This window comes from Nocardioides sp. P4_G4, from assembly GCF_056401085.1.
The window spans coordinates 1-55,920 of the sequence record NZ_JBFUKA010000050.1; the positions used below are offsets into that span (position 1 = coordinate 1).

General features: G+C 72.1%; 55 protein-coding genes and 1 tRNA gene (1 of these 56 only partly in view). 28 read left to right on the top strand and 28 right to left on the bottom strand.

Annotated elements, in window-relative coordinates; all coding sequences use genetic code 11:
* The 3 genes from treY to AC1DQF_RS12830 all read right to left on the bottom strand — a co-directional run.
* A partial coding sequence (treY, locus tag AC1DQF_RS12820) for a malto-oligosyltrehalose synthase (protein WP_477525605.1) occupies positions 1 to 1,485 on the bottom strand: 1,485 nt, incomplete at its 3' end.
* Positions 1,486 to 1,586: 101 nt separating this feature from the next.
* The gene (gene glgX, locus AC1DQF_RS12825; protein WP_477525606.1) at positions 1,587 to 3,803 is read right to left on the bottom strand and encodes a glycogen debranching protein GlgX; all 2,217 of its coding nucleotides are present in this window, start codon (positions 3,801 to 3,803) and stop codon (positions 1,587 to 1,589) included.
* Between the two features lie 130 nt (positions 3,804 to 3,933).
* Complete coding sequence (locus AC1DQF_RS12830; RefSeq protein WP_477525607.1) at positions 3,934 to 4,749, bottom strand: M15 family metallopeptidase; 816 nt, start codon at positions 4,747 to 4,749, stop codon at positions 3,934 to 3,936.
* Positions 4,750 to 4,823: 74 nt separating this feature from the next.
* On the opposite strand from AC1DQF_RS12830, the gene AC1DQF_RS12835 reads away from it, so the two are divergent.
* Genes AC1DQF_RS12835 through AC1DQF_RS12845 form a run of 3 tightly spaced genes read left to right on the top strand, consistent with a single transcriptional unit; the run spans position 4,824 to position 7,328 of the window.
* Complete coding sequence (locus AC1DQF_RS12835) at positions 4,824 to 5,969, top strand: acyl-CoA dehydrogenase family protein (RefSeq protein WP_477525608.1); 1,146 nt, start codon at positions 4,824 to 4,826, stop codon at positions 5,967 to 5,969.
* Positions 5,970 to 5,980: 11 nt separating this feature from the next.
* Positions 5,981 to 6,544, top strand: a complete 564-nt coding sequence (gene thpR / locus AC1DQF_RS12840; RefSeq protein WP_477525609.1) for an RNA 2',3'-cyclic phosphodiesterase — start codon at positions 5,981 to 5,983, stop codon at positions 6,542 to 6,544.
* Between the two features lie 55 nt (positions 6,545 to 6,599).
* Complete coding sequence (locus tag AC1DQF_RS12845) at positions 6,600 to 7,328, top strand: VIT1/CCC1 transporter family protein (protein ID WP_477525610.1); 729 nt, start codon at positions 6,600 to 6,602, stop codon at positions 7,326 to 7,328.
* A gap of 244 nt (positions 7,329 to 7,572) precedes the next feature.
* Here AC1DQF_RS12845 and pntB read toward each other — a convergent pair whose 3' ends face one another.
* From pntB to AC1DQF_RS12860, 3 genes are all read right to left on the bottom strand, one after another.
* Positions 7,573 to 9,012, bottom strand: coding sequence for a Re/Si-specific NAD(P)(+) transhydrogenase subunit beta (gene pntB, locus AC1DQF_RS12850; RefSeq protein ID WP_477525611.1), 1,440 nt, complete (start codon positions 9,010 to 9,012; stop codon positions 7,573 to 7,575).
* A gap of 1 nt (position 9,013) precedes the next feature.
* Positions 9,014 to 10,546, bottom strand: a complete 1,533-nt coding sequence (locus AC1DQF_RS12855; RefSeq protein WP_477525612.1) for a Re/Si-specific NAD(P)(+) transhydrogenase subunit alpha — start codon at positions 10,544 to 10,546, stop codon at positions 9,014 to 9,016.
* Between the two features lie 80 nt (positions 10,547 to 10,626).
* A complete protein-coding gene (locus tag AC1DQF_RS12860; protein WP_477525613.1) occupies positions 10,627 to 11,640 on the bottom strand; it encodes a LacI family DNA-binding transcriptional regulator in 1,014 nt (337 codons plus the stop codon).
* A gap of 161 nt (positions 11,641 to 11,801) precedes the next feature.
* On the opposite strand from AC1DQF_RS12860, the gene AC1DQF_RS12865 reads away from it, so the two are divergent.
* The 5 genes from AC1DQF_RS12865 to AC1DQF_RS12885 all read left to right on the top strand — a co-directional run bounded on the left by AC1DQF_RS12865 (position 11,802) and on the right by AC1DQF_RS12885 (position 17,883).
* Positions 11,802 to 13,082 (top strand): sugar ABC transporter substrate-binding protein, encoded by a 1,281-nt coding sequence (locus AC1DQF_RS12865; protein ID WP_477525614.1) that lies wholly within the window; start codon positions 11,802 to 11,804, stop codon positions 13,080 to 13,082.
* Positions 13,083 to 13,160: 78 nt separating this feature from the next.
* Positions 13,161 to 14,768 carry an ABC transporter permease subunit gene (locus AC1DQF_RS12870; RefSeq protein WP_477525615.1) on the top strand — a complete coding sequence of 536 codons (1,608 nt, stop codon included), beginning with the start codon at positions 13,161 to 13,163 and terminating at the stop codon, positions 14,766 to 14,768.
* The gene (locus AC1DQF_RS12875; RefSeq protein ID WP_477525616.1) at positions 14,768 to 15,697 is read left to right on the top strand and encodes a sugar ABC transporter permease; all 930 of its coding nucleotides are present in this window, start codon (positions 14,768 to 14,770) and stop codon (positions 15,695 to 15,697) included. Before AC1DQF_RS12870 ends, AC1DQF_RS12875 begins: the two co-directional genes overlap by 1 nt.
* A gap of 7 nt (positions 15,698 to 15,704) precedes the next feature.
* The gene (locus AC1DQF_RS12880; RefSeq protein ID WP_477525617.1) at positions 15,705 to 16,895 is read left to right on the top strand and encodes an ABC transporter ATP-binding protein; all 1,191 of its coding nucleotides are present in this window, start codon (positions 15,705 to 15,707) and stop codon (positions 16,893 to 16,895) included.
* A 34-nt stretch (positions 16,896 to 16,929) separates the two neighbouring features.
* Positions 16,930 to 17,883 (top strand): hypothetical protein, encoded by a 954-nt coding sequence (locus AC1DQF_RS12885; RefSeq protein WP_477525618.1) that lies wholly within the window; start codon positions 16,930 to 16,932, stop codon positions 17,881 to 17,883.
* 27 nt (positions 17,884 to 17,910) lie between these two features.
* Here AC1DQF_RS12885 and AC1DQF_RS12890 read toward each other — a convergent pair whose 3' ends face one another.
* Both AC1DQF_RS12890 and upp read right to left on the bottom strand, forming a co-directional pair.
* Positions 17,911 to 18,927: an alpha/beta hydrolase gene (locus tag AC1DQF_RS12890; protein WP_477525619.1), complete on the bottom strand. Its 1,017-nt coding sequence runs from the start codon at positions 18,925 to 18,927 to the stop codon at positions 17,911 to 17,913.
* 47 nt (positions 18,928 to 18,974) lie between these two features.
* A complete protein-coding gene (gene upp, locus AC1DQF_RS12895; RefSeq protein ID WP_477525620.1) occupies positions 18,975 to 19,616 on the bottom strand; it encodes a uracil phosphoribosyltransferase in 642 nt (213 codons plus the stop codon).
* A gap of 103 nt (positions 19,617 to 19,719) precedes the next feature.
* Between upp and AC1DQF_RS12900 the strand changes: the two genes are divergently transcribed.
* The 3 genes from AC1DQF_RS12900 (at position 19,720) to AC1DQF_RS12910 (ending at position 20,793) form a co-directional block, all read left to right on the top strand.
* On the top strand, positions 19,720 to 20,205 hold the full coding sequence (locus AC1DQF_RS12900) for a tRNA adenosine deaminase-associated protein (RefSeq protein ID WP_477525621.1): 486 nt from the start codon (positions 19,720 to 19,722) through the stop codon (positions 20,203 to 20,205).
* Between the two features lie 31 nt (positions 20,206 to 20,236).
* Positions 20,237 to 20,674 (top strand): nucleoside deaminase, encoded by a 438-nt coding sequence (locus AC1DQF_RS12905; RefSeq protein WP_477525622.1) that lies wholly within the window; start codon positions 20,237 to 20,239, stop codon positions 20,672 to 20,674.
* A gap of 32 nt (positions 20,675 to 20,706) precedes the next feature.
* A tRNA-Ser gene (locus AC1DQF_RS12910) sits at positions 20,707 to 20,793 on the top strand.
* Positions 20,794 to 20,861: 68 nt separating this feature from the next.
* Here AC1DQF_RS12910 and AC1DQF_RS12915 read toward each other — a convergent pair.
* Together AC1DQF_RS12915 and AC1DQF_RS12920 are read right to left on the bottom strand one after the other, a co-directional pair.
* The gene (locus AC1DQF_RS12915; RefSeq protein ID WP_477525623.1) at positions 20,862 to 22,376 is read right to left on the bottom strand and encodes an MFS transporter; all 1,515 of its coding nucleotides are present in this window, start codon (positions 22,374 to 22,376) and stop codon (positions 20,862 to 20,864) included.
* Between the two features lie 173 nt (positions 22,377 to 22,549).
* Positions 22,550 to 23,248 carry a class I SAM-dependent methyltransferase gene (locus tag AC1DQF_RS12920; RefSeq protein ID WP_477525624.1) on the bottom strand — a complete coding sequence of 233 codons (699 nt, stop codon included), beginning with the start codon at positions 23,246 to 23,248 and terminating at the stop codon, positions 22,550 to 22,552.
* Positions 23,249 to 23,373: 125 nt separating this feature from the next.
* Here AC1DQF_RS12920 and gndA point away from each other — a divergent pair, with 125 nt between their 5' ends.
* The gene (gene gndA, locus AC1DQF_RS12925; protein ID WP_477525625.1) at positions 23,374 to 24,828 is read left to right on the top strand and encodes an NADP-dependent phosphogluconate dehydrogenase; all 1,455 of its coding nucleotides are present in this window, start codon (positions 23,374 to 23,376) and stop codon (positions 24,826 to 24,828) included.
* A 15-nt stretch (positions 24,829 to 24,843) separates the two neighbouring features.
* On the opposite strand, the gene AC1DQF_RS12930 is transcribed toward gndA, so the two are convergent.
* From AC1DQF_RS12930 to AC1DQF_RS12940, 3 genes are read right to left on the bottom strand one after another with little or no spacing between them, the layout of a single operon-like run.
* Entirely contained in the window at positions 24,844 to 25,947 is a 1,104-nt protein-coding gene (locus tag AC1DQF_RS12930) for a zinc-binding dehydrogenase (RefSeq protein ID WP_477525626.1), read from the bottom strand.
* Positions 25,948 to 25,986: 39 nt separating this feature from the next.
* A complete protein-coding gene (locus AC1DQF_RS12935; protein ID WP_477525627.1) occupies positions 25,987 to 26,214 on the bottom strand; it encodes a biotin/lipoyl-binding carrier protein in 228 nt (75 codons plus the stop codon).
* Positions 26,215 to 26,245: 31 nt separating this feature from the next.
* Positions 26,246 to 27,280 carry a hypothetical protein gene (locus tag AC1DQF_RS12940; RefSeq protein WP_477525628.1) on the bottom strand — a complete coding sequence of 345 codons (1,035 nt, stop codon included), beginning with the start codon at positions 27,278 to 27,280 and terminating at the stop codon, positions 26,246 to 26,248.
* 295 nt (positions 27,281 to 27,575) lie between these two features.
* Here AC1DQF_RS12940 and mobA point away from each other — a divergent pair, with 295 nt between their 5' ends.
* From mobA to AC1DQF_RS12960, 4 genes are all read left to right on the top strand, one after another.
* Positions 27,576 to 28,154: a molybdenum cofactor guanylyltransferase gene (gene mobA / locus AC1DQF_RS12945; RefSeq protein WP_477525629.1), complete on the top strand. Its 579-nt coding sequence runs from the start codon at positions 27,576 to 27,578 to the stop codon at positions 28,152 to 28,154.
* A 61-nt stretch (positions 28,155 to 28,215) separates the two neighbouring features.
* Complete coding sequence (locus AC1DQF_RS12950; protein WP_477525630.1) at positions 28,216 to 28,542, top strand: DUF6457 domain-containing protein; 327 nt, start codon at positions 28,216 to 28,218, stop codon at positions 28,540 to 28,542.
* Positions 28,543 to 28,592: 50 nt separating this feature from the next.
* A complete protein-coding gene (locus AC1DQF_RS12955) occupies positions 28,593 to 29,561 on the top strand; it encodes an NAD(P)H-quinone oxidoreductase (RefSeq protein WP_477525631.1) in 969 nt (322 codons plus the stop codon).
* Positions 29,562 to 29,634: 73 nt separating this feature from the next.
* Positions 29,635 to 30,276, top strand: a complete 642-nt coding sequence (locus AC1DQF_RS12960; RefSeq protein WP_477525632.1) for a bacterial proteasome activator family protein — start codon at positions 29,635 to 29,637, stop codon at positions 30,274 to 30,276.
* An 18-nt stretch (positions 30,277 to 30,294) separates the two neighbouring features.
* On the opposite strand, the gene AC1DQF_RS12965 is transcribed toward AC1DQF_RS12960, so the two are convergent.
* From AC1DQF_RS12965 to serS, 4 genes are read right to left on the bottom strand one after another with little or no spacing between them, the layout of a single operon-like run.
* Entirely contained in the window at positions 30,295 to 30,891 is a 597-nt protein-coding gene (locus tag AC1DQF_RS12965; RefSeq protein ID WP_477525633.1) for a hypothetical protein, read from the bottom strand.
* A gap of 5 nt (positions 30,892 to 30,896) precedes the next feature.
* Entirely contained in the window at positions 30,897 to 31,706 is an 810-nt protein-coding gene (locus AC1DQF_RS12970) for an HAD family hydrolase (protein WP_477525634.1), read from the bottom strand.
* On the bottom strand, positions 31,703 to 32,569 hold the full coding sequence (locus AC1DQF_RS12975; RefSeq protein WP_477525635.1) for an HAD family hydrolase: 867 nt from the start codon (positions 32,567 to 32,569) through the stop codon (positions 31,703 to 31,705). Before AC1DQF_RS12975 ends, AC1DQF_RS12970 begins: the two co-directional genes overlap by 4 nt.
* The gene (gene serS, locus AC1DQF_RS12980) at positions 32,566 to 33,849 is read right to left on the bottom strand and encodes a serine--tRNA ligase (protein WP_477525636.1); all 1,284 of its coding nucleotides are present in this window, start codon (positions 33,847 to 33,849) and stop codon (positions 32,566 to 32,568) included. Before serS ends, AC1DQF_RS12975 begins: the two co-directional genes overlap by 4 nt.
* Positions 33,850 to 33,889: 40 nt before the next feature.
* Here serS and AC1DQF_RS12985 point away from each other — a divergent pair, with 40 nt between their 5' ends.
* Positions 33,890 to 35,467, top strand: a complete 1,578-nt coding sequence (locus AC1DQF_RS12985; protein ID WP_477525637.1) for a bifunctional phosphatase PAP2/diacylglycerol kinase family protein — start codon at positions 33,890 to 33,892, stop codon at positions 35,465 to 35,467.
* Between the two features lie 145 nt (positions 35,468 to 35,612).
* On the opposite strand, the gene AC1DQF_RS12990 is transcribed toward AC1DQF_RS12985, so the two are convergent.
* Positions 35,613 to 36,011 carry a DUF4446 family protein gene (locus AC1DQF_RS12990; protein ID WP_235537185.1) on the bottom strand — a complete coding sequence of 133 codons (399 nt, stop codon included), beginning with the start codon at positions 36,009 to 36,011 and terminating at the stop codon, positions 35,613 to 35,615.
* A gap of 70 nt (positions 36,012 to 36,081) precedes the next feature.
* Between AC1DQF_RS12990 and AC1DQF_RS12995 the strand changes: the two genes are divergently transcribed.
* The 8 genes from AC1DQF_RS12995 to AC1DQF_RS13030 all read left to right on the top strand — a co-directional run bounded on the left by AC1DQF_RS12995 (position 36,082) and on the right by AC1DQF_RS13030 (position 43,740).
* On the top strand, positions 36,082 to 36,954 hold the full coding sequence (locus AC1DQF_RS12995) for a prephenate dehydratase (RefSeq protein WP_477525638.1): 873 nt from the start codon (positions 36,082 to 36,084) through the stop codon (positions 36,952 to 36,954).
* A gap of 309 nt (positions 36,955 to 37,263) precedes the next feature.
* Complete coding sequence (gene larB / locus AC1DQF_RS13000; protein ID WP_477525639.1) at positions 37,264 to 37,980, top strand: nickel pincer cofactor biosynthesis protein LarB; 717 nt, start codon at positions 37,264 to 37,266, stop codon at positions 37,978 to 37,980.
* Positions 37,977 to 39,161 (top strand): nickel pincer cofactor biosynthesis protein LarC, encoded by a 1,185-nt coding sequence (gene larC, locus AC1DQF_RS13005; protein WP_477525640.1) that lies wholly within the window; start codon positions 37,977 to 37,979, stop codon positions 39,159 to 39,161. Before larB ends, larC begins: the two co-directional genes overlap by 4 nt.
* Positions 39,162 to 39,170: 9 nt before the next feature.
* The gene (locus AC1DQF_RS13010) at positions 39,171 to 39,773 is read left to right on the top strand and encodes a TMEM165/GDT1 family protein (RefSeq protein WP_477525641.1); all 603 of its coding nucleotides are present in this window, start codon (positions 39,171 to 39,173) and stop codon (positions 39,771 to 39,773) included.
* Entirely contained in the window at positions 39,740 to 40,897 is a 1,158-nt protein-coding gene (locus AC1DQF_RS13015) for a GNAT family N-acetyltransferase (RefSeq protein ID WP_477525642.1), read from the top strand. Before AC1DQF_RS13010 ends, AC1DQF_RS13015 begins: the two co-directional genes overlap by 34 nt.
* A gap of 59 nt (positions 40,898 to 40,956) precedes the next feature.
* Positions 40,957 to 42,183, top strand: a complete 1,227-nt coding sequence (locus AC1DQF_RS13020; RefSeq protein ID WP_477525643.1) for an arginine deiminase — start codon at positions 40,957 to 40,959, stop codon at positions 42,181 to 42,183.
* Between the two features lie 91 nt (positions 42,184 to 42,274).
* The gene (locus tag AC1DQF_RS13025) at positions 42,275 to 42,649 is read left to right on the top strand and encodes a cyclic nucleotide-binding domain-containing protein (protein ID WP_477525644.1); all 375 of its coding nucleotides are present in this window, start codon (positions 42,275 to 42,277) and stop codon (positions 42,647 to 42,649) included.
* 143 nt (positions 42,650 to 42,792) lie between these two features.
* The gene (locus AC1DQF_RS13030) at positions 42,793 to 43,740 is read left to right on the top strand and encodes an adenylate/guanylate cyclase domain-containing protein (protein ID WP_477525645.1); all 948 of its coding nucleotides are present in this window, start codon (positions 42,793 to 42,795) and stop codon (positions 43,738 to 43,740) included.
* Between the two features lie 121 nt (positions 43,741 to 43,861).
* Here AC1DQF_RS13030 and AC1DQF_RS13035 read toward each other — a convergent pair whose 3' ends face one another.
* The 7 genes from AC1DQF_RS13035 to AC1DQF_RS13065 form a co-directional block, all read right to left on the bottom strand.
* Positions 43,862 to 45,310, bottom strand: a complete 1,449-nt coding sequence (locus AC1DQF_RS13035; RefSeq protein WP_477525646.1) for a CBM96 family carbohydrate-binding protein — start codon at positions 45,308 to 45,310, stop codon at positions 43,862 to 43,864.
* 690 nt (positions 45,311 to 46,000) lie between these two features.
* Entirely contained in the window at positions 46,001 to 46,939 is a 939-nt protein-coding gene (locus AC1DQF_RS13040; protein WP_477525647.1) for a DUF5926 family protein, read from the bottom strand.
* 10 nt (positions 46,940 to 46,949) lie between these two features.
* Positions 46,950 to 47,750: a glycerophosphodiester phosphodiesterase gene (locus AC1DQF_RS13045; RefSeq protein ID WP_477525648.1), complete on the bottom strand. Its 801-nt coding sequence runs from the start codon at positions 47,748 to 47,750 to the stop codon at positions 46,950 to 46,952.
* Entirely contained in the window at positions 47,747 to 49,105 is a 1,359-nt protein-coding gene (locus tag AC1DQF_RS13050; protein WP_477525649.1) for an MFS transporter, read from the bottom strand. Before AC1DQF_RS13050 ends, AC1DQF_RS13045 begins: the two co-directional genes overlap by 4 nt.
* A gap of 97 nt (positions 49,106 to 49,202) precedes the next feature.
* Entirely contained in the window at positions 49,203 to 49,796 is a 594-nt protein-coding gene (locus AC1DQF_RS13055) for a mycothiol transferase (protein ID WP_477525650.1), read from the bottom strand.
* Positions 49,797 to 49,939: 143 nt separating this feature from the next.
* Positions 49,940 to 51,136, bottom strand: a complete 1,197-nt coding sequence (locus AC1DQF_RS13060; RefSeq protein ID WP_477525651.1) for an ATP-binding protein — start codon at positions 51,134 to 51,136, stop codon at positions 49,940 to 49,942.
* Positions 51,137 to 51,208: 72 nt separating this feature from the next.
* Entirely contained in the window at positions 51,209 to 51,487 is a 279-nt protein-coding gene (locus AC1DQF_RS13065; protein WP_477525652.1) for a hypothetical protein, read from the bottom strand.
* 52 nt (positions 51,488 to 51,539) lie between these two features.
* On the opposite strand from AC1DQF_RS13065, the gene AC1DQF_RS13070 reads away from it, so the two are divergent.
* The gene (locus AC1DQF_RS13070; protein WP_477525653.1) at positions 51,540 to 52,421 is read left to right on the top strand and encodes an Fpg/Nei family DNA glycosylase; all 882 of its coding nucleotides are present in this window, start codon (positions 51,540 to 51,542) and stop codon (positions 52,419 to 52,421) included.
* Positions 52,422 to 52,431: 10 nt separating this feature from the next.
* Here AC1DQF_RS13070 and AC1DQF_RS13075 read toward each other — a convergent pair whose 3' ends face one another.
* The 3 genes from AC1DQF_RS13075 to aat form a co-directional block, all read right to left on the bottom strand.
* Positions 52,432 to 52,773 carry a YciI family protein gene (locus AC1DQF_RS13075; protein WP_477525654.1) on the bottom strand — a complete coding sequence of 114 codons (342 nt, stop codon included), beginning with the start codon at positions 52,771 to 52,773 and terminating at the stop codon, positions 52,432 to 52,434.
* A gap of 148 nt (positions 52,774 to 52,921) precedes the next feature.
* Positions 52,922 to 53,380, bottom strand: a complete 459-nt coding sequence (locus AC1DQF_RS13080; RefSeq protein WP_477525655.1) for a hypothetical protein — start codon at positions 53,378 to 53,380, stop codon at positions 52,922 to 52,924.
* A gap of 55 nt (positions 53,381 to 53,435) precedes the next feature.
* Positions 53,436 to 54,143 (bottom strand): leucyl/phenylalanyl-tRNA--protein transferase, encoded by a 708-nt coding sequence (gene aat, locus AC1DQF_RS13085; RefSeq protein WP_477525656.1) that lies wholly within the window; start codon positions 54,141 to 54,143, stop codon positions 53,436 to 53,438.
* A gap of 92 nt (positions 54,144 to 54,235) precedes the next feature.
* Here aat and AC1DQF_RS13090 point away from each other — a divergent pair, with 92 nt between their 5' ends.
* Together AC1DQF_RS13090 and AC1DQF_RS13095 are read left to right on the top strand one after the other, a co-directional pair.
* Positions 54,236 to 55,558: a calcium-binding protein gene (locus AC1DQF_RS13090; RefSeq protein ID WP_477525657.1), complete on the top strand. Its 1,323-nt coding sequence runs from the start codon at positions 54,236 to 54,238 to the stop codon at positions 55,556 to 55,558.
* A 61-nt stretch (positions 55,559 to 55,619) separates the two neighbouring features.
* Positions 55,620 to 55,920 carry the 5' portion of an EcsC family protein gene (locus tag AC1DQF_RS13095; RefSeq protein WP_477525658.1) on the top strand. 383 nt of this gene lie beyond the right edge of the window, so only the first 301 of its 684 coding nucleotides appear in the window; the start codon lies at positions 55,620 to 55,622; its stop codon lies off the right edge, out of view.

A 55,920-nucleotide genomic window follows, 5' to 3' on the forward strand; every position in this document is an offset into this window, starting at 1 on the left:
GTCGTGGGTCGAGAGCGCGGTCATGGCGTGGGGCCACTCGCGCTGGCGGGTGGCCATCGCGTCGTGCCAGTCCTGGGCGGTGATCGAGAAGACGGACGGGTCGGCGCCGACCTCGTTGAGGGACGTGAGCCGCGACCAGCGGTAGAAGGAGCAGTCCTCGACACCCTTGGCCATCACCATGCCGGAGGTCTGCTGGAAGCGCAGTGCCGCGGGCTGGGCCGGGTCGGAGAGCACCGGCAGCAGCACGTCGAGGGTCGCGGCCAGGTCGGGACGCAGCTCGCGGGCGAGCGCGAAGGCCTCGTCCAGGTGCTCCCGGCCGCCGGGCAGGTAGGAGCGGTAGACCGGGAAGCAGGCGACGAGCTCGCCGACGGCGTCGTCGGTGTCGGTGGGTGCGTCGGCCCCCGAGCGGCTCAGCGCCACGCGCAGCTCGCGGCCGATGCGCAGCACCTCCGAGCGCAGGATGCCGTCGGCGACGGCGCGCTTGTTGTCGTGGACCACCGCGGCCCAGTCGACCGGCCCGCCACGCAGCCGCTCGTCCAGCGCGCCGAGGGCCTGCGCCGCGGTCGGGTCGGTGAGGACCCGGTCGACCAGCGCCATCGCGTCGTACCCCGTGGTGCCGGCGGTCGCCCACTCGCGGGGCAGCTCCTCGCCCGGCTCCAGGATCTTCTCGACCAGGACGTAGGCGTCGCCGGTCAGCTCGGCGAGGTCGCGCAGGTAGCCCTCGGGGTCGCGCAGGCCGTCCGGGTGGTCGACCCGCAGGCCGTCGACGAGGCCCTCGGAGAACCAGCGGCCGATCTCGTCGTGGGAGCGGTCGAACCACTCGCGGTCCTCGACCCGGATCGCGGCCAGGGTGTTGACCGCGAAGAAGCGGCGGTAGTTGAGACCGGCGTCGGCCGTGCGCCACGAGACCAGCTCGTAGTGCTGGCGGGCGTGCACGTCCTGGGCGGTGAGCCCGAGCTCGTCCATGTCGTCCGCCGTGCCGGGCGCCAGCGGGAAGGCGTGGTCGTGATAGCTCAGCTGACCTGCCTCGACCACCAGGTTGTCGATGGTGCCGTCGTCACCGAGGTCGTCGTCGCCCACCACCGGGATGCGCAGCCGGCCACCACCGGCGGCCCAGTCGATGTCGAACGCCTCGGCGTAGTCCGAGGCCTGGCCGTGGGTCAGCACCGACCACCACCAGGCGTTGTCACTGGCCGCCGCGACGCCCACGTGGTTGGGCACGATGTCGACCAGCACGCCCATCCCGAGACGGTGGGCCTCCGCCGACACCGCAGACAGGCCGGACACCCCGCCGCGGGCGGCGTCGATGCGGCCGTGGTCGGACACGTCGTACCCGTGGTTGCTGTGCGACTCCGCCGCGAGCAGCGGCGAGAGGTAGACCCAGTCCACGCCGAGGTCGTGCAGGTACGGGAGCACCCGCGCCGCCTCGTGCAGGTCGAAGTCCTCGGTGATCTGGATCCGGTACGTGCTGACGGGCGTGCGCATGGTCCCTCTCGGTGGGGTCTGCCCGGGCGCGGGCGGCGGATTCGGTCGAGCTGGTCTCGGGAGGGGCGTACCCGGCTCCTCCCGGGACCAGTCGTGCGATCTCAGTCCTGGTCGTGCCGGTGCCGGTTGTCGGCGGCCGGGGTCGAGTCGACCTGGCCCGCGTCGGCGAGCGAGGCCAGCGACGCGGCGACCGAGTGGTCGGGCTGCGACTCGGGCTCGGCGTGCTCGCGCAGCACCACGAGGGAGTGGGTCCCGAGGGCGAGCGTCGCGCCCGCCTCGAGGGTCCGCTCCTCGTCGGCCGAGCCGCCGGTGTCGATGACGACGTCCCACGCGGCGGCGTACTCGTCGCTCGGCAGCGTCACGTCGGCCGGGCCGTCGGCGTTGAAGTAGAGCAGGAAGTGGTCGTCGGTGATGGTGCCGCCGCGGGCGTCCTTGCCGGCGATGCCGTCACCGTTGAGATACATCCCGATCGCCTTCTGGCCCTCCCACTTGTCGTCCTCCATGGGGGTGCCGTCGAGCGCCAGCCACACGATGTCGTTGAGCCGCTGGCCGTCGCCGGTGCGCACGGTGTTGCCGGTGAAGAAGCGCTTGCGGTGGAACGTCGGGTGGCTCGCGCGCAGCTTGGCGACCGCGGCGGTGAACTCGATGAGCGGCTTGTCGGCCCGGTCCCAGTGGACCCACGAGATCTCGCTGTCCTGGGCGTAGGTGTTGTTGTTGCCGTTCTGGGTGCGGCTCATCTCGTCGCCGTGCAGCAGCATCGGCACGCCCTGGCTCAGGAGCAGGGTGGCGATGTAGTTGCGCTGCTCGCGGGCGCGGGCCTCGAGGACCTCCGGGTCGTCGGTCGGGCCCTCGACACCGTGGTTCCACGAGCGGTTGTGGYTCTCGCCGTCGTTGTTGTCCTCGCCGTTGGCCTCGTTGTGCTTCTCGTTGTAGGACACGAGGTCGCGCAGGGTGAAGCCGTCGTGGGCGGTGACGAAGTTGATGCTCGCGAACGGCCGGCGACCCGAGTGCTCGTAGAGGTCGGAGGAGCCGGAGAGGCGGGAGGCGAACTCGCCCAGCGACGGCTCACCGCGCCAGAAGTCGCGCACGGTGTCGCGGTAGGCGCCGTTCCACTCGGTCCACTGGGGCGGGAAGCCGCCGACCTGGTAGCCGCCGGGGCCGATGTCCCAGGGCTCGGCGATCAGCTTGACCTGGCTAACGACCGGGTCCTGCTGCACCATCTCGAAGAAGGTCGAGAGCTTGTCCACCTCGTAGAACTCGCGCGCCAGCGTGGCGGCGAGGTCGAAGCGGAAGCCGTCGACGTGCATCTCGGTGACCCAGTAGCGCAGCGAGTCCATGAGCAGCTGCACCGAGTGCGGGTGGCGCACGTTGAGGCTGTTGCCGGTGCCGGTGTAGTCCATGTAGTAGCGCTGGTCGTCCTCGACCAGGCGGTAGTACGCCGGGTTGTCGATGCCCTTGAAGCTCAACGTCGGGCCGAGGTGGTTGCCCTCGGCGGTGTGGTTGTAGACCACGTCGAGGATGACCTCGATGCCGGCGGCGTGCATCGCCTTGACCATCGACTTGAACTCCTGCACCTGCTGGCCCTCCACGCTCGAGGCGTAGTCGGCGTGCGGGGCGAAGAAGCCCAGGGTGTTGTAGCCCCAGTAGTTGCGCAGGCCCTGGTCGAGCAGGGTGGAGTCCTGGACGAACTGGTGGACCGGCATCAGCTCGATGGCCGTGACGCCGAGCTTGGTGAGGTGGTCGGTGATCGCCGGGTGCGCGAGGCCGGCGTACGTGCCGCGCTCGTCCTCGGGCACGTCCGGGTGCAGCTGGGTGAGCCCCTTGACGTGCGCCTCGTAGATGAAGGACTCGTTGTAGGGGATGTTGAGACGGCGGTCGCCTTCCCAGTCGAAGAAGGGGTTGATCACCACGCCGTGGGTCATGTGGGCCGCGGAGTCGTCGTCGTTGCGCGAGTCCGGGTCGCCGAAGTCGTAGCCGAACAGCGACTGGTCCCAGTCGATCTCGCCGCTCGTCGCCTTGGCGTAGGGGTCCAGCAGGAGCTTGTTGGGGTTGCAGCGCAGCCCCTTGGCCGGGTCCCAGGGGCCGTGGACGCGGTAGCCGTAGCGCTGTCCGGGCTGCACCGTGGGGATGTAGCAGTGCCACACGTAGGCGTCGACCTCGGTGACCTCGAGGCGGGTCTCGGTCACCTTGCCGCGGGGACCGACCTCGAAGAGGCACAGCTCGACGCGCTCGGCGACCTCGCTGAAGAGGGCGAAGTTCGTGCCGCTGCCGTCGAAGGTGGCACCGAGCGGGTAGGGCGTTCCTGGCCAGATCTGCACGGCACTCCTAGGTAGTTGGATCGTTCAAAGCCTAGCCGTTCGCGAAGGCCGACCCGCCATCCTCACCATGGGTACGACGCCGCGCGAGCGCGCGCGCACCCCTGCGGGTGGGACCGGGTGCGGCCGGCCGTCAGCGCCCGTTCTCGCTGAAGTGCTGGTAGTCCTTCGCGCTGCTCCAGCTGCCGCCCCACTCCCAGCCGACCCGCGCGAACGCGTCGATCACCGGACCGGCCGGCACCACCATGCCCGGGCGCACCCGGTCCCGCCGGAGGTAGGCGCTGGCGAGCTCCGGCAGCACCACGTCGCCCTTGACGTAGGGGTTCTGGAAGGTGTTGACGTCGATCGCCAGGCCGTAGGCGTGCTGGGAGAAGTACGTCGCCCCGGTCGTCGGGCGGCACACGAAGGCCCCGGTCGCGTTGCCGTCGCCGGTCGGCGGCGCGTCCGGGTCGTAGGAGCGCACGACGACGACCTGCTCCTGGGGGAAGTGGCGGCGGAACAGCGTGCCGAACACGGCCGCCACGTCCTCGGCGGCGCGGGCGTTGACCAGCAGCTCGCCGGTGTGCGCCCGGTCGTCGAAGCCCCAGAACTTCAGTCGCACCCAGGCCAGCTCGTCCGCCGCGACCGGGCAGCCCTGCTTCCAGGTCGACCGTGCGATCACCCGGGCGGGTGCCGGGGACACGACCACGGCGCGGTAGCCACGGCCGCGGAGCATCGGCACCGTGTCGGGCAGCGTCCAGCGGCGGTGGCGCAGGGCCGGCGGGGTGGGCAGGACCTCGCCGAACCCCGAGTCGGTGCGCGGCAGGTCCCGCGTGCCCAGCCAGGCCGGCGGACGGGAGCCGAACCCGGTGGCCGGGGCGTCGATCGTGCCGTCGGCGGGCGGGGCGGACGCGGCGGGAGCAAGCGTCGTACAGGTGAGGACCAGAGCGGCGACGGCGACCTTCAGCACGCCTCCCACGCTAGTCGTGCGTCCCTCGTCACGACGGCGAGCACCCCAGGTGACTCGCGGGTAACATGTGGGTCATGACACGCGAGATCTACGACGAGGACCACGAGGCGTTCCGCGCCTCGGTCAAGGAGTTCCTGGACCGCGAGGTGGTCCCCCACCTCGACGAGTACGCCGAGGGCCACGGCCTGAGCCGCGAGTTCTGGCTCTCCGCCGGCAAGCAGGGCTTCCTGGGCCTCGAGATCCCCGAGCAGTACGGCGGGTCCGAGGCGGGCGACTACCGCTTCAACGCCGTCCTCACCGAGGAGCTGGCCAAGGTCAACATGACGCTCCCCTCGTGCCTGGGCATCCACGCCGACATCGTCGCGCCCTACCTCGTGCACCTGACCAACGACGAGCAGAAGGAGCGCTGGCTGCCCCGGTTCTGCTCCGGCGAGCTGCTCACCGCGATCGGCATGACCGAGCCCGGCGGCGGCTCCGACCTGGCCAACCTCCGGACCACCGCGGTCCAGGACGGCGACGACTGGATCATCAACGGCTCCAAGACCTTCATCACCAACGGCGGCAGCGCCGACATGGTGGTCGTCGCGGCCCGCACCAGCCCGGAGAAGAAGGCCAAGGGCATCAGCCTCTTCGGCGTCGACACCTCGCTGGACGGGTTCTCGGTGGGCCGGGTGCTCGACAAGGTCGGCCAGGACGAGTCCGACACCGCCGAGCTGGCCTTCGAGAACGTCCGGGTCAGCAACGCCGACCTGATCGGCCCCCTCGACACCGGCTTCATCTCGATGATGCAGTTCCTCCCGCAGGAGCGCCTCGGGTCGGCGGTCACCAACCTCGCGCACGCCGCCCAGATCCTCGAGGAGACGATCCAGTACGCCAAGGACCGCAAGGCCTTCGGCCAGCCGATCGGCAGCTTCCAGCACAACTCGTTCCTGCTGGCCGAGCTGGTCACCCAGGTCGAGGTCACCCAGGCGTACGTCGACCAGTGCGTGCTCAAGCACACCCGCGGCGAGCTGACCGCGGTCGACGCCGCCAAGGCCAAGTGGTGGACCTCGCAGGTGCAGAACGAGGTGCTCGACCACTGCGTCCAGCTGCACGGCGGCTACGGCTACATGAACGAGTACCGCGTCGCCCGCGCCTGGCGCGACGCCCGGGTGAGCAAGATCTGGGCCGGCTCGAACGAGATCATGAAGATGCTGATCGGGCGCGACCTGGGCCTGTGACGGGGACTGCGATGACCCGGATGTTCGTGGCGGTCGTCCCGCCCGCCGCCGCCTCCGCGGACCTCGACGACTTCCTGTCCGTACGCCGCGACGCGGGCGCCCGGGCCGGCGAGCACTGGCGCTGGACGCCGGCCGAGAACTGGCACCTGACCCTGGCCTTCATGGCGGACGTGGCTGACCGGTCGCTCGACGACCTCGTCGACCGGCTCGCCGCCACGGCGGGTCGTCGGGAGCCGTTCGCCACCCGGGTCGCGGGTGGCGGGGCCTTCCCGCACCCTGACCGCGCCCGGGTGCTCTGGGCCGGGCTCGAGGGCGACTTCGACGCCCTCTCGCGGGGTGCCCGGTCGGCCGCCAGCACGTCCGGGGTGGTGGTCGACGGTCAGCGCTTCCGTCCGCACCTGACCCTCGCCCGGCTGGGCACACCGGCCAACGTGAGCCGGTGGGTGCGGCTCCTCGACGGCTACGCCGGCCCGTCCTGGACCGTCGACGAGGTGTCCCTCGTGGCGTCGTACCTCGGCGAGGGGCCGCGGCGTCGGCCGCGGTACGAGGTCGTCGCGCAGGTGCCGCTCGGCTAGGTAGCGCAGGCTCCCCTTCGTTGCGCGCCGCGCCGACGCTGCGGACGATGGGGGCATGAGCACCGAAGCGGCCGACCTCGAGATCGGCCCCCACGACGACGAGCCCCACGGCCAGGGCCTGGCCTCCCGCCTCAACTGGTTGCGGGCCGCCGTGCTCGGCGCCAACGACGGCATCGTGTCGACCGCCGGCCTGGTGGTCGGTGTGGCCGGCGCGACGACCGACCACCGGGCGATCCTGGTGGCCGGGGTCGCGGGCCTGGTCGCCGGAGCGATCAGCATGGCGGCCGGCGAGTACGTCTCGGTGAGCACCCAGCGCGACTCCGAGCAGGCGCTGCTCGCCAAGGAGCGCCGCGAGCTGGTCGAGGAGCCCGAGGAGGAGCTGGCCGAGCTGGCCGGCATCTACGTCGGCAAGGGCCTCAGCGAGGACCTCGCCCACCAGGTGGCCGTGCAGCTCACCGCGCACGACGCGCTGGGGGCGCACGCCGAGGCGGAGCTGGGCATCGACCCCGACGAGCTCACCAACCCGTGGCACGCCGCGTGGGCCTCGATGCTCGCCTTCACGGTGGGGGCCCTGCTGCCGCTGCTCACCATCGCCCTGAGCCCCCCGGACGCGCGCGTGTGGGTGACGGGCATCTCGGTGGTGATCGCGCTGGCCCTGACCGGCTGGGCCAGCGCCCGGCTCGGCCAGAGCCCCGCGGGCCGGGCCGTGGTCCGCAACGTCGGCGGTGGCGTCGTCGCCATGGTGGTGACCTACGCCATCGGCGCCCTGGTGGGCGGGATCTGACGCTGCACGCCCTCCGGCGGCGTCATCGGGCGAGTGCCGCTCCCCGGGTGCGAGGGGAACGAGATCGGCGCCCTCGCGACGTCGTACGCCGACCTGGTTCGCCGAGCGCGGCCGGCGCTCGGGGATACTGCTCCGGCACCAGCTCGCGCCCCCGGAACTGGCGGTAAACCGCAGCACCGAGCCCCCCTCCGACGTCGTCCGCCGCCAGTTGTGAGACACCCGGGCGGCGTGCGGCCCCCGGGCCTCAGCCCAGCGCGCGCACGATGTCGTCGACCCGTTCCTTGGCGTCGCCGAAGAGCATCCGCGAGTTGTCCTTGAAGAACAGCGGGTTCTGCACGCCGGCGTACCCGGTGGCCATCGACCGCTTGAAGACCACCACGTCCTTGGCGTGCCAGACCTCGAGGACCGGCATGCCGGCGATGGGTGAGCCCGGCTCCTCCAGCGCGGCAGGGTTGACCGTGTCGTTGGCGCCGATCACCAGCACGACGTCGGTCTCGTGGAAGTCGCCGTTGACCTCGTCCATCTCGAGCACGATGTCGTAGGGCACCCGGGCCTCGGCGAGCAGCACGTTCATGTGGCCGGGCAGCCGACCCGCGACGGGGTGGATGCCGAAGCGGACCTCGATGCCCTTGTCCCGCAGCTTCTTGGTCATCTCGGCCACGGGGTACTGCGCCTGGGCGACCGCCATCCCGTAGCCGGGGGTGATGATCACGGACTTCGCATCGGCCAGCAGCTCGGCCGTCTCCTGCGCGGTGATCTCGCGGTGCTCGCCGTAGTCGCGCGCCTCGCCGCTGATCGCGCCGGTCGAGCCGAAGCCCCCGGCGATGACGCTCACGAACGAGCGGTTCATCGCCGTGCACATGATGTAGCTGAGGATCGCACCGGAGGAGCCGACCAGGGACCCCGTGATGATGAGCAGATCGTTGCTGAGCATGAAGCCCGCGGCCGCGGCGGCCCAGCCGGAGTAGGAGTTGAGCATCGAGACGACGACCGGCATGTCCCCACCGCCGATGGCGGCGACGAGGTGGAAGCCGAGCACCAGGGCCAGCACCGTCATGATGAGCAGCGGCACCAGGGCGGTGTCGCCGTCGTCGACCACGAACCACACGGCCAGGGCCGCGGAGGCGACGAGGATGCCCAGGTTGAGCAGGTGACGTCCCGGCAGCATCAGCGGGCTGGACGTCATCCGGCCGCTGAGCTTGGCCCACGCCACGATCGAGCCGGTGAAGGTCACCGCACCGATGAACACGCCGACGAAGACCTCGACGTCGTGCACCGTGTCGGCCCCGCCGAGGTCCTGGAGCTCGATCCAGGAGTTGTAGCCCACCAGCACCGCGGCCAGGCCCACGAAGCTGTGCAGCATCGCCACCAGCTCGGGCATCCCGGTCATCTCGACCGTGCGGGCCCGCCACGCGCCGATCGACCCGCCGATGGCCATGGCCACCAGGATCAGGGCCAGCGTCACGCCGAGCGGGCGCTGGTCGCCGTACTGACTGTTGCGGGCGGCCAGGACCAGCGTCGCGACCAGGGCCAGGCCCATGCCCGCCATGCCGAAGAGGTTGCCGCGCTTCGCGGTCTCGTGCTTCGACAACCCGGCGAGCGCGCCGATGAAGAGGATGCCGGCGATGATGTAGGCCGCCTGGATCAGCCCCGGGAGCTGGTCCGAGGTCAGGAAGTCGCTCACGTCAGTCCTTCCTGAACATCTCGAGCATGCGCAGCGTGACCAGGAAGCCACCGAAGATGTTGATACTGGCGACCAGCACGGCCACCAGGGCCAGCACGGTGACGGCGAGGTTGTCGCTGCCGACCTGCAGGATGCCGCCGACCAGGATGATCCCGGAGATGGCGTTGGTCTCGCTCATGAGCGGGGTGTGCAGCGCGTGCGCCACGTTGGAGATGACGTAGTAGCCGACGAACACCGCCAGCGCGAAGACCGTGAAGTGCCCGAGGAAGTCCGGGGGCGAGTACGCCGCGACCAGCGCGAAGAGCACGGCCGCCAGGCCCGCTCCGAAGATCTTGCGGCGGGGGTCGGGTGGCTTCGGCGGCTCGGTCACCACCGGGGCGGTCGGGGGCGCGGCGGCGACCGGGGCGGCACTCACCTGGACCGGGGGCGGCGGCCACATCGACTCGCCGTCGCGGGCCACGGTGATGCCGCGCACCACGACGTCGTCGAGGTCGAGGACCAGCGTGCCGTCCTTGCCGGGGGTCATCAGCTTGAGGAGGTTGACCACGTTGGTGCCGTAGAGCTGGCTGGTCTGCGCGGCGAGCCGGCCGGCGAGGTCGGTCCAGCCCAGGATCGTGACGAGGTTGTCGGTGAGGACCTCCTCGTCGGCCCGGGTCAGCTCGACGTTGCCGCCGTTGGCCGCGGCCATGTCGACGATGACGGATCCGGTACGCATCCCGGCGACGGTCTCGGCGGTGATGAGCCGCGGCGCGGGACGCCCCGGGATCAGCGCGGTGGTGATGACGATGTCGGCGTTGCGCGCCTCCTCGTCGTACATCGCGGCGGTGGCGGCCTCCTGGTCGGCGGTCATCTCCTTGGCGTAGCCGTCGGAGGAGACCTCCTGCTCCATGTCGACGGTGACGAACTCGGCGCCCATCGACTCGACCTGCTCGGCGACCTCGGGGCGGACGTCGAAGGCGCGCACGATGGCGCCCATCGAGCCGGCGGCGCCGATGGCGGCCAGGCCCGCGACCCCGGCACCGACGACGAACACCCGGGCCGGCGGGACCTTGCCGGCAGCGGTCACCTGGCCGGTGAACTGGCGGCCGAACGCGTGCGCGGCCTCGACCACGGCGCGGTAGCCCGCGACGTTGGCCATCGAGGACAGCACGTCCATGGCCTGCGCCCGGGAGATGCGGGGGACGGCGTCCATGGCGAGCCCGGTGACCCGCTGCGCCTGGAGCTGCTCGATGAGCTTGGGGCTGCGCGCCGGAGCCATCAGGGAGATGACGGTGGTGCCCGCCCGCAGGCGCCAGATCTCGTCCGGGGTGGGGGCGTTGACCTTGACGACGACGTCGCTCGACCACACCTCCTCGGCGTCGGTGACCCGGATGCCGGCCGTCTCGAACGCGACGTCGGGCTGCGCGGCCGCGGTGCCCGCGCCGCGCTCGACGACCACCTCGTAGCCGAGGGCCTGCAGCTGTCCGGCGGTCGTGGGCGTGGCGGCGACCAGCGTCTCGCCCTGCCGGGACTCACGGGGGATTCCGATGCGCACGAGGGCCTCCTGTCGGGGTCGGACCGCGCTCAAGGTACACGCGGAGCACCCCCCGCCACACGAGTCTCACGTGGTCTGGGTCACATCGCGGGAGGGGCGATCGAGTCGCGCACCCGCACCGGCATCGGCACCAGTCGCTGGCCGGGTGGCGCCTCCCCACCCAGCAACGACTCCACCGCGAGCCTGCCCATCTCGAACTCGGGCAGGCCGATGCTCGACAGTGAGGGCCGCAGCCAGCTCGCCAGCTCGGAGTCGTCGAAGGACACGACCGAGACGTCGCGAGGTATCACCAGGCCCACCTCGGTGAGCGCCTGGAAGACGCCGAAGGCGACGCGGTCGTTGAGGCACACGACGGCCCGGGGCCGATCGCCCTGGGCGAGCGCCCGCATCACCGCCTCGTACGCCGCCTCGGGCCACCAGGGGCAGGGGAGCTCCCGGTCGACGCCCGCGCCCGCGCCGGCGAGCTCGGCGACGATCCCGGCCAGCCGCGCCGTGCCGGGCAGGGACGTCGTCGGCGTCTCCCCCACCAGCCAGATCCCCGTGCGGTGCCCCGCCTCCACCAGGAGCCCGGCGGCGGCGCGGCCCCCGGCCGTCTCGTCCGGAAGGATCGAGGGGTACGACGCGTCGCTGACGCAGTTGAGGAGCACCACCGGCTGACCGATCGCGCCCCGCGGCGGGGACACCCGGTCGTGGGAGGTGGTGGCCACGATGAGTCCGGCCACCTGTCGCCCGATCAGGTCCTCCACCAGCGCAGCCTGGAGCGCCGGGTCGCCCCCGGACTCGCAGACCAGCAGGCGGTGCCCGTGCTTGAGCGCGGCCGTCATGGCGCCCCGGATCAGCTCACCGCCGTAGTGGCCGGTGGCGATCGTGTCGGCGACGAGGCCGATGGTGCTGCTCTGTTGCGTGCGCAGGCTGCGGGCCGTCAGGTTGGGTCGGTAGTCGAGCTCGCGGGCGGTGCGCAGGACGCGCTGCCGCGTCTCCTCGGCGATCCGCATGTCACGTCCTCCGAGGACGAACGAGGCCGTCGTGAGTGAGACTCCGGCGCGCTCCGCGACGTCGCGCAGCCGCACCCTCGCCCTACCCGCTGCGCGCATCGACCGGGCCCTTCCGTCGTGTCCCAACTGTCACCTCGGCACGCTTGACGTGGTGCAGGTCACGCTGTTTACCTGTGCCAAATCGTTTTAGCAAGACGATCTGCCCGATCGGGCCCTATTCAACACCCCACCACCCGCGATTCCGCGAAGGAGCTCCACCCATGCACACACGAGTTCGCACGATGAGGGCCGCGGCGGGCCTGCTGGCCGCCGGTCTCGTCCTGAGTGCCTGCGGAGGCGGCGACTCCGACACCGAGGCCAACACGGACAGCAGTGACACCCCGGCCGCCAGCGGCGGCGAGCTCACGATCTGGGTCGGGGACGGCCCCGGCGGGGACGCGACCACCGAGATCGGCAAGGCCTTCGGCGAGGAGAACGGCGTCGACGTGACCGTCGAGGTCCTGCCCGGCTCCGAGCTGCAGGCCAACTTCGTGACGGCCGCCCAGGCGGGCGACCCGCCGGACGTCGTGATGGGCGCCCACGACTGGATCGGCAACCTGGTCCAGAACGGCACCATCGACCCGATCCAGATCCCCGAGGCGACGAGCTCCACGCTCCAGCCGCTGTCCCTCCAGGCAGTGACCTTCGACGGTCAGACCTACGGCATGCCCTACACGATGAACAACATCGTGCTGATCCGCAACACCGACCTCGCGCCCGACGCCCCCGCGACGATGGAGGACATGGTCGCGGCCGGCCAGGCCGCCGTGAAGTCCGGCAAGGCCGAGGCACCGCTGGCCTGGCCGGTGAGCGACACCGGCAACCCCTACTTCATCAACCCGCTCTACACCTCGGGCGGCGGCTACATGTTCGGCCAGGGCGACGACGGCTCCTTCGACCCGACCGACCTCGGCGTCGGCACCCCGGGATCGATCGCGGCCTACGAGAAGATCGGCGCGCTCGGCGAGAAGGGCCAGGGGGTCCTGAAGCGCTCGGTCAACACCGACAACGCCATCGCCCTGTTCACCGACGGGAAGACCCCCTTCCTGGTCGAGGGCCCGTGGCAGCTGACCACCATCGACGACAGCGACATCAACTACGAGGTCTCCGAGGTGCCCGGCTTCAAGGGCATGGACCCGGCCTCTCCGTTCATCACCGTCGACGCGGCGTACGTCGCAAGTGGGGGCGCCAACAAGACGCTCGCCCAGGAGTTCGTGACCAACTACTGGTCGCGGGCCGACGTCGGCGCCAAGCTCTTCGAGGCGACCAAGAACGTGCCGGCCAACACCGACACGCTCAGCCAGATCGAGGGCGACAACCCGGCCGTGGCCGCAGTGGCCGCGGCGGGCTCCGCCAACGGCCAGATCATGCCGAGCATCCCGGAGATGGCGGCGGTCTGGGACCCGCTGGGCAAGGCCGAGGCAGCCGTGATCGGCGGCGCCGACCCGGAGTCGACCATCAAGTCCGCGGAGAAGGCCATCGAAGCAGCGATGAACAAGTAGTCCCTGCACTCCCGGGGCGCGCCGTCGGCACGCCCCGGGAGCCGGTCCACCCCCCACGATCACGTCGAGGAGAGTCACGTGGCAGGCAGCACCGCATCGCCCCCGGGGCGCAAGTCATCCAGGTGGGGGCTCGGCGCCGACGGCACCAGCAGCCCCCTGATGTTGATGATCAAGGTCATCGGCCTCGCCCTGGTGGCGGCAGTCGCCCTGTTCGCGGCCCTCCCACTGATCCGCAGCGAGAACTGGTGGGGCATGGCCGTCGTCGTGGTCGTGACCGCACTGGCGTTCTACGTCTACCTGTCCCCCCGCGCCGTGYCGATGAAGTACCTCCTGCCGGGAACGCTCTTCCTCATCGCCTTCCAGATCGTCCCCGTCCTCTACACCGTCTCGACCGCCTTCACGAACTTCAGCGACGGTCACCGCGGCACCAAGGAACAGGCGATCACGGCCATCCAGGGAGCCTCCGTCAAGCAGGTTCCCGACTCCACGATCTACACGCTGACCCTGGCCACCGACGGTGACGCAGCGACGGGCGACATCGTCTTCCTGCTGGCCGACCCGGACTCGCAGGAGAGCTTCGCCGGCACCGCCGACGGGCTCGAGCCGCTCGAGGAGGGGACCTTCGAGTCCGCCACCCCCGGTGGCAAGATCACCAGCGCCGACGACTACACCGTGCTGACGGTGCCGGAGGTCAACGCGCGCCAGGACGACATCACCGCCTTCAGCGTCCCGACCGAGGACGGTGCGATCAAGAGCCAGGGCCTGTCGGCCGCGTTCGAGGGGGCGCCCCAGCAGTCCTACGACGCGGAGTGCGACTGCATCACCGACGCCGCCACCGGCAGCGTGTGGACCGCGAACGACGGGGAGGGCTCGTTCGTCAGCGACGACGGCACGCAGCGCGACCTCGCGCAGGGCTGGAAGGTCAACGTCGGCTTCGACAACTTCGTGCGGGTCTTCACCGACGACACCATCCGCGCGTCCTTCCTGCGGATCCTGGTGTGGAACTTCGCCTTCGCGATCGGCACCGTGGCCATCACGTTCGCGCTCGGCCTGCTGGTCGYCATCGCGCTCAACAACGCGCAGATGCGGGGGCGGACCCTCTACCGATCGCTGATCATCCTCCCGTACGCCATGCCCAGCATCGCGATGTACCTCGTCTGGCGCGAGATGTTCAACAAGGACTTCGGGCTGATCAACCGGATGTTGGGGACCGACATCAACTGGTTCGGCAGCACGGCCAGCTCGATGTTCGCCATCCTGCTGATCCAGCTGTGGCTCGGCTACAACTACATGTTCCTCGTCATCACCGGCGCACTCCAGTCGATCCCCTCCGACCTCGTCGAGGCGGCCGGCGTCGACGGCGCCAAGCCGTTCCACGCCTTCCGGACCATCACGTTCCCGCTGCTGCTGGTCGCGCTGGCCCCGCTGCTGATCACGTCCTTCGCCTTCAACTTCAACAACTTCGCGGCGATCTTCCTGACCAGTCGGGGCGGTCCCTTCCCGCCCGACAACCCGAGTGCGGGAAGTACCGACATCCTCATCACCTACACCTACCGGCTCGCGTTCGGCGGGTCCGGCGCCGACTACGGGTTCGCCGCCGCCATCTCCGTGCTCATCTTCCTGATCGTGGCCACCGTCTCGATCGTCGGCTTCCGACGCACCCAGGCCCTGGAGGAGATCAACTGATGACATCCAAGACATCGGAGGCCCCCGCGGCAACCGCCGACGCCGAGGATCCCCCCGCGGTGGTCCGGCACGGCTCCGCCAAGGGCGGCTGGATCCGGCGCACGGGGCTGAGCCACCTGGTCGGCATCCTGGCCCTGGCCTTCTCGATCTTCCCGATCCTCTTCGTCGTGTCGGCGTCGTTGAACCCCAACGGCACCCTCAGCTCGTCGACGTTGATCCCCCGGGAGGTCAGCCTGGTCAACTACCAGGACCTGTTCGCCGGCTCGTTCCCCCGCTGGTTCGTCAACAGCCTGGTGATCGCCTCGGTCGCGGCTGCGATCTCGATGTTCATCTCGGCCTGCGCCGCGTTCGCGTTCTCGCGCTTCCGGTTCAGGGGGCGTCGGGCCGGCCTCATGGGGCTGCTGCTCGTGCAGATGTTCCCGCAGTTCCTGGCGATCGTCGCCATCTACCTCATGTTCGCCAACATCACGGAGCTGTGGCCGGTGATCGGCTTCAACACCGCCGCCGGGCTCATCATCCTCTACCTCGGCGGCGCCCTCGGCGTGAACACCTGGCTCATGAAGGGCTTCTTCGACACCATCCCCAAGGACCTCGACGAGTCGGCCAAGATGGACGGCGCGACGCACTTCCAGGTCTTCTTCGGCATCATCCTCCCGCTCGTGGCGCCGATCCTGGCCATCACCGGCCTCCTCGGTTTCATCGGAGCGATCAACGAGTTCCTGATCGCCAGCATCTTCCTGCGCCAGGACGACTCCAAGACCGCGGCCGTCGGGCTCTACGGGCTGATCGCCGACCCGCTGACCAAGAACGCCCAGTTCGGCGAGTTCGCGGCAGGCGCCGTCATCCTCGCCGTGCCGACGGTCGGATTGTTCATGTACCTCCAGCGCTACATCGTCGGCGGACTGACCGCCGGCGCCGTGAAGGGATGAGTGGATCGTGGCCGAAGTAGTCCTCGACAAGGTCAACAAGCAGTACGAGAACGGCTTCCACGCCGTCAAGGACCTCGACATCGACATCGCCGACGGCGAGTTCCTCGTGCTCGTCGGCCCGTCCGGCTGTGGCAAGTCCACCGCCCTGCGCATGATCGCCGGGTTGGAGGACATCAGCAGCGGGACGCTGACCATCGGCGACCGGGTCGTCAACACCCTGGCCTCCCGCGACCGGGACATCGCGATGGTCTTCCAGTCCTACGCGCTCTACCCGCACATGACCGTGGCCGACAACATCGCCTACGGGCTCAAGATCCGCCGGATGGACAAGTCCGAGATCGACAAGCGGGTCAAGCGGGCGGCCGACATGCTCGAGCTCGGTCCGCTCCTGGACCGCAAGCCCAAGCAGCTCTCGGGCGGGCAGCGCCAGCGCGTCGCCATGGGCCGCGCCATCGTGCGCGAGCCGCAGGTGTTCCTCATGGACGAACCGCTGTCCAACCTCGACGCCAAGCTCCGCGTGCAGATGCGTGCCGAGATCGCCCAGGTGCAGCGCGACCTCGACGTCACCACGATCTACGTGACCCACGACCAGACCGAGGCCATGACCATGGGCGACCGGGTCGCCCTGATGAAGGCCGGCGTGCTCCAGCAGCTCGGCGCACCCCAGCACCTCTACGACCACCCCGACAACATCTTTGTCGCCGGCTTCATCGGCTCCCCGCCGATGAACATGGCGCTCGGGCGGGTGGAGCGCACCGACAGCGGCATCACCGTGAGCATCGGCGGCGCGACCGTGCCGGTGCCCGAGTCGGTGTCGTCCGCCCGGGCCGCGCTGGCGTCGTACGCCGGTCGCGACGTGGCCGTGGGCCTGCGCAGCGAGGACATGGAGGACGCCAGCCTCGCCCGGGACGCCACCAAGCCACGGCTGACCACCTCGGTGAGCCTCACCGAGGCGCTCGGCTCGGAGATCGTCGTGCACTTCCCCGTCGACGCGCCGCGCGTGGTCACCGAGGACACCAAGGCGCTCGAGGAGGACGCGGGCATCGAGGACGTGCCGGTGGCGCACACGGCCAACATCTGGGTGGCGTCGTTCAGCCCCCGCTCGCGGATGCGCCCGGGTGACCAGGTCGAGATCGCGATCGACGCGGAGCGGCTGCACTTCTTCGACCCGGAGACCGGGTTGGCGATCCGCAACTGATGGTCGGGCACAGTCGCCCCGGGACGGGTCCGGCGTGCTGAGGCTGGATGCGCACTGGGTCTGGGACAGCTGGGTCGTCGACGACGGGGAGCAGCACCACCTCTTCTTCCTCAAGGCCGAGCGCTCCGAGGCGGGACCGTCGTCACGGCACACGCGCGCCGTGGTCGGCCACGCCGTCTCGCCCGACCTGGTGACGTGGACCGAGTGCCCCGACGCCCTGGGCCCGCTCCCCGGCGGGTGGGACGACCTGGCCATCTGGACCGGCTCCGTGGTGCGCGACGACGACGGGCGGTGGCGCCTCTTCTACACCGCCATCTCCACCGGGGGCGGGCTCAACGACCAGCGCCTGGGCGTCGCGGTGTCCGACGACCTGACGACCTGGCGTCGCCTGGGCACGGCACCGGTGCTGGACATCGACCCGCGCTGGTACAAGACGCAGCCGGCGGACGTCGCGGCCAGCGAGACCTGGCGCGACCCGCAGGTGCTCCGCGACCCCGGGGGCGACGGGTGGCACATGCTGGTCACCGCCCGTGGCGTGGGGGCCGATCGCAACGACGACGGCGTGGTCGGCCACGCCGTCAGCCGGGACCTGGCGACGTGGGAGGTGCGGCCACCCCTGAGCGAGTCCGGCACCGGCTTCGGCCAGCTCGAGGTGCTCCAGGTCCGGCAGGTCGACGGGCAGTGGGTGCTCGTCTTCACCTGCCACCCCGACGAGCAGACCGACAAGCACCGCGCCCGCTTCGGGGAGTACTGCACGTGGTCGGTGCCGGGTGACTCACCGCTGGGTCCGTGGGACGTGGCGAGCGCCCGCCCCCTCACCGCCGCCCCGACCCTGTTCGCCGCCCCGCTCGTGCAGCGTCGCGACGGCTCGTGGTGCCTCATCGGCTTCCTGAACCGTGAGCCCGAGGGCCTCGACGCGATGGAGATCGTGGACCCGATCCCGGTGCACCTCGAGGACGGCTATCTCGTGGCCGACGCCCCTGCCTGACTGGCCGCCACCTCGCGGGGGCGGGCCTCAGGCCCGCAGGCCGAGACGGATCGCGCCGACCATCTCGAAGCCCGCGGCGCGCGCCTCGTCGCTCATCGAGATGCCGTTGATGAAGGGGTGCACCAGCGCGGTGTGGCGCCGCAGCGTGACCGGCACGCCCGCGTCGCGCAGCGCACGCGCGTAGGCCTCGCCCTCGTCGCGCAGCGGATCGAAGCCGGCCACGGCGACGTACGCCGGCGGGAGCCCGGAGAGGTCCTCGGCCAGCAGCGGCGAGGCCCGGGGGTCGCTGCGGTCGGTGTCCGGGCCGAGGTAGTGCTCCTCGTACCAGTCCATCTCGCTGCCGGTGAGGAAGAAGCCGTCGCCGTACGCCGCCCGCGACGCCGTGCGGGAGGTGAAGTCGACACCGGGGACGACCAGCACCTGGAGGTCGGGCATGTCCGGGGTCCCGCGGAGCTGCTGGCAGGCCACCGCGGACAGGTTGCCGCCCGCGGAGTCGCCGGCGACCGCGAGGCGCGAGGCGTCGTACCCCCACTCCTCGCCGTGGCGGCGGGCCCACCGCACGGCGTGCAGCGCGTCCTCGACCGCGGCCGGGAAGGGGTGCTCGGGGGCGAGGCGGTAGTCGACCGAGAGCACGGCCAACCGGCCGTGGCGGCACAGGAACCGGGTGACGGCGTCGTGGCTCTCGACACTGCCGAGGACCCAGCCACCCCCGTGGAGGAAGACGACGACCGGCGGCGGACCGCCGAAGCCGCCGGGCTCGTCCGCCGGGAGGTAGAGGCGGGCCGGGACGGGCACCTCGCCGTCCTCGTCGAGGGTCAGGTCGTGGACCGCGCCGACCTCGATGGTGGGCCCGGTGAAGGTCCAGGACTCCTTCTCCAGCAGCGCCCGGGCCGCCGGCACGTCGAGCGCGTCGTACGACGTCTTGCCGGTCAAGGACAGGGCGCGCAGCGCCAGCGCGAACTGCGGGCTGAGCCGCTGGCCCTCGCTGGTGACCTCGCGGCCGGCGAGGAGCGACTGGAGCCGGGCCGGGCTCGCGGAGGCCACCCGGTTGACGGTGCGTTCGATGCGGTGGCGGCGGGTGGGCCCGAGGGTCACTGGGCCACGCCGTACAGGCGGTCGCCGGCGTCGCCCAGTCCGGGGACGATGTAGCCCTTCTCGTTGAGACGCTCGTCCATCGCGGCGGTCACCACGGTGACGGGGACGTCGAGCCCCTCGAGGCCCTTCTCCAGCGCCGCCACGCCCTCGGGGGCGACGAGCAGGCAGATGCAGGTGATGTCGTCGGCGCCGCGGTCGGTGAGGAAGCGGATCGCCGCGGCCAGGGTGCCGCCGGTGGCCAGCATCGGGTCGAGGACGTAGCACTGGCGACCGGACAGGTCCTCGGGGAGCCGTTCGGCGTACGTCGACGCGGCCAGCGTCTCCTCGTTGCGGATCATGCCCAGGAAGCCGACCTCGGCCGTGGGCAGCAACCGCATCATCCCGTCCAGCATGCCGAGCCCGGCGCGGAGGATCGGCACCACCAGCGGCTTGGGGGTGGCCAGCTTGACGCCGGTCGCCTCGGCCACCGGCGTCTGGATGGTGACGTCGTTGACGCGGACCTCGCGGGTGGCCTCGTAGGCCAGCAACGTCACCAGCTCGTCGGTGAGCCGGCGGAAGGTCGGGGAGTCCGTCCCCTCGTCACGCAGCGTGGTGAGCTTGTGGGACACCAGCGGGTGGTCGATGACGTGGGTGCGCATGGCGCAAACCCTAGTGGTCGCGGGCCAGAACAGGGTTGGCGCACGGTCGGCTTTCTGCGACGCTGGAACCCCGGTCGGGACGGAGCCTGCGGAAGGAGCCCTCATGCCTGAGCTGTCGGACGGCATCGACTTCGCGCTCGCGGCGTTCCACGACGACGGCGAGTGGCAGGTGCAGGAGATCGCCTCGCCCGCCTACGACTCGGTCGACTCCCTCGCGCACGCGCTGCGCCGCCTTTCCGGCGACACCGGCGCGTTCGGGATGGTGGCCGTCGACGAGGACTTCTTCGTCCTCGTCCGGGTCGCCGGATCGACCACGCGCGTGCTCCTGTCCGACGTGACCGCGGCGGAGGAGTGGGAGCTGGCCCAGTCGGCCGTCGACTTCCTCGGCCTGCCCCCCGCCGACGACGAGGACGAGCAGGTACCCGCGGGCGACCTCGACCTGCTGGGCGACCTGGGGATGCACGCGATGGACATGGGCGTGCTGCTCGACGACGGTGAGCTCTTCCCCGACGAGATGCTCTCCGACATCGCCCGCCGCATCGGCTTCGGCGAGCTCTTCGACGACGCCGTCGGCTTCACCTCTGCATGAGCCCGGACCTCGCTTGATGTGGGAGCCCGCGATGCGCCTCGCCCTGGACGAGGCGCGGGAGGCCGTGACGACCGGTGACGTCCCGATCGGCGCCGTCGTCCTCGACCCCGCCGGCGWGGTGGTCGCCCGGGGCCGCAACGTGCGCGAGGCCGAGGGCGACCCGACCGGGCACGCGGAGGTCGTCGCCCTGCGGGCCGCCGCCCTCGCGCGCGGCGAGTGGCGCCTGACCGGGTGCACGCTGGTCGTCACCCTCGAGCCGTGCACCATGTGCGCCGGCGCGGCCGTGCTGTCGCGCGTGGGGCGCGTCGTCTTCGGTGCGTACGACGACCGGGCCGGCGCCGTGGGCTCCCTCTGGGACGTCGTGCGCGACCGGCGGCTCAACCACCGGCCCGAGGTCGTCGCCGGGGTGCTGGCCGCCGAGTCGACCGCCCTGCTGGACGCGTTCTTCGCCGAGCAGAGGTCGATTTAGCGCCGCGTCCGGCGTCCGGTAATCTCTCCCGCGGTGGCGTGTCCGAGCGGCCGAAGGTGCATCACTCGAAATGATGTGTGGGGTCAAACCCACCGTGGGTTCAAATCCCACCGCCACCGCCGACCGATCGACAGCCGGATCCACTGGGTCCGGCTGTCGCTCATTTCGGTACTCGTGGTCAACCGGGTCAGGACCGGGCGGCGGGCTCCGGTGCCGCCCCGCTGGCCGTGGTCGGCAGGGTGTGGGTGTGGGCGGATGCGGCGGCCGCGACATCGCCGAGCGTGCCCTGCGAGGCGCGGAACCTCCTTCCCATGAGGACGGCCATGAGGACGCCGGCGAAGCTGAACACGGCCATCAGCCACGACGTCGCCGACAGGCCCGAGGCCAGGGCGTCGGCGTCGGAGGACCCGTCGGCGATCCGGTTGGCGGTCACCGAGCTGTAGATCGTCGCGGCCAGCGCCGTCGCGACGGCGGCACCGACGTAGCGCGCCATGTTCGAGACCCCGGACGCCGAGCCGACCTGCGCGGGCGGCACGCAGGCGGTCGAGGCCGCCGACGCCGGGCCGTTGGACAGGCCCATGCCGACGGCGATGGCGAGCAACGGCAGCACGAAGACGCCGTACTGCCAGGAGGACTCGACGAAGCCGACCGCGGAGAACCCGAGTGCGGTGACCAGGAAGCCCAGGCCGACGACCTGACGGCCGCCGAACTTGGTGGCGAGTCGGGGAACCAGGGGCGCGACGACCACCAGTCCTACGGTGGCGGGCAGGGTGGCGAGGCCCGCGTCCAACGGGCTGAACCCGAGCGTGCTCGGGTCCTGGAGGTAGAGGCTCAGCACGAACATCAGCGCGTTGATCGTGCCGGCGCCGATGAGGATGGCCATGGTCGACCCGACCAGCACCCGGTTGCGCAGGAGCGCCAGGTCGAGGAGCGGGAGCGCGACGCGTCGCTCGACGGCGACGAACCCGACGCCTGCGAGCACCGAGACCACGAAGCAGCCGACGGTGCCGAACGACAGCCACCCCCAGTCGCTGCCCTTGCTCAGGGCGAGGATCAGGGGGGCGAGGGTCAACGCCACCAGCGCGGAGCCGGCGTAGTCGATCGTGGGTGGCCGGTCCGGGTCACGTGACTCCGAGACGGTGGCGGCCGTGAGCAGCACGACGAGGACCGCGATCACGGCGTCGATCCAGAACAGCCCCTGCCACCCGGCGACGTCGACGAGCACGCCCCCCACCAGCGGTCCGGCCGCGGCGCCGACGGCCGCGGCGGCACCCCACAGCGACACCGCCCGCACCTGTGCCGATCCGCTGTTGGCGACGGTGAGCAGACTCAGGCCGCAGGCCAGGATCGTCGAGCCGGCCGCGCCCTGGATCAGCCGTCCCGCGATCACCATGCCCCCCGAGTTGGCGAGGGCGATGAGCACGCAGGAGGCGACGAAGAGCAGGAGCCCGAGCTGGAAGACCCGCTTGCGGCCGAAGACGTCGCCCAGCGACCCCGAGGTCACGATCACGGCGGCGCCGACCAGGGAGTAGCCCGTGACGGCCCACTGCAGCGTGTCGACCGACATGCCGGTGTCCGCGCTGATCGCGGGGAGCAGGATGCTCACCGCGGAGGTGTTGGCGTTGACCACCAGGGTGGAGACGCAGGTGGCCACCAGGACTCCGGTGGCTGCCTTCGCCGTCGTCGCGTCGACCTCACTCATCTCGCGGTTCCTCTCGGCCGGGAGCTTCTCGCGAACCCGTCCACGGAAGCACCTCCGACGGCGCGAGGAGATCACCCGTGCGGGGTGAGGCCGCGTTCCCAAGGGGCTGGCTGGCCGTCCCGCGGAGGATCTGACGGCCCTGGGCGGTCGGATGTTCCGTCGTGAGGCCGGGTTCAGGTGCCGCCGGACGCCCGGCGCCGTGCTCGTACGACGACGTCGTGCAGCTCGCGGGCGCCGTCCCCGACGTCCCGCTCGTGCTCGTCCGCGGAGACGACCTCCCAGAGCGTCGGGTCGAGTCGGCCGACCACGCTCGCGGCGGTCACCGTCGCCTCCTCGGGCGGCCGCCCGTCGCCGTCGCCGTGCCCGTGACCCTCCCCCTGGCCGTGTCCGTGTCCGTGCCCGTGTCCGTGGCCGTGTCCCTGCGCATGGTCGGTGTCTTGGAGGTGTCCCACGACGAGCAGGGTCCCGCCCGGCGCGACCCAGGCGGCGATGCGCTCGTAGAACGCCAGCTGGGGCATGGCGGGGTGGGCGTAGTGCGTGGTCACCAGGTCGTACTGCCGCGGCGGCTCCCAGGTGCCCAGGTCGGCGCGGACCCACTCCACCCGGTCCGGCGATCCGCTCGCCGCGGCACGGTCGGCCGCCCGGGCCAGGACCTCGGCGGAGATGTCCGCCGCGGTGACCTGCCAGCCGTGCTCGGCGAGCCAGATCGCCTCGGCCCCCTCGCCGCACCCGGCGTCCAGCGCGGTGCCCGGCGCGAGGCCCGCCGTGCCGGAGGCGACGTACGGGTTGGCGGGGGCCTTGCGGCGTGAGGCGTCCCCTCCCACCTCCCGCCAGTGGGTCTCCCAGTAGTCCGCGTCGAAGTCGTGCGTCATCGTCCCTCCGTGCTCCCGCTCGTGCTCAAGGGCCGGCGTCCTGTGCGCGCCCGGGCCTGTGCCCAGCGTGCCCCGCGGTGGGTGACGCACGGAATAGGTCCGCGCCCGGAGAGGTTGGGCGAGACATGTCCAACGAGCACGCTCGAGCGACCATCGGCCTCACCGGCCTGGCGACCATGGGGCGCAACCTGGCCCGCAACATCGCCCGGAACGGCCACACCATCGCGGTGCACAACCGCACGACCGCGCGGATGACCGCGCTGCTCGACGACGTCGGCGACGAGGGCGACTTCGTCGGCGCCGAGTCGCTGGAGGAGCTCGTCGCCGCCGTCGCGCAGCCACGCGCCATCGTCATCATGGTCAAGGCCGGCGAGGCCACCGACGCCGTGATCGACGAGCTGGTGCCCCTGCTGGACGAGGACGACATCGTCGTCGACGCCGGCAACGCGCACTTCACCGACACGGTCCGACGCCAGGAGGCGCTGGCCGAGAAGGGCCTGCACTTCGTCGGCATGGGCGTCTCGGGCGGCGAGGAGGGAGCGCTCAACGGCCCCTCGATCATGGTCGGCGGCTCGGAGCACGCCTACGAGCGGCTGCGCCCGGTGGTCGAGTCCATCGCCGCGGTCGTGGACGGCACCCCCTGCTGCGCCCACGTCGGCCCCGACGGCGCCGGCCACTTCGTGAAGATGGTGCACAACGGCATCGAGTACGCGGACATGCAGCTCATCGCGGAGTCCTACGACCTGTTGCGCTCGGTGCTCGGCCTGGAGCCCGCGCAGGTCGCGGACATCTTCGAGGAGTGGAACGGCGGCGACCTCGAGTCGTTCCTCATCGAGATGACCGCCGACGTGCTCCGCCACACCGACGCCGAGACCGGCCACGCGTTCGTGGACGTCGTGCGCGACGCCGCGGAGCAGAAGGGCACCGGCCGCTGGACGGTGCAGAACGCCCTCGAGCTCGGCGTACCGGTCACCGGCATCGCCGAGGCGACCTTCGCCCGCTCGCTGTCGGGCCACACCGAGCAGCGCGCCGCGGCCCGCAAGGTCTTCGCCACCGACCCGGAGTCGCAGCGCGTGGACGTCGACCGCGACACCTTCGTCGACCAGGTCCGCGCGGCGCTCTACGCCTCCAAGGTGGTCGCCTATGCGCAGGGGTTCGACCAGATCGCGGCGGGCGCGGAGGCGCACGGCTGGGACATCGACCTCGGCGAGGTCGCCACCATCTGGCGTGGCGGCTGCATCATCCGGGCGCAGTTCCTGGACCGGATCAAGGAGGCGTACGCCGACGAGCCCGACCTCACCACGCTGCTCACCACGCCGTACTTCGCCGACGCGGTGAAGGACGGCGTGGACGCCTGGCGCGAGGTGGTAGCGACCGCGGCGCGCGGCGGCGTACCGACCCCGGCGTTCTCCTCGTCGCTGGCCTACTTCGACGGCCTGCGGCGCGACCGGCTGCCGGCGGCGCTCATCCAGGCGCTGYGCGACAACTTCGGCGCGCACACCTACGAGCGGGTCGACCGCGAGGGCACGTTCCACACCCGGTGGGCGCAGGACGGGCGCCCGGAGGAGTCGACCGGCTGATCGGCCCGCACGCCCTCAGTCGAAGAGGATGACCTGGCGGATCGCGTGACCGTCGGCGAGCTGGTCCATGCCCTCGTTGATGTCCTCGAGCGCGACGTGGGACGACACGAGGTGCTCGACCGGCAGCCGTCCGGCGCGCCACAGGGCGGCGAAGACAGGGATGTCGCGGCTCGGGACGGCCGACCCGAGGTAGCTGCCGATGATGGTGCGGCCCTGGGCGACCAGCGCGAGCGGCGAGACGGTGGCCGTGTCGTCAGGGGCGGGCAGGCCCACGGTGACGGTCCGTCCGCCGGGTGCGGTGAGGTYGATCGCCGCCTCGAAGGCGCGGGCGCGACCGACGCACTCGATGACGACCTCGGCCTTGAGCCCCTGCGCGATCGCCTCGTCGGGGGTGAGCGCGTCGTGGGCGCCGAGGCGCCGGGCGGTCTCGAGCTTCTCCGGCAGCGTGTCGACACCGACGACGCGTACGCCGTCCTGGGCGAGCGCGGTGAGCACCGCGGCCATCCCGACTCCCCCGAGGCCCACCACGGCGACGGTCTGCCCCGGCGTGGGCCGTCCGGCGTTGAGGACCGCGCCCCCACCGGTGAGGACGGCGCACCCGAGCACCGCGGCGATCTCGGCGGGAACGTCGTCGTCCACGGCCACCACGGACGTCTCGTGCACGACCGCGTGGTCGGCGAAGCCGGAGACCCCGAGGTGGTGGAACACGTCGGCGCCGTCGCGGTGCAACCGCCGGGCTCCGCCGATGAGGTGGCCGGCGTTGTTGGCCGCGCTGCCCGGGACGCACGGGGCGAGCCCGTCGGTGGCACACGCAGCGCACTCGCCACAGCGCGGCAGGAAGGTCATCACCACCCGGGTGCCGACCTGCACCGTCGTCCCGGGTCCGGCCTCGACGACCCGCCCCGCGGCCTCGTGCCCGAGCAGCATGGGCACCGGGCGCACCCGGTTGCCGTCGACGACCGAGAGGTCGGAGTGGCACAGGCCGGCAGCCTCCACCCGCACGAGCAGCTCGCCGGGTCCGGGCGGGTCCAGCTCGAGTTCACTGATGGTGAGGGGACGGGACTCGGCGTAGGGGCGCGAGGCCCCGATCGACTCCAGGACTGCACCGCGGATCAGCATGGGGCCTACTGTGCCGCACGCGACCCGGCGGTGACGCAGTCAGTCCAGGACGACGAGCGGGTCGCCCTCCTGGACGACGTCGCCGGCAGTGACCTTGATGGCGGTCACCATGCCCGCGCGCTCGGCGAGGACCGGGATCTCCATCTTCATCGACTCCAGCAGGATGACGGTGTCCCCCTGGGCGATGGTGTCGCCGACCTCGCAGGACACGACAAGGACGTTGGCCACCATCTCGGCGAGGATCTCGGTGGACTGGGAGCGGGCCATGCGAGCGAACCTAGCCGTTACCGGGGCGTACTCAGAGCTCCGCGAGGCGCGAGGGCTCGGGGCGGTGTGCCTCGGCCTCCTCCGCGCGTCGTCCGCGACGACCGCGGGGACCGGTGAGGGCGAGGTCGACGCGCACCACGAGATAGCCGAGCAGCAGGCCGGGGACGAGTGAGTACGCCGCCCGCAGCCCGGCCTCGAGGAAGCTGCCGTCGGGGTCGAGCAGGCCCTGGGACAGCGGGATCGTGGCAGTGACGCCGAAGGCGCAGACCCACCAGCCCTGGCGACGGCGGGCACGCATGTGGGTGCCCCACACGAGCGCCGGGATGCCGAGGAGCACCACGAGCGGGCGCGGGAAGGCTCCGATCCGCTCGGTGGTCCAGTCGACGAAGTCGAGGGCGGACTGCACGACCGACCCCGCGCCGTACCGACGCAGGAGCTCGGCGTAGGCCAGCGTGAGGACCAGGAGGACCGCGCCCACCAGGACCGCGACGAGGCCGCGCCGACCGAGGCCGTGGAGACCGGCACCGAGGCGGTAGACGAGGGCGAAGACCAGCAGCAGCCCCAGCAGCAGCGACGCGTAGTCGAAGCGCGGCACCGTGACCGTGGGCTCGAAGCCGACCACCGCCAGCGCGGTGACTCCCGCCAGGACGGTGGCGACGAGGACCTCGCGGCAGGCGCGCCAGTAGGTGGCCGCGGGGACGGTCAGCATCACCGCCAGCACGCCGCCCGCTACGGAGGTCAGGACCGCGGCACCCGTGCGCAGCACGGGGGTGTCGACGGTGACCGCGAGGACACCGATCGCCAGCGCCAGGACGACCGTGACCCACGGGCGGCCACCGGTGCGCACCGCCAGCGCCCAGCAGAGGACCGTGGCCACGGCGATCGCGCCGGCGCCGTCGATCCACTCCGGCCCCAGGCCCGCCGCGGACGTGACCAGCACCGCCACCCCGGCCAGCAGCACCAGCCCGGCCAGCAGCCACAGCAGCCCGCGGGTGCGAGGAGAGACCTCCGGTTCGGGGTCCGGGTCGGACGGGGGTGCCGCAGGGTCGGCCGGGCGGTCGCCCACCGGGCGATGGGGCGGAGGGGCGACCTGCGGCTCGACGGGCGCTGCCGAGGACTCGGTCCCGCGAGCGGGCCTGTCCTCGGGACGCGGACGGGCCTCCTCCCGGATCGGCTCACCGGGGGGCTCGTGGGGCCCGGTCCCGGCGCTCGTCGACGGACCGGGACGCCACCTCGACGGCGGCCTCTCGGCGATGCGGCGGCCCTTCACGGGCCCCCGAGAAGGGGAAGACACGGCCCGAAGGTTACCGCGCGGGGCACCGGGACCCCGCCGGGAGGACACCGCTGGGAGACTCGGCGGCATGGCACTGGACGTGGGCGCGGCGGGCTTCTGCGGGGTCGTCCTCGCGGGCGGTACGGCGGCACGCATGGACGGCATCGACAAGGCCGGGCTCGAGCTCCGCGGGCGGACCCTGCTGGACCGCACCGTCGACGCCTTCCTCGACGCCGACGAGGTGGTCGTGGTCGGCCCCCGGTCGGTGCCGACGTCGCGTCCGGTGACCTTCACCCGCGAGGACCCACCCAGCGGCGGCCCCGTGGCCGGGCTGCTCACCGGCGTCGACGCCCTGCTGCGCACGCCGTCCCTGGTCGGCGTGCTGGCGGTGGACATGCCGCACGTGACGGCGTACACGGTGCGACGACTCCGGGACGCGGCGTCCGGGCGGGACGGCGCCTTCCTGGTGGATCCCGACGGGCGCCGACAGCTCGCGGGTGTCATCCACGCCGACCGTCTCGCTGCCGTGCGGCCCGACCTCGAGCACCAGCACGGGATGTCCCTGCGTGCCCTCCTGGTCGACCTGGATCTCGCGGACGTGCCGGCCGACGGCGCGGAGGCGCGCGACGTGGACACCTGGGCGGACTGGCGCGACCTGCAGGCGTGACACGCGGGCGACGTCGGCAAGGTACTTGCACGCCGAATCCTCCCGGGTGGAGATTGAGGGTGTGAACCTCCACGACTGGATCGATGAGCTGTGCGACGTGCTCGACGTCGAGACCGAGGTGGACGAGGGCCTCGTGCTCGACCTGGCGCGTACCTCGGCCAGGAACGTGCAGAAGACCGCGGCGCCCGTCACCGCCTACCTGCTCGGGGTGGCCGTCGGCGCCCGGGACGCCGACCCGGAGGAGATCGAGCGCCTGGCCGCCCTCGCCCAGGGCCTCGCCGAGCGCTGGGAGCGCCCCGCCGGTGCCCCGGACCCCGACGACGTCGACGACGAGGTCCCCGACGACTCGACCGTCGACCACACGGGCGAGGACTTCGAGGAGGAGTAGGTCGACCGACCTGCCGGCCCGGCTTCCGGACGGGCTGGCATGGTGGACCCATGCGAGCCGTCATCGCCTCCGGCACCGGAGGTCCCGAGGTCCTGTCCGTGGGCGAGGTGCCCGACCCGACGCCCGGTCCCGGCGAGGTCCTGGTCGCCGTAGCGGCCACCGCCGTCAACCGCGCCGACACCCTGCAGCGCCAGGGCTTCTACCCCCCTCCCCCCGGAGCCTCCGACGTCATCGGGCTGGAGTGCAGCGGCACCGTCGCGGCACTCGGTGAGGACGTCGAGGGCTGGGCCGTGGGCGACGAGGTCTGCGCACTGCTCGCCGGCGGTGGCTACGCGGCGTACGTCGTGGTGCCCGTGGGGCAGCTCATGCCGGTGCCCGCCGGGATCTCGCTCGTCGAGGCGGCGGCGCTGCCCGAGGTGGCCTGCACCGTGTGGTCCAACGTCTTCATGGTCGCCGGGCTCCAGCCGGGCGACCGGTTCCTGGTGCACGGCGGCTCCGGCGGCATCGGCACCATGGCCATCCAGCTGGCCACCGCGACGTCGGCGAAGGTCTTCGCCACGGCCGGCAGCGCCGAGAAGCTCGCGGCCTGCGCCGAGCTGGGCGCCGACGTGACGATCAACTACCGCGAGGAGGACTTCGTGGAGGTGGTCAAGCACGACGGGGGCGCCGACGTCATCCTGGACAACATGGGCGCCTCCTACCTGGGGCGCAACGTCGACGCGCTGGCCACCGAGGGCCGCCTGGTCATCATCGGGATGCAGGGCGGCGCCAAGGGCGAGCTGGACATCAACGCGCTGCTCCGCAAGCGCGGCGCCGTGATCGCCACCTCGCTGCGGGCCCGCCCGACCGACGACAAGGCCGCCATCTGCGCCTCCGTGGTGGAGAACGTCTGGCCCCTCGTCGCCGACGGCACGGTCCGTCCGATCGTGCACACGACGATGCCGCTCGAGGACGTCGCGACCGCGCACGCCCTGATGGAGTCGAGCGACCACATCGGCAAGATCGTGCTCACCCTCTGAGGACCGGCCGGGCGCCCCGGGGTCGTCAGCAGGGCCCGGGGCACGCGTGCGACCCGCGGCTAGGGTGGACGGCATGAGCGATCAGCAGGGCAGCCCCCAGCACCAGCCGGGCCACGACGACCCCTCCGGCGAGGAGCAGGTGGTCGTGGTCGGCCCCGACGGACGCCCCGTCGGGACGATCCCGGTCAGCGCGCTCCCCCCGATGCCCGCCGCCGACGCCGAGCAGTCCGAGGACGGCCAGCGACACATCACCGAGCTGGTCGAGCAGCCCGCCAAGGTCATGCGGATCGGCTCGATGATCCGCCAGCTGCTCGAGGAGGTGAAGGCGGCTCCCCTCGACGAGGCCAGCCGCAACCGCCTCAAGGAGATCCACCAGGCCTCCATCAAGGAGCTCGAGGCCGGGCTCGCGCCCGAGCTGGTCGAGGAGCTCGACCGCCTCACGCTCCCCTTCACCGAGGACAGCACCCCCTCCGAGGGCGAGCTGCGGATCGCCCAGGCCCAGCTCGTGGGCTGGCTCGAGGGGCTGTTCCACGGCATCCAGACCGCGATCTACGCCCAGCAGATGGCCGCCCGCGGCCAGCTCGAGCAGATGCGCCGCGCGCTGCCCCCGGGCATGCACCCCGACGGTCAGGCCGCCTCCCAGCCCCAGGGGATGCCGACCATGCCGACCGGCGAGCCGTCGGCCCCGGGCGAGTCCGGCGGGATGTACCTCTGAGCCCGCCCCCGGAGGGCGTCAGCCCCGGCGACCCAGCCGTGCGACGACGACGAGTCCGAGCAGGCTGAGGATGAACAACGCGGCCCCGGGCGCCGCCAGCCGTGCCAGCGACGCGGGTGGTGACTCCTCGACGCGGGTGAGCGTGGCCGTCGGGGGCGGGGGCGGCAGCACGGCCTGACCGGTGCCGAGGATGCCCTCGATCTGGGCCACACGGTCGGCATTGACCTGACCGGTGCCGTCACAGCTGTTGGCGACGTACGGCGGGGCGTCCCCGCGCACGATGAAGAGGTAGTCGTTGCCCGGCTTGGGCTCGCCGATCCCGCACGCGGTGGTCTGGCGGGCCGTCGTCACGCTCGTGCTGCGCTCGACGGTGCCCTTGTAGACCCGGGTGGCGGTCACGGCCATCTCGTACTGCTGGTCGACCTGGGTGACCCCGTCGACCGTGCCGATGAACACGGCGTCCGCGCGGGACGTCTGGCGCTCGGCGTCGGCCGGCTGGCAGGTGCACGCCGAGGCCGGCGCCTGCACGGCCAGCACCATGCCGCCCACCACGAACACGCAGGCCAGGAGCGCGCGCAGCAGGCGCGGCAGCACGGCCGGGAGGCGGGAGGACATGCGCGTCACCCTACCGACAGGTCGAACACCCGGCTGAGCACCTCGGCGACGCCGTCCTCGTCGTTGCGAGGAGCCGTGTGGTCGGCCAGCGCGATCACCGTCGCGTGCCCGTTGGCCATCGCGTACGACGTCCCGGCCCACTCCAGCAGCGGCAGGTCGTTGGGCATGTCGCCGAAGGCGATCACCTCGTCGGGGCTCGCGCCGAGCTCGGCGACCAGGGTCGCCAGCGTGGTGGCCTTGGTGACCCCTGCCGCACTGATCTCCACGAGGGTCCCGGTCGACGACCAGGTGGTGACGACCCGCTCCCCGACGACCTCCGCGACGCGCCGCCAGTAGTCCTCGGGACCCATCTCGTCATGCCGTGCGAGCAGCTTGACCACCGTGTCGTCGGCGATCTCCTCGAGCGTGCCGGTGGGGACGTCGGGCACCGTGTTGACCTTCAACCGCGGCATGAAGTCGTGCTCGCGCGCGAAGCCGGTCGTCTTCTCCAGGGCGAACGTGGACCCCGGGATCTCGCTGCGGATCGCCGCACCCACGTCCAGCAGCACCTCGGCGGGGATGGTCCGCGCGGTCCGGACGGCGCGGCGGGCGACGTCGTACACGATGCCGCCGTTGCTGCAGATCGCCAGGCCGTGCCCACCGACCTCCTCCCACAGCTGCTCCATCCAGCGCATGGGCCGCCCGGTGGTGAAGACCACGGGTACGCCGAGCTCGTCGAGCGCCGCGAGCACCGCTCGGGTGCGGTCGGTGACGGTGCCGTCGGTGTGGAGCAGGGTGCCGTCGAGGTCGGTGGCGACCAGGCGGGGTCGCGTCACGAGTCGGACCCGTGGGGCGAGGAGGGCACCCCGGACCCGTCGCCGAACCACCGGGAGAGCTCGACCGCGGCCCCGTCGTCGTACACCGTGTCGGTCACGAAGTCGGCGGCGTCCCGGACCTCCTGGACGGCCTGCCCCATGGCGACGCCGCGACCGGCCCACCGAAGCATCTCGATGTCGTTGCGACCGTCCCCGATGGCCAGCACGTCGCGGGCCTCGACGCCGAGCTCGTCGGCGACGTGCTGCAGGCCGGAGGCCTTGTGCACGCCCTGCGGGGAGAGGTCGAGCCAGGCGGTCCAGCCGACGACGTAGCCGATGGAGTGCAGCCCGAGCGTGTCGGCCAGCTCGACGAAGTCGTCGGCGGTCGCGTCGGGGTCGCGGATGATGACGCGGCTGACCGGGTGGCCGACGATCTCGTCGACGTCGGTGATGATAATCTCGCCGGACAGCTCGCCCTCGGGGAAGTGCCGGTTGACGCGGTAGCCCACGCCCCGCTCCTCGACCGCGACCAGCGCGTTGGGGTGGCGCTCGAGCACGGCGGCGACCGCGGGCGCGGCGTCGAAGGTGTCCTCGTGCACCACCACCACCGGCGGGTAGCGGAAGACCACGGCGCCGTTGGACGCCACGATCCACAGCGGCTCGTGGTCACCGTCGTGGATGTCGAGCAGGTCCGCGATCATCGTCATGCCGTGCGGGGAGCGACCGCTCGCCAGCACGATGTGGGCGCCGGCGGCCCGGGCGCGCTGGACGGCGTCGTACAGCGCCGGCGAGACCTGCTCGTAGGTCTGGCCGGAGCCCTCGACCCAGGCGAGCAGCGTGCCGTCGATGTCGAGCGCGACCAGCCGCGGCACCCAAGCGCTCACGCGCGGTCCCCCACCGGCTGCAGGGGCTCCAGGACCTCGAGGCCCCCGAGGTAGGGCCGGAGCGCCTCGGGCACGGTGACCGACCCGTCGGCGTTCTGGTGCGTCTCGAGGATCGCCACGATCGTGCGGGTGATGGCCGTCAGGGTGCCGTTGAGCGTCGCGACCGGCGCGATGCCGTCGGCCGTGCGCTGGCGGGTGTCGAGGCGACGTGTCTGGAAGTCGGTGCAGTTGGACGTCGAGGTGAGCTCGCGGAACTTGCCCTGGGTGGGGATCCACACCTCGCAGTCGAACTTGCGGATCGCCGACAGGCCGAGGTCGCCGGCCGCCACGTCGATGACGCGGTAGGCCAGCCCGAGCTTGTCGAGGAACTCCTTCTCCCAGGCCAGCAGCCGCTGGTGCTCGGCGTACGACTCCTCGAGCGTCGTGTAGACGAACATCTCGACCTTGTCGAACCAGTGGACGCGGATGATCCCCTTGGTGTCCTTGCCGTGCGAGCCGGCCTCCTTGCGGAAGCACGGGCTGAACGCGGCGTAGCGCAGCGGCAGCGACGCGCCGTCCAGGATCTCGTCGGAGTGGTAGGCCGCCATGGCTACCTCGCTGGTGCCGACGAGGTACATGTCCTCGCCCTCGATGCGGTAGACGTCGTCGGCGGCCTGGCCGAGGAAGCCGGTGCCCTCCATCGCGCGCGGCTTGACCAGCGACGGGGCGATCACCTGGGTGAAGCCGGCCTCGCGGGCCTGGTCCATCGCCATGCTGACCAGGGCCAGCTCGAGGCGGGCGCCGATGCCGGTCAGGAAGTAGAAGCGCGAGCCCGACACCTTGGCGCCGCGCTCGAGGTCGATGGCGCCGAGGATCTTGCCGAGCTCGATGTGGTCGCGAGGCTCGAAGTCGAACTCGCGCGGCGTACCGACGTGCTCGATGGTGGCGAAGTCCTCCTCCCCGCCCGCCGGGGCCTCGTCGGCGGCGACGTTGGGGATCGAGCGCAGCGCGTCGTCCCACTCCTGCTCGGCGGCGTTCTGGGCGGCCTCGAGCTCCTTGACGGCCGAGGCGAGGTCCTTGACCTGCGCGAGCAGGGCCTGCTTCTCCTCACCCTGGGCCTGGGCGACCTGCTTGCCCATCGCCTTCTGCTCGGCGCGACGGTTCTCGTAGGCCGCGATCGCCGCGCGGCGGGACTCATCGGCGGACAGGGCCCAGTCGACCACGTCGGGGGAGAGTCCGCGCTTGGCCTGGGCGGCGCGCACGCGGTCGGGATCGTCTCGGAGCAGGCGGGGGTCAATCACAAAGGAGAGGCTATCCGCAGKAGCCCGGCATACTGGCGCGGTGCTCGACCGCCCCCGCCACGTGACCCTCCTCTGGGCTGCCGGTTTCGCCCTCGCCTTCGCCGTGATCGCGTGGATGGTGGCCCAGCAGGACCGCTCCCCGCTCGACAGCATCGACACCTGGGGCCGCAACGCCGAGGACTGGGCCGACGGCCACCAGCACCTGCTGACCTTCCTCAGTGTCTTCGAGCACGCGTTCGGCACCATCGGGATGACCGTGCTCACGGTGCTGCTGGCCGGCGCGCTGCTCTACAACAAGCACCGTCGGGCCGCGCTGTTCACGGTGCTCGTGATGATCACGACGTCGCTGATCACCACCGGCCTCAAGCTGACCCTCGCGAGGTCCCGCCCCGAGTGGCAGATCTCGTCCGACTTCCTGGAGAGCAAGTCGTTCCCGTCGGGCCACGCCTCGTCCGTCACCGCGTACGCCGCCATCCTGGCCCTGCTGGCGCTGATGCTGCTGCGCCGCTCCGGCCTGCGCCGCTGGGCGTACGCCGGGTGCGTGCTGCTCGTGCTCGTCACCTGGGCCGACCGGGTGATGCTCGGGCGGCACTACCCGACCGACGTGGTCGGCGGGTCGCTCCTCGGCCTGGCCGTGACGCTGCTGTTCATCGCGCTGGTCAACCCCCTGCCCCGCGGCCACGCCGTCCACGAGGTGCCGCTCCCGGAGGTCTTCGAGAGCGAGCGTCGGCTCGCGGTCGTCCTCAACCCGATCAAGGTCGAGGACGTCGGGGCGTTCCGCGCGATCGTGACCTCGATGGCCGCCGAGTCCGGGTGGTCGGAGCCGAGCTGGCACTACACGACCATCGAGGACCCGGGCACCGGGATGGCCGAGAAGGCCTCCGTCGAGGGGGCGGACCTCGTCCTGGTCTGCGGCGGCGACGGGACCGTCCGCGAGGTGTGCGCCGAGCTGGCGGGCACCGGCATCCCGGTCGGGATCATCCCCGCCGGCACCGGCAACCTGCTCGCCCGCAACCTCGACATCCCCCTCTACATCCGCTCGGCGATCGACGTGGCCCTCAACGGCCAGGACCGGGCCATCGACCTCGTCGACGTGAGCGGCGACGGGATCGAGGACACCCACTTCATGGTGATGGCCGGCATGGGCTTCGACGCCGCGCTGATGGAGGGGGTCAACGACGACATCAAGGCCCGGGTCGGCTGGCTGGCCTACGTCATCTCGGGGCTCCGGTCGCTGATGTTCCCCGCGGTGAAGATCGAGGTGCAGGTCGACGACGAGGAGCCCACGGTCCACCGGGCCCGCACGGTCGTCGTCGGGAACGTCGGCTACCTCCAGGCCGGCATGCCGTTGCTGCCGGACGCGGCGATCGACGACGGCGTGCTCGACGTGGTGATCCTGCACCCCAAGCGCTTCCTGTCCTGGATCCCGCTGGCCGTGCGGGTGCTGGCCAAGCGCGCCAAGACCGACGAGCTGATCAACCGGATGACCGGGCAGCGGGTCGTCCTGCGCGCCTCCTCCGACACCCCCCGCCAGCTCGACGGCGACTCGATCGGGGCCGGTCGCGAGCTGCGGATGTCGTGCGTGCACGGGCGGCTGCTGGTCCGCGTCCCCCGCTGACGAGGGGCAGCGCTGACGCCCTTTTCGGGGTAGTCCGTGACGTTCGGACGCCTGTCGCGGCCGTTTCGGGGTCCGAACGTCACGGATCACGGACTACCCGGAGGTGGACGCGTTTGGCGAGGCGCAGGACCGCGGTGCCGACGCGTCAGCCTCGGGCGTGGGCAATCGCCTCGTCCTCCTCGGGCGAGAGCGGCTGCTCGCAGGTCCAGCCGGTGATGTTCTTGGCGTAGGTGCGGGCCTCGCTGCGCCCGTGGATCGAGGTCAGGACCACGCCGTGGCCGGCGTCGTCGAGCAGCGCGAGGCTCCAGCTGAGGTGACCGCCCACGTCGCCGAAGGCGTCGTACCGCACGACCGAGAGGTGGCGCAGCGCGTCGCCGGCCTCAGCCTTGAGCGCTGCGACCTCCTGCCGCAGCCCGTGGACGTCCTCGGGGAGGGCGTCGGCCGACGGACGAGCGCCGGCGGCCGCCGTACGACGCAGCGCGACGACGGCGAGCACGACGGCGAGGAGGGCGAGCACGAGGGCGATCGAGGCGAGGATCCACACGGGGCCGACCCTATGGCGGGCGCTGAGACGAGGCGGTCGCGACACGGGACCGCGTGCCAGACTCCGAGCCGTGACGTCCATCGCGCCCAGCACCGCCTCGAGCCGGGGCGCCCGGCGGATCGCCTACCAGGGCGAGCCGGGGGCCAACTCCCACCTGGTCTGCCAGCAGGCCTACCCCGACTGGGAGGCGCTGCCCTGCGCGTCGTTCGAGGACGCGTTCGCGGCCGTCGAGAACGGTGACGCCGACCTGGCGATGATCCCGATCGACAACTCCATCGCCGGCCGGGTCGCCGACATCCACCACTTTCTGCCGACCAGCGGCCTGCACATCGTGGGCGAGCGGTTCCTGCGCATCCAGTTCGCCCTGATGGCCACCCCGGGTGCCGACGTGGCCGGGCTGCGGACCGTGCACAGCCACGTGCACGCCCTCGGACAGTGCCGCGGGGTGATCCGCGAGCTCGGGCTGACCCCGATCGTGTCCGGCGACACCGCCGGGGCGGCCCGGGAGGTCGCCGAGGCCGCCGACCCCACCCAGGCAGCGATCGCACCGCCACTGGCCGCGGAGATCTACGGCCTGGAGGTGCTGCGCGACGAGATCGAGGACGAGGACCACAACACGACCCGCTTCATCGTCCTGTCGCGGGACTACGACGAGGCGCCGCGGGGCGACGGGCCCATCGTCACCACCTTCATCTTCAACGTCCGCAACCTGCCGGCCGCGCTCTACAAGGCGCTGGGTGGCTTCGCGACCAACGGCGTCAACATGACCAAGCTGGAGAGCTACATGGTGGACGGCCACTTCACCGCGACCCAGTTCCTCGCCGAGGTCGACGGCCATCCCGACGACCCGGGCGTGCGCAACGCGCTCGAGGAGCTGGAGTTCTTCACGACCGAGGTCAAGGTGCTGGGGGTCTACCCGGCCGACGCCTTCCGGGCGGGGTAGGAGTCCGGGGGGCTCCCTCCTCAACCAACGGCGGCGGCCGGCTCCACTCAGGCGCAACTGGCGGCTGGCGACAGGCCCTTCGGCGCAACTGGCGGCGGGCGACAGGTCTGAGGCCGATACCCCTGTCGTACGCCGCCAGTTGGCGCGCCCCCGCTCGCGAGTCCCCCGAGACACGTCGTACGCCGCCAGTTGGTGCGTCGCCCCGGGAACCGACGCCCGCCTCGACCGGCGGTGGCGGGACGCCGGCCTCGACCGGGAGTGGCGCGGGCGCCCTCCACCACCGGCGGGCACGGCGCTAGCGTTGTGCGCGTGAGTGAGACCCCCGGTCCCGACCAGCGCACGGCCGACCTCGGCTTCGCGCGCGTCGACCTCGAGCGCGCGGCCCGCACCGGTGACCCGGAGGTCGTGTACGGCGCCGGCAAGACCCCCGAGCAGGTGGCCGCGATCCTGACCACCCTGCACGCGAGCCACCCCGACCGCGCCGTGCTGGCCACCCGCCTCTCCCCCGAGGCGATGGAGGCCGCCCGCGACGCCGGCGCGACGGTCCACGAGACCGCCCGCGCGGCCACCCTGGGCCCGCTGCCCGTCCCGCACGGTCGGGTCGGGGTCGTCAGCGCCGGCACCTCCGACGCCCCGGTCGCCGCCGAGGTGGCGCTCACCGTCGCCTGCCACGGCTCGGAGCCGGTCGAGATCCGCGACGTCGGCGTGGCCGGCCTGCACCGACTGATGGCGGTGCGGGACCGGCTCGACGAGGTCGACTGCCTCGTCGTCGTCGCCGGCATGGAGGGCGCCCTGCCGTCCGTGGTCGGCGGCCTCACCGGGACGCCGCTCATCGCGGTCCCCACCAGCATCGGGTACGGCGCCTCCTTCGGCGGCCTGGCCGCCCTGCTGGGCATGCTCAACTCCTGCGCCCCCGGCGTGACGGTGGTCAACATCGACAACGGGTACGGCGCCGGTGTGGCCGCCGCCCGCATCGCCCGTCGGGTCGGGACTCCTGCGGGCCCCACCGACGGGGCGACCCGATGACCGTCTGGGTCGACGCGTCCGCCGGTGCCAGCGGCGACATGCTGCTCGGCGCCCTCCTCGGGGCCGGGGTGCCCCTCGCCGTCGTGCGCAGCGCGGTCGACGCGGTCGCACCCGAGCCGATCGCGCTGGCCCCGGAGACCGTCAGCCGCAACGGCTTCGCCGCCACGCGCTGCCACGTCGAGATCGCCGACAGCGAGCACCACCGCAGCTGGCGCGACATCCGCGGCCTGCTCCAGCGGGCCGAGCTCGAGGAGGACGTCCGCGAGAGTGCGAGCCGTACCTTCGAGCGCCTCGCGGTCGCCGAGGCCCGGGTGCACGGCGCCGACCCGCTCGACGTCGCCTTCCACGAGGTCGGGGCGCTCGACGCGATCGCCGACGTCGTGGGCGTGTGCGCCGGCTTCGCCTGGCTGGCCACGCACGTCGGCGGGCCCGTGGTGGTCTCGCCCGTGGCGGTGGGGACCGGGACCGTCCGCGGGGCGCACGGCACGATGCCGGTGCCGCCGCCCGCGGTGGCCGAGCTGCTGCGCGGCGTACCGTCGCTCGCCGGTCCCGGCAGCGCCGAGTCCTGCACACCCACCGGCGCGGCGCTGCTGACCACCCTCGCCGACTCCTGGGGACCACAGCCGGCCATGACGGTGGCGGAGATCGGGATCGGGGCCGGCGGCCGCGACCCGGACACCCACGCCAACGTGCTGCGGATCCTCACCGGCAGCTCCCCCGCCCCGGACGCGGGACCGCTGCTCATCGAGTCCAACATCGACGACCTCGACCCCCGCGTCTGGCCGTCGGTCATCACGGCACTGTTCGCCGCGGGGGCCAGCGACGCGTGGCTCACCCCCATCCTCATGAAGAAGGGGCGTCCGGCCCACACGCTCTCGGTGCTCACCTCGTCGACGCGCGCCGAGGACGTGCGCGAGGCGCTGTGGCGACACACCTCGACGATCGGCGTCCGCGAGACCCGGCTGGCCAAGCACGCGCTCGACCGCGAGATGGTGGCCGTCGAGGTCGCGGGCCAGGAGATCGCGGTCAAGCTGGCCCGGCACGCCGGTGAGGTGGTCAACGCCCAGCCCGAGTGGGAGGACGTCGCGCGGGCCGCGACCGCGCTGGGCCGCCCGGCCAACGACGTGCTCGCCGACGCCATCGCCGCCACCCGGGCGCTGCTCGGCCGAACGCCCACCTAGGCTGTGCCGGTGGATCTCGTCGTCGTCGCCCTCACCTTCGCCGCCATCTTCGTGGTGGAGCTGCCGGACAAGACCTTCATCGCGACCCTGGTCCTCTCGACCAAGTTCCGGCCGCTGTTCGTGTGGATCGGTGTCGGCCTGGCCTTCCTGGTCCAGACCCTCATCGCCGTCCTGCTCGGCAAGGCCGCCAGCTTCCTGCCCGAGACAGTGGTCCACGTCGCGGCCGCCCTGATGTTCCTGATCGGTGCAGTGGTCCTGCTGCGCGAGGCCCGTTCCGCCGACGCCGCCGAGGCGGACGAGGAGGAGGACTTCGCCGCGAAGGCCGGCGAGGCGCAGGGCCTCAAGGTGATCCTCACCAGCTTCTTGGTGCTCTTCGCCGCCGAGTGGGGCGACCTGTCGCAGCTGCTGACCCTGTCCCTGGTCGCCAAGTACGACGACCCGGTGAGCGTCTTCATCGGCGCCTGGGGCGCCCTGCTCGCCGTCAGCGGCCTGGCCGTGATCGTCGGGCGGGTGCTGCTGAGCCGGGTCAGGCTCAGCGTGCTCCACTACCTGGGTGCGGCCGTGTGCCTGCTCATGGCATGTTTGACCGTGTGGGAGATGACCCGGGTCTGACGCCTGGCGGGCCGGCCGCTGCGGAGGTGCGGCGCCGCTACCTCGAGGTCAACGGCGAGCACCCGATGTCCGAGGTGGACGACACCTACGTGCGCACGGGGTTCGTCCCGGCCAGCGCCGAGCAGCTGGAGCTGATGGCCGCCGGCCTGGTCCCGCTGCCGTCCTACCACCTCTCCGACGGCACCCCGATGGTCCCCCGCGACCACCTCGACCCGATCGCGTGGGCCGGCGGTCCGGAGCGGCTGCACGACTGGTTCGTCGGCTACTGGGCCCCGGACGCGCAGGTGGACGCCGAGGAGGCGTGGGCGGCGTACCTCTCCGGGCAGTGCGTCGGCCTGCGGCACGTCACCCCCCTCACCCTCCGCGACGAGGCCCGGTGGAGCGCCCAGCTCGACGCCGGCCTGGCGAGGTTGGGCGAGACCCCGCGCGACCACGTCGGCCGCGGGATGGTCGGCGAGGCGATCGCCCGGCTCGAGGACCTGCTCCTGCCCCGGACGTCGTACGACGACCTGCGCTTCGGGCGCCGACCGGGCACCTGGCAGCGGGTCCAGCAGGCCCGCGAGGACCTCACCCCGCCGCTGCCCGAGCTCCCGATCCGCACCGAGCGGCTGGTCCTGCGGCGCGCGACCATGGACGACGCCGACGACATGTACGCCTACTACGGCCGTGCCGACGTCACCGAGCACCTCCTCCACGAGGTGTTCACCCGTCCCGAGATCGACGACGTGCTGCGCCGCCGTCTCACCGGGCCGCGCGACCACCTGGCCTGCAACCTCTTCATCGAGCTCGAGGGCCGGGTGGTGGGCGACCTGGTGCTCTTCCTCAAGGGCGAGGGCCACGACATGGCCGAGATCGGGTGGGTGCTCAACCCCGACGTCGGCGGGCGGGGCATCGCCACCGAGGCGGCCACCGCGATGATCGACCTGGCCTTCGGCCACTATGGCGTGCACCGGCTGTACGCCGACCTCGACACCCGCAACGCGCGCTCGGCCGCCCTGGCCCGACGGCTCGGGATGCGGCGGGAGATGGACGCGCAGGGCGACTTCTGGTCGAAGGGCGAGTGGACCGACTCGCAGCGCTGGGCGGTCCTCGCCGAGGAGTGGGCGGCGCGGCGTACCCCTTGATCGGCGCGGTCGCCGCGGCAGCGGTGGGCGCACCCGCCCGGGGCCACTACAGTCAGCGCATGGTTGAAACCCACGGCGCCGACAGCGAGGTCGGCACGCTCCGGACCGTCATGCTCCACCGTCCCGGCCCCGAGCTGAAGCGACTGACGCCGCGCAACAACGACAAGCTGCTGTTCGACGGCATCCCGTGGGTGAGCCGGGCCCAGGACGAGCACGACGCGTTCGCCGACACCCTGCGCCAGCGCAACGTGGAGGTGCTCTACCTGACCGAGCTGCTCACCGAGACGCTGGAGAGCGAGAGCGCGCGCAACCACGCGATCACCTCCGCTCTCAGCGGGCTGCACCTCGGCGACACCCTGCGTCGCTACCTCGCGACCGCTCTGCGCGACTCGACCCCGGCCGAGCTGACCCAGGTGCTGACGGCGGGCATCCGCAACGACGAGGTGCGCGGCGGCCACGGCCTGGTGACCAGCCTGCTGAGCCCGTACGACTTCCTCATCGACCCGCTCCCCAACCTGCTGTTCACGCGCGACTCCAGCGTGTGGATCCGCGACCGGGTGGCCGTCACCAGCCTTGCCATGCCGGCGCGCAAGCGCGAGACCCAGCTGACCGAGCTGATCTACACCGAGCACCCGCGCTTCGCTGGACAGACCCGCAAGATCCACGGCTGGCACAACGAGCACGTCGAGGGCGGCGACGTGCTGCTGCTGTCCCCCGGCGTCATCGCGGTCGGGGTCGGGGAGCGTACGACGCCCGCAGGCGTCGAGCGCCTGGCCCGTCAGGTCTTCGACGCCGACCTCGCGCACACCGTGCTGGCGGTGCCGATCGCGCAGGAGCGGGCGACCATGCACCTCGACACCGTCTGCACGATGGTCGACGTCGACAAGGTCGTGATGTATCCCAACGTCGCCCACACCCTGACCGCCATCCCGGTCACGGTCGCCGACTGGGGCTCGGCCGACTCCGACATGGTCCTCGCCGTCGCCGAGCCGGAGCCCTTCCTGGTCGCGGCCGCCAAGGCCATGCAGATCGACACCCTGCACCAGATCGACACCGGCCTCGACCCGGTCACCGCCGAGCGCGAGCAGTGGGACGACGGCAACAACACCCTGGCCCTGGCGCCGCGGGTGGCCGTGGCCTACGAGCGCAACGACGAGACCAACGACCGCCTCGAGGAGGCGGGCATCGAGGTCGTCCGCATCGCCGGTTCCGAGCTCGGCTCCGGCCGCGGCGGCCCGCGGTGCATGTCGTGCCCGGTCTCGCGCGAGCCGCTGCCGGTCGACTGACCCGACGCGGCGCAGGTCACGCATCACGTCGGGGGCGCTCACTCGTTGGAGGGTCGAACCCCCGACGTGTGCACCCAGAGAGGCACCACGCATGAGCACTTCGATCTTCGACGGCCTGTCCCCGCGCGAGGTGGCCAGGATCAGGTCCGCCGGCACTCCGATCACCCTCCCGCAGGGCTGGTCCCCCATCTCGGAGCGGACTCCGGCCGACAAGGCCTACATCCTGGAGGAGGGTGAGGTCTCCGTACGCCGCGGCGGCCAGGAGGTCGCCGTCCTGGGACCGGGCCAGATCCTCGGCGAGGCGGCGATCCTCAACCACTCGCTGCGCACCGCCAGCGTGGTGGCGCTGACCCCGCTGCGCGTCATCCACTTCAGCGGGGAGGTGCTGGAGCGCCTGGTCGGCGAGGTGCCGGCCTTCGGCGAGGCGGTGCGGTCGGCGACCGCCGAGCGTCAGGGCCCGTCCTGACCGACGAGCTTCCGCCGTCCCCGTCGCCCGACGACCGGACGGCCGGCGCGGGGGATCCGCCACCGGCGGCGGTCCTGGCCGACGCGTACGACGACGTCGAGGCGTTCCTCCTCGGCGGGCCGCCGAGCCTGACCCGGGTCGAGGTGGCCGAGCGGGCCGGGGTCCCCCTCTCGGTGGCCACCGAGCTGTGGCGGCTGMTCGGCTTCGCCCACCGGGGCGACGACGACGTGGCCTTCACCGACAGCGACGTACGGGCCCTCGAGCTCACTGCCGACCTGCGCCGCATCGGCATCCTCGGCGAGGACTCGCAGGCCGCCCTGGTGCGCACCTGGGGTCGCAGCTACGCGCGGCTGGCCGAGTGGCAGACCAGCCTCCTCGCCGGCCTGGCCGTCGAGGGTGCGGAACCCGACGTGCGGATGGCCGAGCTCGCGGCCGGTGTGCTGCCGCGGGTCGAGGCGCTCCAGTCCTACGTGTGGCGCCGGCACCTGGCCAGCGCCGCCAGCCGGCTGCTGTCGGTCGAGTCGAGGGAGGCGACCAGCACCGAGATGGCCGTCTGCTTCATCGACATCGTCGGCTACACCACGCAGAGCCAGAACCTCGACGAGGGCGAGCTCGTCGCATGGATCGAGCGCTTCGAGCAAGAGGCGACCGGCATCGCCGTCGACCACGGCGGGCGGGTCATCAAGACCATCGGCGACGAGATCCTGGTGACCGCCGACGACCCGCACGCGGCCGTGAGGATCGCGCTGGAGCTCACCGGGCGCGGCCTCGACGAGGACGACCCCTTCCCCGCCGTGCGGGCCGGGCTGGCCTTCGGGCCCGTCGTGAGCCGTCTCGGCGACGTCTTCGGCCCGACGGTCAACATCGCCGCCCGGCTCACCTCGGTGGCCCGCCCGGGCACCGTGGTCGTCGACCGGGGGATGCACGACGCGCTCGCGCCCCCGCCCGACGAGACCGACCCGGGCCCGGAGCCGGCCGAGGCCCAGGACCTCGAGCCCCCGGCGTACCGGCTCAAGCGGCTGCGTCGCGTCTCGGTCAAGGGGTACTCGCGCCTCGAGGCGTGGAGCCTGCGCCGGCCGCGGCAGGGCTGACGTACAGACTCGGCGGTCAACGAACCGGAAAGGCCCCCACCACCTCGGGTCGCGAGGTGCTGGGGGCCTTCGTCAGTCCGTGCTGTGCGGCGCTATCGGGCGCAGGTCACGCCCGGGAGGTTCAACGCATCGCGCGAGCGTCGGCCTTGGTCTTCTGGTAGGCGGTGATGCGGTCGCCGGCCAGGGGAGCGTAGGAGCCGCCCTGGGAGTTCCAGGCGAGGCCGAACCACAGCTCGGGGGTCGACAGGATGCTCTCGCCGGCCTCCGCGATGGCCTGGGCCGTGAAGCCGTTGTACTCGCCGAGCCCGAGGGGGGTGTCGGGGTGACCGACGGAGTCCATCCACGAGGCGAGCAGCGGGACGGCGCGGGCCGGGAGCGAGTCGCCGGGGGCGTCGACGCTGCCGGACTGGTAGGAGTCCACGGCCACGAACTCCCACTTGTTCAGCAGGGTGGCGTCGGTGTACGACGCGAACTCGGCGACCTGACGGTCCAGCAGGAACCCGTTCAGGATGGGGCCGACGGCGATGTCGGGGGCGTCCACGAGGTTGAAGAACCGCAGGCTCGCGGCCCGGAACACGGCCGGGTCCATGTCGCCGCGCGGCTCGTGCCAGAACGTGGCGGTCACCGGGGCGTCGAGGCTGGTGAGCTGCGAGCGCAGCGTGGTCAGCCACGCGTCGTAGCCACCGTTGGCCAGGGTCGCCGGGTCGGGGACCTTGTAGGAGATGACCGGCATCATGCCGTCGGCGATGGCCTCCTTGATCAGCGACAGCTGGTTGGAGCCGCTGGAGGAGAGGTCAGCGAAGATGCGGCGGGCCTTGACGCCGTTGGCGCCGACCTCCTGGATGCGCTGGGCCCACATGCTGGACGGCGCGCTCATCCCGATCACCTTGGGGGCGACGGGGGTGACGGGCGGGAAGGTGGAGCTGGACGGCGGGGTCGTCGGGCTCGTCGGGCTCGTCGGCGGCGTCGTCGGGCTCGTCGGCGGGGTGGTCGCCGGCGGGGTGTCGGTGTTCACGGCCGAGGTGCTCACGCGCAGCGCCGGGCGGTTGGCCGCGGTGCCGGTCTCGCTCGAGGCGAACGAGAGGGCCTTGGTGGCCGTCGTCTCGACGCGCAGGCTCAGGACCTCGCCGGGGGTGACGAGCGACGGGTCCAGGGTGATCGTCTCGGTGCTGCCGGCGACCAGGGCGTCGGACGACCCCAGCCGGGTGCGCTCGGTGGGCTTCGTGGACCAGTTGATGGTCTGCTCGGCCCAGCTGGCGCCGGTGCGGTAGACGGTGACACCGCGGCTGGAGGAGACGCTCGGACGCAGTCGCAGCGCGATCGAGTCGAGGTCCTCACCAGCGGCGACGGCCGGCACGGTGAACTTCAGGAACGCCTGCTTGGTGCGAGCGGCACGCCCGTCGACCTGAAGGCTGGTGCTGGAGCCGTAGTTGGCTCCGCTCTTCGCCGCGTCGACGTGGGCGTCGACCGAGGCGGTCGCGTCGCTGGTCGCCGCCTGCGCGGCCGGGGTCGCGATGGCGAGTCCGGCAAGACCGGTGACGAACGCCAGGGCGGTGGATGTTCTCTTCATGTTGGGGGACAACTTCTCGAACACTTTCCTGTGGGGGGACTGRCCGTGCGGGGGCACGACCAGGTGCGCGTCATCCGGCGCTCCGCAAGGCGGAGCCCCGTCGGGGGGGCGCGCGAAGTTCCGGACGTGCATGCACGTCCGGCACAGCGGTGATCTCCCGCGCCGCATCGAGCGGCAGGAGACGAACGCACGGTCGGCATCACCCGCGACAGCGGGGAGCACGTTGGCGCTCGGTGTGAACTTGTTCGTGATCCCGGGGGATCGGAGGGGGGTAGGGGGACGGTGCGCGCTGCGAAGCATGTGGTGCACGCGACGCTCACCTTGTGACGGACTTGACAGTAACTTGCCGTCGGCATGAGTCAAATTTCGCGCAGACCCTCCCCTGGGGGGTGCCCACGCGGCGTCAGGCGGGGCTCAGGCGGGATAATGGCCCGTTCGGGCGTGCTCACGGTGTGACGAGTGCCACAGTCGCTTGACGGCCGAATCGAGGTCGGCGAGGGCGATCGGAACACTCGGCGGACGGGAACAGGCCCGTACCGACGCCCCGGAGACGCCTCGTCCGGCCGCACGACGGGGCCGGGAAATTGGAAGCCCGGCCGCTGTTGACGGGGGAAACAACAACGACCGGGCGAGCGAAAACCTACCCTCCGACCACAAGGGCGACAAGCCCTTCCGGCAAATCGGGCTGGCTCAGCGAATGGTGACCTGCCGGTTGGCCAGTCCCGCGCGCGCGGAGCGCTGCTCGGGGGTGAGGTCGGAGGTGTCGGCGAGCGCCTTCTCGAGGTCGGCCGCGAAGCGCGCGGCCGGCTCCTCGAGCACCTCGGCGCCGGTGCCGACGGGCAGGTCCCAGACCGGCGCCAGCAGCCCGTGCGCACGGAACATGCCGACGAAGCGCGAGCCCTCGGCGACGCCGTCCTTGCCGGCGGCGTGCAGGCGGGCGAGCGCGTCGAGCAGCTCGTCCTCCGGGTGCGGCATCACCCAGCGCAGGTGCTCCTTGGTGCCGACGTTGGTCCAGTACGCCGCCTCGACGCCCGCGAGCCTGGTCGTCGGGTTGGCGGCACTGTCGGCCTGCTCGAGTGCGGCCTCCATGGAGGCGTCGCGGTCCTCGACGTCGTCGATCCAGTAGCCGAAGCCGTCGTGGACGGTGATGTCGAGCTCGGTGTCGTTGATCAGGTCCTGCAGGCGCGGCCCCTCGCCGGGCGCCTCGGTGAGGCCGATGATGCCCGGCTCCTCGGTGGCGAGGGCCTTCTCGAGCACCGCGCCGAGGTCACGGGCGGGGTCGCCGTACTGGTGGGCCACCTGGAGGCCGAGCCAGATCGCCCCGGAGTCACGGACCATCGCGGGCGCGGCCATCGGCAGCAGCGTGCACAGCCGGACCTCGCGGTCGGTGCCCTTGACGTCGAGCGGCACGGTCGCGGCGGGGACCAGCTCGCGCAGCGCGATGACGTCGCACTCGCCCGGCATGCCCTCGAAGGGCCGGCTCACGAAGACGGGGGCGGCGCCTCCGGCGGCACCGTGGCACGCCTTGTAGCGCTTGCCCGAGCCGCAGGGGCAGGGCTGGCGCGGGCCGACCTCACCCTCGGCGGGAGCAGTGGTGTCACGGGCCTTGGTGCGGGACTTCTTTGCCATGGGGGCGAGGCTATCCAACGTCTCCGTCGGGCGTTCCGTCGAGGAGCTCGAGCACGTCCGCTGGCCGGTCGGTGATGACGGCCGTGACGCCGAGGTCGAGGCACAGCTGGAGGTCCGCCGCGGTGTTGACGGTCCAGACGTGCACCTGGCGACCCGAGCGGCGCAGCGAGCGGCCCAGCCCGGGGTGCTCGCGCAGCTCGTCGATCCCGGGGCCGATGATCCAGTCGTCGCCGACCACCCGGCGCAGCATCGGCCAGTGGTGCGCCTTCTCGACCAGCATCACGACGTCCACGTCGGGCGCCAGCCGCTTGGTGCGCTGGAGCGCGGTGAAGGAGAAGCTCATCACCCGGACCGGGCTGCCGGCGCGGTCCCAGCCGAAGTCGGAGAGCAGCTCGACGACCCGCTTCTCGACCAGCCCGCCGTACCGGGTCGGGTGCTTGGTCTCGATGGCCAGCTCGATGCGGCGGTCGGCGTCCGCGACGGTCTCGAGGAGCTTGCGCAGCGTGAGCACCTTGCCGTAGTCCGGGTCGAGCTCCGCCGCCTCGTCGTCGAGGTCGGACCACGGGTTCTTCCACCGTGCGAAGTCCAGCTCGTCGAGGTCGGCGAGGTTCATCGTCGACACGAGGCCGCGCGAGGACGCCGTACGCCGCAGGTCCCGGTCGTGGACGCACACCAGGTGGCCGTCGGCGGTCAGGCGGACGTCGCACTCGAGCGCCTCGGCGCCCAGGTCGATGGCCCGGGTGTAGGCACGCAGGGTGTGCTCGGCGGTGTCGTGGCTTGCTCCCCGGTGGGCGACGACCTGCGGCCTCATGCCACGAGCGTAGGGCTCCCGGACGCCGGCGCCTCGTCCACCTGCAGGTCGCGCCCGCGTGTCTCGGGCAGGAACGCCGCGCAGGTGAGCGAGATGACCGCCACCAGGGCGTTGTAGCCGGCGACCCACCACAAGGTGCCGTCCCCGACCGTGACCAGCCAGGYGGCGATGAGCGGGGTCAGGCCGGAGGCGAGGATCCCCGACACCTGGTAGAGCGTGGAGAGCGCGGAGTAGCGGTAGCGGGTGTCGAAGAGCTCGGACCAGAAGGCGGCCAGTGGGCCGTAGATGACGCCGTACAGGACCCCGAGGCCGCCGATGAAGACCACGCTCACCGCGAGCGTCGTCCCCTGCTGGACCAGCCAGGCGGCCGGGAACGCGAAGAGCAGCGCCAGCGTCGCGCCGGCTCGGTAGACGGGCTTGCGTCCGACCCGGTCGCTCAGGTGCCCGGAGAAGAGCACGAGCACCACGCCGACCAGCGCGCCGACGATGATCGCGTTGAGCACGGTCGAGCGCGGCACTCCCACGGTGTTGACGGAGTAGGCGAGCAGGTAGACCGAGAACAGGTTGAACGTGAAGCCCTCGATGTAGCGGGTGCCCATGCCCAGCAGCAGCCGTCGCGGCTGGCGGCGGACCATCTCGGTGACCGGCATCGCGGAGATCTCCTTCTCCTTCGCCACCACCTGGAAGGCCGGGGTCTCCATCACCGAGAGTCGGATCCACGCCCCGATGGCGAGCAGCACGACGCTCACCAGGAAGCACGCCCGCCAGCCCCAGGCGAGGAACTCCTCGTCGGGCAGCTGGCTGGCGATCGCGAACGCACCGCTGGCCAGGAACAGCCCGCCCGGCACGCCGATGTGGGCGAAGCTGCCGAAGAAGCCGCGACGCTCGACGGGCGCGAACTCGACGGCCAGCAGCACCGCGCCGCCGTACTCGCCGCCCACCCCGATCCCCTGGAGGATGCGGAGCAGCACGAGGAGCACGGGCGCCCAGACGCCGATGGACTCGTACGACGGCAGGAGGCCGATCGCGGCCGTGCCGGCGCCCATGATCACCAGCGTCCAGATCAGCATCTTCTTGCGACCGAGCCGGTCGCCGAAGTGGCCGAAGATGAGCCCGCCGACGGGGCGCGCCAGGAAGCCGACGGCGAAGGTGCCGAAGGCCGCGAACTGCGCCGCGGGTCCGTCCAGGCCGGAGAAGAAGAGCTTGTCGAAGACGAGGCCCGCGGCGGTGCCGTAGAGGAAGAAGTCGTACCACTCGATGGTGGCGCCGACAGCCGAGGCGAGGGCGACCTTGCGGGCCGACCTGGCGTCGGGCGGTGCGGCGTGGGACGCCGGTGCGGGGGCGGCGAGGGTCATGAGTGCTCCTGGGCGGGTGGTCAGGACGAATCCGTAGTAAACCGCTAGAGATTAGTCACTGCAAGCCGGCGCCCACCCCCGACCCCCGTCGGCCCCCTCAGGCGGTGGCCGGCTCGCGGCGCCACGGCTGCATGAAGTCGTTGCCCTCGATGCCCTCCACGGCCATCGTCAGCTGGCCCGCCTGGGCACCGTCGAGCTGCTCACGGATCACGTCGGCGTGCCCGGCGTGACGGGCGAACTCCTCGATCATGTGCAGCACCAGGAAGCGCCGGGTGACCCGGCTCGGCTCGGTCCGGCCGAACCACGGGGCCGGGGCCTCGAGCACCTCGGCGGCCGGATCCGACGCCTCCACGGCGGCGAGCAGGGCGTCGGTCGCGGCGTCGTACCGCTCGAGGACCTGCTCGAGGGTCTCGTCGTCGGTGAGGGCGAAGCTGCCGTAGAAGGTCCCGTAGTCGGCCTCGGTGAGCTGCCAGCCCCGCTCCCCGCGGTTCTGTGCCTCGCGGCGCTCCCACCCGACCCACGCCGTGGTGAGGTGCTTGAGGATCCCGCCGATGCTCAGCGCCGAGCGGGTGGGGGTCAGGCGCGCCTCCTCGTCGGTCAGGCCGTGGGCGGCGGTGCGGGCGGCGACGACCTGCTCGCGCAGGAAGGCGGTCAGGGCGGCGGACTCGGAGTGGGTGGTCGGCTCGAGCATGGTGGGGCTCCCTCGTCGGTGGTCGATGGGTCCACCCTCCTCTGCATGGCGGACAGGATCGGTCCGCTGCCCCGTTCCTCTCGGCGGCCGTCAGCGCCGGGACGTACGCCGTCGTGCACCGGCTGCCCGCCTGGGCGCGGTGATCAGCTGGTGTGCTCGCGCAGGTAGCGCCCGAAGTGCGGCACCGTGAAGGCGATCCGACCGCGTTCGCCGGAGTAGATGAGCCCCTTCTTGAGCAGTGAGTCCCGTGCCGGGCTCAGCGACTGCGGCTTCTTGCCCAGCACCGCCGCGACGTCGGCGGTGGGGACCGCGTCGGGGGCGTCCACCTCCGTGCCGGCCACGTCGGCCATGGCCCGCAGGTAGTCCCGCTCCCCCGGGGTCGCTCGCTCGTAGCGGCTGCCGAAGAAGCCGACCGCCAGCTCTGCGTCGGCCTCCGGAGCGGCCACCGCGACGTCGGCGGCGGTGATGGGTGAGCGGGGCGCCCGGTCCCAGACCGCCTTGCCGTAGGCCTGGATGAAGTACGGGTAGCCACCGGTCGCGGCGTACATCGCCTCCAGCGCGGCTGCCTCGTAGAGCGCGTCCTCGTCCTCCGCCGGGACGGTGAGCGCGAGGTCGGCCGCCTCGCGCGTGAGCCGGTCGATGCGCTGGTAGCGGAAGAGCCGCTCGGAGTAGGACTTGCTGGCCGACAGCACGGCCGGCAGGTGCGGCAGCCCGGCGCCCACCACGATGACCGGCAGCCCCGACTGGCTGATCTCGTGGCACGCCGCGCACAGCGCCGAGACGTCGTCGGGACCGAGGTCCTGCATCTCGTCGATGAAGATCGCGATGCCCTTGCCCTTGTCGGCGGCCAGTCCCCCGAGGTCGGTGAAGAGCTCGACGAGGTCGATCTCGATGTCGCCGGAGTCAGCACGACCGCGGACGGCCGGGACGTCGATGCCCGGGCTCCACTGGTCCTTGAGCCTCGCGGCCGGGCCGGCGTCGCGCTGGGCGAAGGCCTTGATGACGCCGAGCACGTGGTCGACGCTGTCGGCGTCGCGGTGGCCGAGCTCGCGGACCGCTTGGTGCAGCGCGCCGCTCAGCGGCCGGCGCAGCCCCTGGTCGGGGCGGGCCTCGAGCTTGCCGGTCCCCCACTGGCGGCGTACGGCGGCGCTGCGCAGGGCGTTGAGGAGCACGGTCTTGCCGACGCCGCGCAGCCCGGTAAGGACGAGGCTGCGCTCCGGGCGGCCCCGGGACACCCGCTCGAGGACGACGTCGAAGGCGGCGAGCTGCTCGTCGCGGCCGGCCAGCTCGGGCGGGCGCTGGCCGGCACCGGGGGCGTAGGGGTTACGGATCGGGTCCACGATGCGACGGTATCGGGCTGTCTAGCCGATTCCTTAGATCTTGCGAGACACGCCGATCGAGTCGTCGTGCGCTCAGCCGGCCTGCTGCCCGCCCCCGGGGAGGGCGCCGCCGCGCTCGGCGCGGTCGCGGGCGACGGCGTACGCCTCGGTGAGCCCGGAGCGGAGCAGCGCGATGAGGTCGGGGACCTCGTCGACGGTGAGGCGGAAGGTCCCGGCGCAGAGGTTGTCGCGCCACAGCGAGAGCACCACCACGTCGGCCTCGGGGTGCCACGAGACGCGCAGCGACCGGTCCTCGCCCCGTGGGTCGAGGAGGACGCCCCCGGTGCGGGGCAGCGGTCGTGGCCGGGCCATGACTCCAGTGTGACCCCGCCCACAAGGCCTGTCACCCGCCTAGACTCGCGCCATGCCCGAGCTGCCCGAGGTGGAAGCGCTGGCCCAGGACCTCCGGGGCCGGCTCGTCGACCGCGCCATCGCCCGCATCGACCTGGCGGCGTTCAGCGCGCTGAAGACCTTCGACCCGCCCTTGCAGTCGCTGCACGGCACCCTCGTCGAGGACGTCACCCGACACGGCAAGTTCCTCGACATCACCGCCAGCGGCACCCACCTCATCGTCCACCTCGCCCGGGCCGGCTGGATCCGCTGGCGCGACGACGTCCCCGCGCTGCCCGCCCGACCCAACAGCAAGAACCCGCTCGCCGCCCGGGTGGTCATCGACGACCCGGACTTCGAGACCACTCCCGGCCTCGACATCACCGAGGCCGGGACCAAGAAGAGCCTGGCGATCTACGTGGTCCGGGACCCGCAGCAGGTCGAGGGCATCGCCCGGCTCGGCCCCGACCCGCTCGACGCGGCGTTCACCGTCGACGTGCTCGCCGGGATCCTCCAGCACGAGGGTCGCAAGCAGATCAAGGGCGTGCTGCGGCACCAGGGCACCATCGCCGGCATCGGCAACGCCTACTCCGACGAGCTCCTGCACGCCGCCCGGATGTCGCCGTACAAGCCGGCCAGCTCGCTCGACGAGGCCGAGGTCCAGACGTTGTACGACGCCATCCGCACCGTCATCGGCGCTGCCGTCGAGCGCTCGCGCGGCCTGGCCGCCAGCGAGCTCAAGGGCGAGAAGAAGAGCCACCTCGCCGTGCACGGTCGCACCGGCCAGGCCTGCCCGGTGTGCGGCGACGTGGTGCGCGAGGTCAGCTTCGCCGACTCCAGCCTGCAGTACTGCCCGACCTGCCAGACCGGCGGCAAGCCGCTCGCCGACCGCCGGATGAGCCGCCTGCTCAAGTAGCGACGGGCCGCTACTTGACGACACGCACCTCCTGGGGCCAGCCGCACCCCTCCGCGATCCTGCCGGCCCACATCCGGGCGGTCTCCACGTCGGGCACCTCCACGATGGTGATCCCACCGAGGTACTCCTTGGTCTCCGCGTAGGGACCGTCGGTGACGACCACCGACCCACTGGTGGCGTCCGCGCTGAACGCGTCGGTGATGTCCTCCTCGAGCCCGCCGGCGAACACGTAGTGTCCGGCGGCCTTGATCTCGTCCACGACGGCGCTCGCGAGCGGGCCCCGGCTGCGGAACCACTCCTCGGAGTGGTCGCCGACCCACTGCTGGTTGAAGTAGATCGCGTACTGGGTCATGTCTGCTCCTCATCTGTGCGCGGGCCGGGTGGCCCACCTCAACCGTTCCACGAACGGCGTGCGGCGGATACGACATCGGCGGGCAGGATCTTTTCTCCGCAGGGCTACACGACGTGCGGGTCCCCGACCACGCGGAGAGGGGCGGGCGTCACTGGGTGCTCGGCGTCTCGGACGGGAGCTCCGGGGGCTGCATGTTGTCCATGACCGAGCCGCAGGTGTCGGTCGTGTACGTGTCGAACTCGTCGACCTGCTTGGTCTCGGCCTCGGACAGGCCGTCATCGATCTTCTCGAAGTCCGCCTGCTTGGCGTCGTCGTCGAGGTCGTCGATGAGGGAGAGGGTCGTCTCGAAGCCGGCGCGCGCGTCGTCCGAGATGTCCTCGGGAGTGCCGGTCTTCTCCATCGTCGCCGCCCAGTCCTTGATCTTGGCGATGATCTCCTTGTCGCTGGCCTCGGTCATGCCCGACATGTCGGAGAACAGGCTCTGGTAGCTCGTGCAGTAGTCGTCCTGGCTGGCGTCGGTGGGGGCGCCATCACTGCCTCCTCCACCGCAGGCGACGGCCGAGCCGCCCACGAGGACGAGCGAGGCGGCGAGCAGGGCAGGCTTCATGGATCTCTCCTGGGACTGGGGTGCGGCGCGGGGCGCCTGTCACCCCCACCCTGCCCTATCCCCGGATCCCCACACCTGCCGCGGAGGGGTCGAACGCGGCCGGCAGCGGCAGGTGCAGGGCGACGGGCAGGTCTCCCAGGTAGGCGGCCCGGGAGCGCTCGACCACACCGAGGCTCTCCAGGTGGGGGGTCTGCCACTGCACGTCGAGCACCCGGTCGGCCGCGTGGGCGTCGGAGAGCAGCTCCACGAGACCCATCAGCGCCACCTTGGAGGCGTCGCGCTCGCGGTGGAACATCGACTCCCCCGCGAACAGCCCGCCGATGGCCAGCCCGTAGAGGCCGCCGGCGAGGCGCCCGTCGCGCCACGCCTCGACGGAGTGCACCCACCCGTGCTCGTGCAGCTCGAGGTACGCCGACCGCACGTCGCGGGTGATCCAGCCGTCGGGCCGGCGCCGGTCACCGCACGCGTCGATGACCTCCTCGAACGCGGTGTCCACCCGGATCTCGAACTCCTTCGCGGAGCGCCGCAGCGACCGCGAGACCTTCAGCCCGTCCAGGGGCAGCACCCCGCGACGTACGGGCGAGAACCAGCCCATCGGGTCCTGCGGCGGGCCGATGGGCATCGGGAACAGCCCGCACGAGTAGGCCCGGAGCAGCGTGCCGGGCTCCAGGTCCGCGCCCACGGCCACCAGGTCGTCCTCCGGGTCCCACAGCTCGGGGTCCGGGAAGACCCACGAGGTGTCGGGAGGGTGGACGGGGGACATGGTGGGCACGGTAGCCAACGTCGCGGCAACTTTGCTCGCCCCCGCGGACTCTCACCGGGCACCAGATCCCGCGCACCACTCTCGGAGGACACATGCGCACCACCACCCTGCTCGTCCCCGCGCTCGGCGCCGCCCTCGCGCTCGGCGCACTCACCGGCGTACCCGCCCGGGCCGCCGCCACCTGCGACGGCCGCGCGGCGACCATCGAGGTCCCGGCCACGGACTACGAGACCGCGCCCGTCGTCGGCACCCCCGGCGACGACGTGATCGTGGGGACCCCGGGCCGCGACACCATCGACGGCGCGGGTGGCAACGACGTGATCTGCGGGCTCGACGGCCCCGACCGGATCGCCGGAGGCACGGGCGACGACCGCCTCTTCGGCGGCCTCGACGGGGAGTACTCGATCGACGACGGCTACACCGCCGACCTGATCGCGCCCGGACCGGGCGACGACCTCGTGGACCTGGGCGCGGACAGGGAGGCCCTCCACATCCACCAGGTCGACTTCGGCTACCTCGACCGGGTCGTGTACGCCGACGCCGCCGGCCCCGTGACCGTGGACCTCACCGCGGGGACCGCCACCGGCGAGGGCACCGACACGATCGTGGTCGAGGGCCCGGCCGGTGTGGTGGGCAGCGCCTTCGGCGACCGCATCACCGGCTCGCCGTACCGCGACCTGATCCAGGCCGGGGACGGCGACGACGTCGTGGACGGCCGTGCCGGGGACGACCACGTCGTCGTGGACGGCGGCGTCGACGCGACCACCTCGTTCCCGGCGCTCGACGGCGGGGACGACGTCGCCGACGGCGGCCCCGGGACGGACGGCCTGATCTCCGGCGGCGGCACGGACCGCCTCTCYGGGGACGGGGGCAACGACTTCCTCACCACCTCCCCGATCTCCGGCGGCTCGCTGCGCGGCGGCCCGGGCAAGGACCGCGTGTATGCCGAGGGTCCCGTCGACGTCTCGGCCGGCGCGGGCAAGGACCAGATCGACTACGAGCTCCAGCCCGGCACCCGCACCGAGATCGACGGCGACGGTGGCCACGACTCCCTGCGGCTCCGGCTCAGCCGGGCCTTCGGCACCGGCGAGAAGGTGCGCGTGGACCGACCGCGGAACCGGATCACGTTCACCGGCTCGACCACCCGGCTGGGGTACTTCGAGGTCGAGCGCCTCGACGTCAGCGGGGGCCACCCGCACTGGACCTTCATCGGCACCGGGGCCGACGAGCGGCTGTCGGTGCTCGGCGGACGCTCCCTGACGGCCCGAGGTCGCGGTGGCGACGACAGCTTCTACGGGACCGGCGGACGGGACCTCATCGATGGCGGGCGCGGGCGCGACCGGGCCAACGGCAGCAGCGGGCGCGACACCTGCGTCTCGGTGGAGCGTGCGATCTCCTGCGAGAGGCGACGCTGACCCTCGCCCCGGGGCGGCCGTCCGCCCGGTGGGAGGTGGTGGCCGCCCGTAGGCTGGAGGCATGAGCATGAAGGGATCCGTCGGCCGACACCTCGCCCCCAAGATCTCCGAGCTCGCGCCCGGGCTGACCACCTCGTTCGTGCGCGAGTCGCTCAATCGGGCCATCGACGGCGTCGGCCCGCTGCCGCCCGCCGCCAAGGCCGCGGACAAGCAGCTCGCCGAGCAGCGCGGCCACGTCGAGCGGGCCGTGCACGAGGTCATCGAGAACCACGTCCGCCTCGCCGGCGCCCAGGGCTTCCTCACCAACGTCGGCGGGCTCGTCACCGCCGCGGTCGCCATCCCGGCCAACATCGCCGGCCTCA

What these genes read in the sequence shown, in the direction of transcription:
- AC1DQF_RS12835 (WP_477525608.1), top strand. Translation starts at nt 4,824, where the DNA reads ATGACACGCGAGATCTACGACGAGGACCACGAGGCGTTCCGCGCCTCG.
- thpR (WP_477525609.1), top strand. Translation starts at nt 5,981, where the DNA reads ATGACCCGGATGTTCGTGGCGGTCGTCCCGCCCGCCGCCGCCTCCGCG.
- AC1DQF_RS12845 (WP_477525610.1), top strand. Translation starts at nt 6,600, where the DNA reads ATGAGCACCGAAGCGGCCGACCTCGAGATCGGCCCCCACGACGACGAG.
- AC1DQF_RS12860 (WP_477525613.1), bottom strand. Translation starts at nt 11,640, where the DNA reads ATGCGCGCAGCGGGTAGGGCGAGGGTGCGGCTGCGCGACGTCGCGGAG.
- AC1DQF_RS12865 (WP_477525614.1), top strand. Translation starts at nt 11,802, where the DNA reads ATGCACACACGAGTTCGCACGATGAGGGCCGCGGCGGGCCTGCTGGCC.
- AC1DQF_RS12875 (WP_477525616.1), top strand. Translation starts at nt 14,768, where the DNA reads ATGACATCCAAGACATCGGAGGCCCCCGCGGCAACCGCCGACGCCGAG.
- upp (WP_477525620.1), bottom strand. Translation starts at nt 19,616, where the DNA reads ATGCGCACCCACGTCATCGACCACCCGCTGGTGTCCCACAAGCTCACC.
- AC1DQF_RS12900 (WP_477525621.1), top strand. Translation starts at nt 19,720, where the DNA reads ATGCCTGAGCTGTCGGACGGCATCGACTTCGCGCTCGCGGCGTTCCAC.
- AC1DQF_RS12915 (WP_477525623.1), bottom strand. Translation starts at nt 22,376, where the DNA reads ATGAGTGAGGTCGACGCGACGACGGCGAAGGCAGCCACCGGAGTCCTG.
- AC1DQF_RS12920 (WP_477525624.1), bottom strand. Translation starts at nt 23,248, where the DNA reads ATGACGCACGACTTCGACGCGGACTACTGGGAGACCCACTGGCGGGAG.
- AC1DQF_RS12935 (WP_477525627.1), bottom strand. Translation starts at nt 26,214, where the DNA reads ATGGCCCGCTCCCAGTCCACCGAGATCCTCGCCGAGATGGTGGCCAAC.
- mobA (WP_477525629.1), top strand. Translation starts at nt 27,576, where the DNA reads ATGGCACTGGACGTGGGCGCGGCGGGCTTCTGCGGGGTCGTCCTCGCG.
- AC1DQF_RS12955 (WP_477525631.1), top strand. Translation starts at nt 28,593, where the DNA reads ATGCGAGCCGTCATCGCCTCCGGCACCGGAGGTCCCGAGGTCCTGTCC.
- AC1DQF_RS12960 (WP_477525632.1), top strand. Translation starts at nt 29,635, where the DNA reads ATGAGCGATCAGCAGGGCAGCCCCCAGCACCAGCCGGGCCACGACGAC.
- AC1DQF_RS12965 (WP_477525633.1), bottom strand. Translation starts at nt 30,891, where the DNA reads ATGTCCTCCCGCCTCCCGGCCGTGCTGCCGCGCCTGCTGCGCGCGCTC.
- larC (WP_477525640.1), top strand. Translation starts at nt 37,977, where the DNA reads ATGACCGTCTGGGTCGACGCGTCCGCCGGTGCCAGCGGCGACATGCTG.
- AC1DQF_RS13015 (WP_477525642.1), top strand. Translation starts at nt 39,740, where the DNA reads ATGTTTGACCGTGTGGGAGATGACCCGGGTCTGACGCCTGGCGGGCCG.
- AC1DQF_RS13020 (WP_477525643.1), top strand. Translation starts at nt 40,957, where the DNA reads ATGGTTGAAACCCACGGCGCCGACAGCGAGGTCGGCACGCTCCGGACC.
- AC1DQF_RS13025 (WP_477525644.1), top strand. Translation starts at nt 42,275, where the DNA reads ATGAGCACTTCGATCTTCGACGGCCTGTCCCCGCGCGAGGTGGCCAGG.
- AC1DQF_RS13035 (WP_477525646.1), bottom strand. Translation starts at nt 45,310, where the DNA reads ATGAAGAGAACATCCACCGCCCTGGCGTTCGTCACCGGTCTTGCCGGA.
- AC1DQF_RS13040 (WP_477525647.1), bottom strand. Translation starts at nt 46,939, where the DNA reads ATGGCAAAGAAGTCCCGCACCAAGGCCCGTGACACCACTGCTCCCGCC.
- AC1DQF_RS13045 (WP_477525648.1), bottom strand. Translation starts at nt 47,750, where the DNA reads ATGAGGCCGCAGGTCGTCGCCCACCGGGGAGCAAGCCACGACACCGCC.
- AC1DQF_RS13055 (WP_477525650.1), bottom strand. Translation starts at nt 49,796, where the DNA reads ATGCTCGAGCCGACCACCCACTCCGAGTCCGCCGCCCTGACCGCCTTC.
- AC1DQF_RS13065 (WP_477525652.1), bottom strand. Translation starts at nt 51,487, where the DNA reads ATGGCCCGGCCACGACCGCTGCCCCGCACCGGGGGCGTCCTCCTCGAC.
- AC1DQF_RS13070 (WP_477525653.1), top strand. Translation starts at nt 51,540, where the DNA reads ATGCCCGAGCTGCCCGAGGTGGAAGCGCTGGCCCAGGACCTCCGGGGC.
- AC1DQF_RS13075 (WP_477525654.1), bottom strand. Translation starts at nt 52,773, where the DNA reads ATGACCCAGTACGCGATCTACTTCAACCAGCAGTGGGTCGGCGACCAC.
- AC1DQF_RS13080 (WP_477525655.1), bottom strand. Translation starts at nt 53,380, where the DNA reads ATGAAGCCTGCCCTGCTCGCCGCCTCGCTCGTCCTCGTGGGCGGCTCG.
- aat (WP_477525656.1), bottom strand. Translation starts at nt 54,143, where the DNA reads ATGTCCCCCGTCCACCCTCCCGACACCTCGTGGGTCTTCCCGGACCCC.